Genomic DNA, 57,671 nt, shown 5'->3' with positions numbered 1-57,671 from the left:
GCACGCAATGCATCGTGCCAGAACTTCACTAAAATTTTATTGCTGTGATAAGCCTCTTTTCCACCTTTAAGTAGAATTTTATTATTCGCTTTAAAAGCTAAAACAGCAGCTTCAATTGTTACGTCAGGTCTCGATTCGTAGATAATCATAATCGTGCCAAAGGGGGCCGTTTTATTGATTATTTTAAGTCCGTTATCTAACTCTCGCCTGCTAATTTCTTTGCTAACAGGGTCTGTTTGATTTTTAACTTCTGAAATGGCATTAATCATTTCATCAATTTTGGCGTCATTTACAACCAGCCTATCGTATAATGCCTGATCGTCTTTTTGAAAGGCATCCAAATCTTTTTTGTTTGCGCTTAATAATGTTTCTCGGTTTTTATCTATAATAGTCATCATAGACGCTAACACATTATTTTTTAATTTTTCATTTATCAACTTCATATTCTTTTCTGTTTAACTTATTTATTAATAAAATTTTGTTCCTAAATCTTTTCCACTTAAAAGATCTACAATTACGTTTTTACGTTTTCCATTTGCGATATAAGTAGGAATTTTTTTCTTAGCAGTTTGCTTGGCTATTTTCAACTTAGATTTCATACCACCCCGGCCTTCACCTTCGCCTTTATTAGACTGCTGAACAAAATGCTCAACCGCTTCTTCGTGATGCACTTCACTTAACTTTTCTGAATCGTCGTCATCTGGATGACCGGTATAAAGCCCATCGGTATCGGTTAAAATTACCAAGGCATCGGCATCGATCAGTTCGGCAACGAGGCTTGCTAACTCGTCGTTATCGCTAAACATAGACATGGTTAATGAAACTGCATCGTCTTCATTTGCGATGGGTACAATCCCTTCAGCAATAAGACCTTCATAACAGTTAATCATATTTTCGCGGTGTTTCCCCGGCGTAAAATCGCGTTTTGTTGCTAGAATTTGTGCACAACGCATTCCGTGATCGTGGAAGAGGCTATAATAATGCCTCATCATTCTAGGTTGCCCCACCGAAGAATATATTTGCCTTCGGGTGGCATCGTCTTTTGCAAGACACTCGCCAAGTACCTCCATTCCTGCAATTGCAGATCCCGAAGATACCAACACCGGGGCGTAACCATCTTCGTATAATGCTGCGATTTGCCGTACCAACTCATCGAGAATGGGTCCTACAATACGGTTGTCTTTATTTGTCATAACGTTGGTTCCTACTTTTATAACCACTCGCTTATTATTCATATTTTCTATCTTTTCTATTTCGGTTTTTATTGTCCTAATTCTGTTGCTCTGTTAAATGCTGCATACGCAGCTTCTTTAATTAATTCTTTTACATTATTGTCTTCCATGGAATCTAGTGCTGCTCGTGTTGTTCCGCCTTTAGAGGCTACCATATCCATCCAGCTATTTGGTGACAGGTCAGATTCGGTAAAAAGTTTTACTGCGCCTTCAAAAGTTTGGGTTACCAACACTTTTGAATCATTTTGGGAGAAGCCCATTTTTAGAGCCGCTTCCATCATAGATTGCATAAAATAGAATACATACGCCGGACCGCTGCCCGAAATACCTGTGGAAGCATTTATAAAGTTTTCGTTTGCCACGTGAATAGCCTCGCCAGTCGTGTCTAAAAGATTGCGAACCATCAAAAGTTCTACGCGACTAATTTCTTTTGCTTCGGTAAATGAAGTTACACCCAAACCTACTTTTGCTGGTAGGTTAGGCATTGCGCGCACTACTTTTTTTACTTCTAAACTTTTCTGAATGGTTTCAATAGTTACTCCCGCCATAAGCGAAATAAATACCTGATCGGGTTTAACCATTGGTTTCATTTTCTGAAATAAATCATCGCTGTGGTATGGCTTTACCGCTATAAAAATGATGTCGGCTTTGGGAAGACATTCTTCCAAACTCTCAAAAACATCAAAGTGAGAAATTTTCCCTAAACTTGAAATCTTTTCTTCAGAAACATCGTAAATCATTAAATTTCTGCGATTTAACAGTGGCGACTTTGCCATGCCTTCCGCATACGTTAACCCCATGTTTCCTGCGCCAATTACTAGTACTTTCATAATTTGTTTTATTGTTATGCCTAATAGGGTGCAAGTACTATGCGAGATGGCCGTAAATTATATTTAATTCAGAAATGATAAGTAAAACCCACTGTTAACGCACTATATGAAGTGCTTGAGCGCTATTTTTTATAATTTTTCGCTTAAAACCACGAAGGTGACAGTTTTGCGCATCTTGCCATATTTCGGTAATTATGGCATAAAGCGAGGGCTAGCTATCAATTTTGAAAAAAGTTAATTATAAATTTTTACCGCTTGCACTATTTTATTTCTTTAAAATCTTTTATTGAGTCTAATTCATCGGGAGTCGATTTAATGTTTGTAATCGAGGTAGGGGGATTTAATTAGTGCTGTATTAACAATCATTGTTTATTTGCTTTCTGTTTTTAGAGTTATCGGGAAATAAGTGCCGAATCTATAAAAGCAAAAAACGCCCTCATTTCTGAAGGCGTTTTCTAAATATTTAAAAAGATAGTTAATCTCTTTTTCGGTCTCTGTCGCGATTATCACGGTTGCGGTTATCTCGCCCACGATTATCACGGTTTCCACTTCGATTATTGTCGCGTGGTGCGCGCTCTTTGTAACCTTCCGGTTTATCTAATAACGCTTTTCTCGAAACTTTCTCTTTCTTCGTTCTTGGATCGAACCCTAAGAATTTTACTTCAAAAACGTCGCCCATGTTTACTACATCTGTTACGTTTTCTGTGCGTTCCCAAGCGAGTTCACTTACGTGTAGTAAGTTCTCGTTTCCGGGCGCATCTAAATATTCTACAACCGCGCCAAAGTCGAGCATTTTAATAACTTTCACTTTGTACGAATTACCAACTTCTGGTTTAAAAGTAAGCGAATCAATACGCGCCAAGACTGCATCAATACCTTCTTGGTTTGTTCCAAGAATTTCTACAATACCTTCTTCGGTAACTGGATCTTCATTGATAACAATTGTTGTTTTAGTAGCTTTTTGAAGCTCCTGAATAACTTTTCCACCTGGCCCAATTAATGCGCCAATATATTCATTAGGAATAGTAACGGTAACCATTTTTGGTGCGTGAGGTTTCACATCTGAATTTGGTTCAGCTATGGTTTCAACTAATTTGTCTAAGATGTGAAGTCTTCCATCAGCAGCTTGTTTTAAAGCATTTACCAAAATTTCGTACGACAGACCTTTTACTTTTATATCCATCTGGCAAGCCGTAATTCCGTCTGCAGTACCAGTTACTTTAAAGTCCATATCGCCTAAGTGATCTTCATCACCTAAAATATCTGAAAGCACTGCGTATTTTCCAGATTCAGCATCAGAAATTAATCCCATTGCAATTCCAGAAACTGGTTTTTTTAATTGAACCCCAGCATCCATAAGCGCCATTGTTCCCGAACAAACTGTTGCCATAGAAGAAGAACCATTAGATTCTAAAACCTCTGAAACTACACGTACTGTATAAGGGCAATCTGCAGGAATCATTCCCTTTAATGCTCTTTGTGCCAAGTTTCCGTGACCCACTTCTCTACGCGATGTTCCGCGAATTGGGCGGGCTTCTCCAGTTGAGAAAGGAGGGAAGTTGTAATGAAGGTAGAACGTTTCTTCGCCTTCATAAGATGGCATGTCTATTTGGTTTGCTTCGCGCGAAGTTCCCAATGTAACGGTTGCCAAAGCTTGTGTTTCTCCACGTGTAAAAATTGCCGATCCGTGAACAGAAGGTAAATAATCAACCTCGCACCATATTGGGCGAATCTCGTCTGTTTTTCTTCCATCCAAACGCAATCCTTCATTTAAGGTAAGATCGCGAACGGCTTCTTTTTCTGCTTTGTAATAGTATCTTGAAATTAAATCGCCAAAATCTTCTAATTCTTCTTCAGAAAATGTAGCTTTTATTTCTTCTTTAATTGCTGAAAAAGCGTCGGTACGTTCGTGCTTCGCTGAAGCAGATTGTGCTACGGCATATACTTTATCGTATGCCATATCGTGCACTTTTTTCTTTAAGTCTTCATCTTCGCGTTCAGGCTCGTATTCGCGTACTGTTTTTCTTCCAACGGCCTCGGCCAATCTTATTTGGGCCTCGCATTGTTTTTTAATGTGTTCGTGGGCAAATTTAATGGCCTCAACCATTTCTTCTTCGCTAATCTCCTTCATCTCACCTTCAACCATCATTACAGAATCAATGGAAGCACCAATCACCATATCGATGTCAGACTCTTCTAATTGAGCTCTAGATGGGTTGATTACAAATTCGCCGTTTACTCGTCCTACGCGTGCTTCAGAAATTGCACATTCAAAAGGAAAATCTGAAAGTTGGATTGCTGCAGAAGCCGCCAAACCTGCCATAGCATCTGGCATTACATCGTCATCATGACTCATTAATTGAATCATAACTTGTGTTTCGGAGTGATAATCTTTTGGAAAAAGTGGGCGCAAAACGCGGTCCACCAATCGCATTGTTAATACTTCGCCGTCGCTGGGTCTTGCTTCTCTTTTAAAGAAACCACCTGGGTAACGACCCGAAGCTGCAAATTTTTCGCGATAATCTACCGTTAATGGTAAAAAATCTAAATCTTTTTGTTCGTAATTTGAAACTACGGTACAAAGTAGCATACATTTTCCGGATTGTACTACTACAGAACCGTGGGCTTGCTTTGCTAATTTCCCGGTTTCGAGGGTGATTTCTCTACCATCGCCAAGGTCTATGACCTCTTTAAATACTTTAGGTATCATGTGTTTTTCATTTTGTACGCTATAGCGTACGGTTAATAATGGTCAACAGCTGAACGTCAGCCGTAGTGTTGTTGTGTTGTTGTGATTGACCAATGAAAAACTTAAGGGTAGCTTTTCTGTATAGCTGCCAAAATTTACTTGAAGCAGTTTCCCGAAGTAACTCGGGCTTGACACAAAAGTGCCACTTTTAAATTATAATAAAAAATCTTTCAAATTAAAAATAATAAAAAGATTTATAAGAATTAAAAAGGGCTCAAAAAAGAGCCCTTTAAAAATATTACTTACGTAATCCTAATTCTTTCACGATAGCACGGTAACGAAGAATGTCTTTTTTGATTAAATAATCTAAAAGAGCTCTTCTTTTACCTACTAACATTACCAAAGAACGCTCTGTGTTGTAGTCCTTGTGATTTGCTTTTAGGTGTTTTGTTAAATGCTCAATGCGGTAGGTGAATAACGCAATCTGTCCTTCTGCTGAACCTGTGTCAGTCTTAGATTTTCCGTGTTTGGCGAAAATTTTTTCTTTTTCTTCTGTGGATAAATACATGCCAATATTGTTAAAATGATTTTTATGTACTGACTACCATTTTGATAATCAAGGCCGCAAAAGTACAAAATTGAATTTGAATTAGATGTGTTTCAAATAAAAAATTACATCAATATATATTTATTGCAACTTTTTGGCGTTATATGTGTCTAAACTTCTAAATATCAAATTTATGAAAAACATCCCTTCTAAATTAATTGTAGCCTTTTTTACAATGGGTTTCTTCCTGTTTACAAGTTGCGATAAAGAGGAGAATAATCCTTCAGAAGAAGTTAATTTTTCCTCAGACAATTCCATGAGAGCTGCAAAAACCGATAATGTAGCCGAAGGTACATTTAACATTATACAACAAGCATTTGTTGAAAATGAAACCGGAGGTCGAGGTATTACTCAAAATTCACTCTTTCCAACTTGTGTTGAAATTACAGTTGGAAACCAAGGCAATATATTTACCATTTTATTAGACTTTGGCGATTCTTGCACTTTAAATAATGGGAATGTGGTTTCTGGCAAGATATTTTTAGAATACGGCCCTCTTATTTCAGGAAGTTATACCGTTGAATACAGCCTCCAAGATTTTATATTTAATGGAAATGGTGTAGGTGGCGGTGGCAGTATTTTATATGAAATAGCAAATCAAAATGATAATCCACAAGCCACGCTTACCGAAAATATTACCGTGAGTTTCCCAAACACTACAGTTACGGCTACACGAAATGGAACACGAATTTCTGAATGGGTAGCAGGTGTAGGCACCGGCACTTGGATAGATAATGTTTACCACGTAACAGGAAATTGGCAAACCGAGTTTACAAACGGATTTACACGTAATGGAGAAGTTACCGAAACTTTAATTTCTAAAACCTCGTGTCCTTTTGTGGTCGATGGACGTCTTCAAATAACCCAAGATGGGCTAACAGCCATAATTGATTTTGGCGATGGGGAATGCGATAATATGGCTGTATTTATTTATAACGGCCAAGAATATCCGTTTACAATGAATTGATTGGCGTGTAATTAAATAAAAAAGGTGTCTAAATTTTATTTTCTTTAGACACCTTTTTTTATGCGATTTTCTCCCGAAGCGGCCTGTTTAAAACCAAATCTAAATACAGGTTTATTTTTCGTTTTAAATCGCGTCGGTGGGTTATAAAATCTAAAAACCCGTGTTCTAATAGAAATTCGGCAGTTTGAAAACCTTCCGGCAATTCTTTTCCAGTAGTATCTCTAACTACGCGGGGTCCGGCAAAGCCAATTAATGCTCCCGGTTCTCCAATATTTATGTCGCCAAGCATTGCAAATGAAGCGGTAGTACCACCCGTAGTTGGATCTGTACACAACGAAATATATGGAATGCTGGCATCGCTTAGTTGTGCCAATTTTACACTCGTTTTTGCAAGCTGCATTAATGAAAGTGCGGCTTCCATCATACGTGCGCCACCACTTTTTGAAATGATTAGTAACGGAATGTTCTTTTTAAGCGAATAGTCTGCTGCACGAACAATTTTTTCGCCTACAACACTTCCCATTGAACCACCAATAAAGCTAAAGTCCATACAAGCTACAACCAATTCTGAACCCATAGATTTACCCACGGCACAACGAATTGCATCTTTAAGCCCAGTTTTGTCCTGTGCTTCTTTTAATCTGTCCGGATATTTCTTTTTGTCTTCAAACTTTAATGTATCTTGCGATGAAAGTCCCTTGTCAAGTTCCTTAAACTTATTGTCGTCAAAGAGAATTTCAAAATATTCCTTACTGCCTATACGTACGTGGTAGCCATCTTCGGGACTTACGTAAAAGTTTTTTTCTAGTTCCTCGCTATCCACCACTTTTCCTGTGGGCGATTTATACCACAGTCCTTTTGGCACGTCTTTCTTTTCTTCGGTGGGGGTTTGAATTCCCTTTTTTGTTCTTTTAAACCAAGGCATATTCTAATAGTTTGTTGTTTGTTGTTAGCTTTTTGAAATAGTCTTGAACGCTCAATTAAAATAAATGATGCTCCAAAACTCTTCTTCCTATTTGGGGCAAGGGGCCTATTTACAACGTATTTACGTTATTTAAATCTTTAAAGGCTTGTTCAAGTCTTTTCTTAAAAGTGATTTCACCTTCGCGAAGCCATTTTCGTGGGTCGTAATATTTTTTATTCGGTAAATCACTACCATCGGGGTTTCCAATTTGGGTTTTTAGATACTCCAAATTTTTCACTATATAATCGCGCACGCCTTCTGTGAAAGCAAATTGCATATCGGTGTCAATATTCATCTTGATTACACCGTAACTAATAGCTTCTCTAATTTCTTCAAGGGAAGAACCGCTTCCGCCGTGAAAAACAAAATCTATAGGGTTTGAACCTGTATTGAATTTTTTCTGAACATATTCCTGCGAATTTTTCAGAATAATTGGTGTTAATTTTACATTTCCAGGTTTGTAAACCCCGTGTACATTTCCGAAGGCTGCAGCAATCGTAAATTGATCGCTTATTTTTGAAAGTTCTTCATATGCATAAGCAACCTCGTCGGGCTGGGTGTAAAGTTTAGACGAATCTACATCGGTATTATCAACGCCGTCTTCTTCGCCGCCAGTGATTCCCAATTCAATTTCAAGCGTCATTCCAATCTTGCTCATTCGCTCTAAATAACGTTTGCAAATTTCAATGTTTTCTTCAATAGGCTCTTCAGATAAATCTATCATATGCGAGCTGTAAAGCGGCTTGCCAGTTTCTTTATAAAACTTTTCGCCAGCATCCAGCAATCCATCAATCCAAGGAAGTAATTTTTTAGCACAGTGATCTGTGTGAAGTATAACCGTTGCACCATAAACTTGTGCAAGTTCGTGAACGTGTTTTGCACCCGCAACACCACCGGCTATTGCAGCTTTTTCGTTTTCGTTTGAAAGTCCTTTACCAGCATTAAAATGTGCGCCTCCATTAGAAAATTGAATAATTACTGGCGAATTTAATGAAGCAGCAGTTTCCATAACAGCGTTTACGCTATCTGATCCTACCACATTAACGGCGGGCATTGCAAAACCTTTTTCCTTTGCGAATTGATGTATTCTCTGAACTTCCTTTCCGGTTGCTACACCGGGTTTAATTCCGTGGCTCATAGTTATGTTGAGGTGTTAAGTGTTATAAAATTACGGGACCTGCGTTTGCATAATGCAAACTAAAGCCCTTCAGCAAAAGTAACAAATTTATATGGTTTAGAATGGATAGTTGATGCCGATATTGTAAACGGCCTTTCTGAAATTGTAATCTGTAAACCACCGCTCGCCCACGGGTTTTGCAGGGTTATGGGTTTTGAAGCCAACATCAAAACGGAATACGAAAAAACCAAAATCGTAGCGCAGCCCCACACCCGTAGCAACAGCTAATTCTTTCATATCTGCAATTCCGTTAAATACCGAGGCTTCATCTTGAATATTGTCTAATACATTCCAAATATTTCCAGTATCGATAAAGAGACCGCCCTTAAAGGCTCCCAAAATAGTAAATCGATATTCTGCATTAAGGGCTATTTTAAAATTGGCTTCATTAAATTCGTCTGTACTGCCGCTGCTTCCAGGGCCAAGATCGTAGGCGCGCCACCCTCGGTTGTCGTTGGCACCGCCCGCAAAATAACTTCGCGTAAACGGAATGTTGTTACTGTTACCGTATGGAATAGCTATTCCGCCAAATACGCGAAACGCCAAAACGTTATTTCCGTTTAATTCCCAGTGTTTTATATATTCTGCTTCCCCTTTTACGTATTGCGAAAAAACAACGCCCAAAGCAGTATAGTTGCCATCGCTATTTTTATTTTCGCCTACAAGACTCGAAATTCCAGAGAGAAGATTTCCGGCTAATTCAAGTTTATAACGCGTTCTCGAGAAGTTGTTGTCTTGAATATTTTCGCGCGTATCGCGTGTACGGCTTATATTTGTGGCAAAAATTAAATTGTCTTCAGTAAGTCGCTTTTTGCGTTCGTCAATATTATTTACGGCAATGGAACCGTCGTCTTCTATAAAAATTGGGTTAATAACGCCATTTTTTACATCTCGAATAAATCCATTGGCTCCTTCGGGCACAATAAGTACAAGATTGTTGTTATCATCATACATGTAATATTCCGGATTTATTGTTCCCGGATTATCGCGTTCCGTTTCCTGGGCAATGTTGTTTAATTGCTCAAAAGAATTTCTATACACATTAAAATAATTGCCAGTATTTAGGTTTTTTACATATTGTAGATTTAAAAAATCTAATTGATAATTCAGAATTTTTGATGGTTTCCATCGGTAATTATACACGCCGTTTACCGTTTGTCTGTCTAAACCAATGTTGTTTTGCACGCTGGCGCCAAGACTAATTCCAGTTGATGGCGACATATATTTTGGAATTAACTTTTCGGTATTTATAGGAAAAATAATGCTCGGGAATGTGAGTTTTACATCGCCACCAAATTCCGAAATATTAAAAAACTTGCTGTCACTGTCTGCTGCATCTTTTGAAGAACCAAGGCTTCCGCGTCCCGATACTTCAAGTATTTCGGCACCCCTAAAAATATTTCGAAAAATTATATTTCCACTAAAACTAATTCCGAATTGTTGAATGGTAGAGGTGTAAGCATCAAAATCTACCCCTAGCGTAAAACGGTCGCGCGGACTGAGCAAAACAGTGGCGTTAAGTAAACTTTTGGTTGAATCTGAAGCAACTTCTGAATAATTTATATTCGGATATTTAAAAATACGCAAATCGCTAATCTGGTTGTATGTAAGCGTCCGGTCAATATCTTTATAAATTTTGCCGGGTGTAATTGATATTGCATCGGCAATAGCTTTTGGGCGAAAACGCATTTTGCCATAACTAAATAATTTATAGCCCTTATAACTTGTAGAATCTTGCAACGTTTTATTCCGGTTTTCGTACGAATAATCGGTTATAATCCTAACTTCATTTATACTGTGTACCTTAAATGGTTCGGTAAATGTGCTGTCTCCCTGCGTAATTTTTCGGTCGGGAATAATGTAAGTTATATTGGCTTTATGGTCTGTTTTAACGGTATCGGCTTCAAAACCCACGTATTCCTGATCAAAATGATACAGGCCAGAATTTCTTAATTGAATGGTAAGTCTATCGCGCTCGTTTACAAAATCGTTTGCGGCATATTGCTTCCCCGGAACTATAAACGACCTGCTTTTTGTGGCCTGAAATAATGAATCTACCACAGGCGAACTTATCTTCTCAACAATAGAATCGCCCACAAAATAGGGTTGATGTCTGGTTACCGAATACGTAATTTTTGCACGCTTCTTTTTATTTTCAATTGGTTCAATTTTATAAGATACTTCGTCATTAAAATACCCGTAGCTGGCATACCAACGCTTTAATCGAACTATAGATTTTTCAATCTTTTGCTCGTTGATTATGGCAGGAGCTTCGCCAGACTTTTGAAGCCATTGGTTAAAATTCACATAACTGCTGTCAATTTTATCCACCTGTTTTTTTGAAAGCAAACGAATTAACCGATCTTCACGTTTTGGATATTTGTGAAGCCATTTGTAATAGGTAGAGTCTGGCTGTGGGTCGGCAAGATTGTAAATGTGTAATTCTAACGGAACGCCAATTAATGGGATGGTCGTGTTTGGTTTTTGCGCCAATTGGCTGTAAACTCCGGGATCCGTGATTTTTACGCTGTCAACCAAAATTGTATTTTCGGTGAGTAAATATTCGCCATCGGGCACTTTTTTTACAGTATTACACGAAAAAAATAGACCGATAAATACTATAATTAGTGATATTTTTGTCAGGTGGCGCTTCAAGTGTACATTTTTATTCAAATTCAAAAATACTATATTTTGGTCAGCAAAAGTCAAACAAAATTAATAACGAGTTTACAACAAAAAAAGTACCGCATCCAAAACGGTCTTTTTGTGGCCGAAGGACCAAAAGTAATTACTGAATTACTAAATGAAGGCTTAAAACTTCAGGCATTTTTTTCAACCAATAGTGCTGAAATTTCTGCCGAAAACCATTTTCAAATTACCGAAACAGAGCTTAAAAAAATAAGTTTTTTAAAAACAGCAAACACGTCGTTGGCGGTATTTGAAATTCCAAAAGTAAAACCCTTGCAAGATACAGGTTTAATTGTGGCGCTCGATGCCATTCGCGACCCTGGAAATCTAGGCACAATCATTCGGCTGTGCGATTGGTTTGGCGTGCGACAATTACTGTGTTCGGAAGATACGGTAGATTGTTTTAATCCAAAAGTAGTGCAGGCTACAATGGGTTCTTTAGGGCGTGTAAATATTCATTATCGCTCGCTTTCGGATTGTTTAAAAAACACCACTTTGCCAATCTACGGCGGGTTTATGGAGGGAAACAATATTTATTCTGAAAAACTTCCGAAGGACGGCATTGTGGTAATGGGAAATGAAGCCAATGGTATTTCAGACGAAATAATTCAGAAAATAACCCATAAAATAAGCATTCCGCGTTTCGGGAATATTCAAAAAACCGAAAGCCTAAATGTAGCCACGGCAACCGCTATTCTTTTAAGTGAGTTTAGGCGTACTATTGAAATGTAAAGTTTACAAAAATTCCGCGGGTAGCAAGTTTGTCAATATTACCTGTCCACGGGCTGTTGGGGTCGTCATCTGCGATTAATTCATTATTCAATGCAAATACGCCGCGGATTGATGGGGTAAATTTAAAGTAGTAGAGGTAAAAATCTATTCCAAAACCAAGCTCGTAATAATTTGTGCTATTGGTCATTCTAAACCTCCCTTGTTCGTTGTCTTCCGGGTTTTTTTGATTGCTGGAAAGGTTAAGCGAAGTAGAAACCCCACCAATAATAAAGGGTTTAATATTATTTAAACGCTTGGTTGAAACTTTCAACAATAATGGCACGTGAATATAGGTAGATTTTACTTCGCGCAGATAGTCAGCTTCCGATGTAAACCCCGGAAATGTTAGGTCGCGTTGGGTAAAATAAAGACCCGGCTCCAATCTTAAATTAAGATATTCGTTTATGCGCATATCGCCAATCAACCCCACGTTAAAACCGGCCGAGCGTTCTACTAAAATTTCGGTGTTGTCGTCGGCGTATTGATCTCTGTAATCAAATTTAAAATCGTAGCTGTTAAAGCCTAAAAAGTATCCCCAGGAAAACTTCTTTTTATCGAAATTTTCTAAGTTGGCAATGCGCTCCTTGTTAAAAAACCATTGGGCATTTGCGCTGTTTGCAATACATAAAAAGGAGAGTACAATAAATAGCTTCTTCATAAATTACTTAGTAGCTTTATAAATAGTTGCCACGCCAAAGGTTTGTGGCTTATTTTTCACTTCATTAAACCCAATTTTACGCAAAATATTGTTGAGCTTTTCGCCATACGGAAATACCGAAGCGCTTTCGCTTAAATATTTGTAAGCTACTTTGTCTTTAGAGAAAACTTTGCCAACCAAAGGCAAAATATTTTTTGAATAGATGTAGTACCCCTGTTTAAAAGGAAATTTTGTGGGTACCGAAGTTTCTAAAATAACAAAGATGCCCCCTTTTTTTAGCACGCGAAATATTTCAGAAAGTCCTTTTTCAAGATTTTCAAAATTTCTGATGCCGAAAGAGACGGTTATGGCATCAAAGGTATTATCCTCAAAAGGCAGCGCTTCGGAGTCTGCTTGCACAAATTCAATTTTTGCTGCAGTTTCCTTTCCCAATACTTTTTTGCGGGCCACGGAAAGCATGCCTTCGGAAATATCTAAACCAATAATTTTTTCAGCCGAAGTTTTTTCGGCAAACTGAATGGCCAAATCGCCCGTGCCAGTTGCTATGTCTAATATATTTTTCGGTTTACTGGCGGCTACCATTGCAATAACTTTTTTTCGCCATTTAATATCGGAGCCCAGCGAAATTACGCGGTTTAGGCCGTCATAATTTTCAGAAATAGTATCGAACATTTGTTCAACCTGCTTCTTTTTTCCTTCCGAAGAATCTTTATAAGGTGTTATTTTCTTTTCCATAAAATTGCGCTTGCAAAACTACATATTTTTTAAGAGCTGCTGCTTCTTTTGTTTGAAGTTTCACCCTATCTTGTATAATTATTCTTAAAATGCTAATTGCACATAGCGGTTTTTTATTCCATATCTTTGCCGCTGTAATTTCACCTAATAGTTTTATTTGGAGTATCTTCCTTATAAAGTTAATGTGAAAAATAAATTCAATCTCAATGAAGATTATCATTGCCGGAGCTGGCGAAGTTGGCTTTCACCTTGCAAAATTGCTTTCTTTTGAATCGCAAAATATTACGCTTATCGACCCCAATCGCGATTCGTTGGCCCATGCCGATGCAAATTTAGACATTCGCGTTGTGCGTGGCGATGCTACGTCTATCGCGGTGCTGGAAGATTCACTGGTGAGTGAAACCGATTTATTAATTGCAGTAACTTCAAGTGAAACTACAAATATTACCGTGTGTGTTCTTGCAAAACAACTGGGTGCAAAACGTACCATTGCAAGAATTTCTAACACTGAATTTATAGATAGAAAGGAAGAAGTAGGTTTTGCCAAATTTGGGATAGACGAACTTATTTCGCCCGAAGCCCTAGCAACCGAAGAGATTGTTCTGCTGCTCAACCAAAGCGCCTTTAACGAAAGTTACGAGTTTGAAGACGGCGCACTAACAATGATAGGTTTAAACCTTTCGCGTACCTCAGAATTTGTGGGAAAATCGGTGAAGGAAGTAGCAAAAATGTATCCAGATTTAAAATTTGTACCTATCGCTATTCAGCGTTATGGCACGCAATACACTATAATTCCGCGTGGCGGCACCCAGTTTAAAAAGGGCGATCAAGTTTATTTTACCACCGTTAAAAAGGGTGATGAACAAATTATAAAACTCTCGGGAAAAAGCAAGCAGGAAATAAAGAATGTAATGATACTTGGCGGAAGTAAAATTGGGTATAAAACAGCAAAAGTGTTGTGTAAAAACCGTTTTAATGTGAAGCTAATTGAAAGCAGCAAAGACAAAGCCTTTGAAATTGCCGACGATATACCCAGTTGTTTGGTGATTAATGGCGATGGCAGAAATGTGGAATTGCTTTTAGAAGAATCCTTAGATGAAATGGACGCTTTTATTGCGGTAACCGGAAACAGTGAAACAAATATAATGTCTTGTTTGGTTGCCAAATCTAAAGGAGTTAAAAAAGCGATTGCCTTGGTTGAAAATATGGATTACTTTCAACTGTCGCATTCTATTGGTATTGACACGTTGATTAATAAAAAATTGTTGGCTGCCAATAATATTTTTAGATATGTGCGAAGAGGAGAAGTTGTAGCAATGACGAAGCTTAACAATATGAATGCGGAACTTTTGGAGTTTAAAGTTTCGGCAAATTCAAAAGTGTGCAACAAAAAAATTAAAGACTTAAATTTCCCAGTTTCGGCTATAATTGGTGGGGTAGTTAGAAACGGCAAGGGCATTATTGCCTTGGGCGATTTTGAAATAAAAGCTGGCGACAGTGTAGTGGCATGCTGCCTTCCGCAGGCAATTGGAAAAGTGGAAAAACTTTTTATCTAATGAATTCAATCTCCAAACTGAATTATAAAATTATTTCGCATTTAATGGGCCTTTTGCTGATGGTAAACGGTGGTTTTATGCTACTGTCTTCCATTGTAAGCTGGTATTACAAAGATGGCGTACTTACAGAAATACTACTGGCAGGAACCGTAGCCGTGAGTATAGGAGGAATTGTTATGTTTTTAACGCGAAATCACCGAAAGGAAGTTCAAAAACGGGAAGGATATATTATTGTTTCATTCGGTTGGATTTTTATGGCCTTAATAGGCACCCTGCCTTATATTTTTAGCGGCGCAATCCCCAGTTTTACAAATGCATTTTTCGAAACTATGAGTGGTTATACCACGACAGGAGCTTCCATTTTAACCGATATTGAAAGTATTCCGCGAGGTATTCTATTTTGGCGCAGTATTACCCACTGGATTGGTGGGATGGGAATTATTGTTTTAGCAATTGCTATTTTACCATTACTGGGAATTGGAGGAATGCAACTTTTTGCCGCCGAAGCTCCCGGTCCGGCCGGCGATAAACTACACCCGCGTATTACAGATACCGCAAAACGTCTGTGGCTAATTTATGTGGGTTATACCTTGGCCGAAACAATTTTACTGAAACTTGCTGGAATGAGTTTTTTTGATGCTATTAATCACTCATTGGCAACTTTAAGCACGGGCGGATTCTCAACAAAAAACGCCAGTGTTGCCTTTTGGAATGATAATCCCATGGTGCAATACATCATCATTGTTTTTATGTTTTTGGCAGGGAGTAATTTTGTTTTGAGCTACTTCGCTTTTAAAAGGAAATTTCAAAAAATATTTCAAGACGAAGAGTTTAAATCGTATGCTGCACTTATAATTGGTTTAACCATTGTAGCGGCTTTATTAATTTATTTTGAAGCTGATATTTCGGTTTCAACTATTGCTCATCCAATGGTTTGGGGGCCTTTTGAAAGTGCAATTCGCCATGGGCTTTTTCAAGTGTTAACCATTATTACAACGACCGGTTTTGTAAGTGCAGATTACACAATTTGGACTCCGTTTTTAACTATTTTCTTTTTTGGGATGATGTTTCTTGGGGGTTGCGCGGGTTCAACTGCAGGAGGAATTAAGATTATGCGCCATCTTATCATGATTAAAAACGGTGTGCTTGAATTTAAAAGAACCCTTCATCCACACGCTATATTACCAGTGCGTTACAACAGAAAGGCAGTGCCACAGCCTATTGTTTTTAACATATTGGGCTTTTTTATTCTTTATATGCTTTCCTTTATAATTGGAACTTTGGTTTTTTCTTGGATGGGTCTAGATTTTAAAACGGCACTTGGCGGGGCGGCCTCAACGCTGGGGAACGTTGGTCCAGCACTCGGCGATCTTGGTCCGGTTAATAATTATGCAAATCTGCCAGCTGCCGCAAAATGGTGGTCTAGCTTTTTAATGCTAATAGGAAGGTTAGAGTTGTTTACCTTTTTAATTTTACTCACTCCTTTTTTCTGGAGAAATAGATAATTCAATAGTTAATAATTATCCTGCAAGGTCTCTTTTGTGCCTCGTAGGTATTCCTAGTACCGCCAACTTTACTTTTGAATAACTTTTACTTTCGAAGCCAATTGTTTCGCTCTAAAGATTACATCTTCAATGGCGCCATCCAGCTTATCGTGGGTTAAAATAACTCCCATTCTTCTATAAAGTCGGGAAGTGGTTTTTCCAAAAATCCGAAAATCTGTTTTTGGAGCAGCTGCCACAATTTCGAGTCCGTCAAAAACTGGATTTTCAAAGTTTCCAGATCCTAAAATTACTGCGCTACAGCCAATTCGCTCCAGTGTAATTTCGGGAATTGGAAGGCCAATTACAGCGCGAAGGTGTAATTCAAATTCATTAAAATTTTGGGTTTTTGCCAGGGTTACCATTCCTGTATCGTGTGGACGCGGGGAAAGCTCTGAAAAGTAAACGCCGTCATCTGCTACAAAAAACTCCACACCCCAAATGCCGTAACCAGTTAATGCAGTGGTTACTTTTTCGGCCATTTGCTGGGCTTCTTTTAAAACGTCATTTTTCATTGGTGCTGGTTGCCAACTTTCAATATAATCGCCGCGTTCTTGACGATGTCCAATGGGCGGACAAAAAAGCGTTTTACCGCTTCGTTGGGTAACGGTAAGTAGCGTTATTTCATAATTAAAATCTACAAATGCTTCTACAATTACTTCGGCTACATCGCCGCGAGAACCCTCTTGTGAATATTGCCAAGCTTTTTCAATATCGGCTTCGGTTTTTATGGTGCTTTGGCCTTTTCCGCTGGAAGACATTAAGGGTTTTACAATGCACGGCATTCCTATTTCTGATACTGCTTTCTTTAAAATTTCTGCTGAGGTTGCATAGCGATAATCGGCCGTTTTTAAGCCTAATTCTTTCGCCGCTAAATCGCGAATGGCTTTGCGATTCATTGTAAAGTTTGCTGCTTTGGCCGAAGGAATTACGGTGTATCCCTGTTTTTCGTATTCATAAAATCGTTCTGTGCGAATGGCTTCAATTTCGGGAATAATATAATCTGGTTTGTGTTTTTCAACTAAAGCATCTAAAGCATTGCCGTCGAGCATATTTATTACTTCGGAATAATCTGCCATTTGTGCCGCGGGAGCATTGGGGTAGCTGTCCACAGCAATTACTGTTTGTCCGATTCTTTTAGCAGCAATGGTGAATTCTTTGCCTAATTCCCCACTTCCGAATAATAAAATTTTAGCCATTTTTTAAATTTTGGTAAAAATACAGTATTAGGTTACACGAAAAAACCCAAAGTACAATTTGAACTTTGGGTTTTAATGAATAAAATTTATTCGAAATTATTTAACGATAATTCGTTGTACTCTTCCGTTGTCTTTGTTGCCAATGCGAACCAAGTAAACGCCCGCGGCTGCGTAACTCATGTCTAATTTATAATTGTAACCGTTGCCGTTGTTTTCCAGTTTCCTGAATAACATACGTTGGCCAAGTGTATTATAAACCGATAAATTCATAGCATTTGAATAATTAACTGTCTTTAAAGTAACATCAAACTTGTTATTGTCTAAGGAAATGATCGTTAATCCGCTTTCGTCAAAAATAGTTTCGGTAACGCCCACGGTTCCTATCTGCACAGAGTAATCTTCAGTTTCGCCAAAGGTAGTTTCTTCGCAAGCATCATTTGGTACAGGACCATTCCAATTGGTTTTTGCACGCATTAAATGTTGCCCGAATGCGGCTCCCGCTGGAACGACTAAATCTGTAGTAATTGTATAAGTTCCACCGCCCTGGCCGGGTGCAATAACAACATTATCTACTACAATTTCATCGTTACTAAATACAAAATCGTCGTTGAAATCAATCCAAACGCGTACATTTTGGTCTCCGTATTCGGTTGTAAGTGTAAGATCGTAAGTTGTATCTGCTTCCATTCCAGCAATAAGGTGGGTGAAATCTGCATAACCTTCGCAACCAGATGTATTGTTAATATCAGTTACACTAAAGAGCCTAAATCCATCCCCAAAAGAACAATCTCCCGATGGCTGACAGTTTTGATGTGCAATTACTACCGATGTTGCATCGTTAGTGGTATCACTGTCATTAGGCAATGAAGTTGTTGCACTTAAGTTGTAAGTTCCAAGTGCTGAAAAATCTCCCGTTTGAGCAAAAGTAAAGGACGCCGACGTGTTCCCGGCCAACGTTCCGGTGTATACCTCAGTTACAACCGTACCATCTAAATTATAGGTTACATCAAAATTTGATTGTGACTCCCCTCCAAAGTTGGTAACGGTAACAACAATGTTTTCGGCAGCGGTTAATTCTGTACCGGAAACGGGTGAATTTATTGAACTTACGCCAATATCATTAGGCTCTAAGTATGTAACCGATTTTGTGCGGCCATCGTTACTTGTATCCTCATCCCCCGGCAAATTAGTTTCAGCGGTAATTGTGTATGTTTGGCCAACCGTACCTAAGTTTGCCGTAGCCGTAAAGGTATATTGGGCCGTAGCTGCAGAAGCAATAGTTCCTGAAAACACTTCTGAAACAACCGCGCCGCCATCAACTTGAAAAGTTACCGGTATATTTGAAGCGCTATTTTGACCATAGTTAAAAATTGTAACTGTAACGCTTTCACTATTTGATAGTGTGCCCGTAATTGGCGCGTCTATACTCACTACACCTACATCGTTATTGTAATTTGGTGCTATTTGAAAAACGCCAACTACATCTTTTCTTCCGCTGTTCATATATTCATTAATAAACCAGAATTGCTTGTCGTTAGCTGGGTCAATGTCTATCTTACTATAATCGCCATAACGCAGGCCGGGAATGTTTTGGTTTCCTGCAGCAATTAATTCTTCTGCAACGGTCATTGTGTTTAAAGGATCGTTTGCGTAACGCCCGGTGTAATACGAACTAACTCTTTTTGTTGTAGGATCTGGCGTAGTAGGTCCTGCCATAGCTGTGTAACCCATCCCAATATTTCCTTGAATATCCATCATCATGCTGGCGTGCCAAGCGTGTTTTCCATCGGGTGAAGTGTAAGTGCCTTCTTGATGAATAGACCACGGTTGCCCATCGCCAGGTTGACGAAGCTCAAACCACCGTACTCCAGCAAGTTCGCCGCCAGTTGCGTCTGTATCTACTACAAAATTGAAGACAGCTGAATTATGACTTCCAAATTTTCTAAACTGCGCTTGGTTCATCACGGTTGCTTGAAGTGCATCAATATCTGCACCGCCGCCGGGTTGCGATAAGTTTGAAAAACTTCCACCGTCGAAAACTGAAATAAACGGAGTTGTAGTTAATTCAAGCGGAGCCGAAATAGTTGAACTGCCGGGACTGGCCCAGTTTACATCTACCGTCCAAATCTTTAAATGATCCTGCGTAACACCAGACCAAGCATCGTCTTGAAGATAAATTATAGGCAAGCCTCCGGGGGCGGGAAGGTTGTTATTGGTAACATTTAAAGCTTGCGGGCTGTAAAAACCACTGGTTACAATTCCTGGTAGCGGAAAGCCTATAATCTGAGCAGTTGGATCGCCAGCGAGCATTTTGGTTCTTTCCATTGCGTAAATTCTGTTAGACGCACTGGTGTTGTCTGTCATATAATAACCATCACTCCACACAGAAAGTTTTTGATAGTCATTAATTTGCGGAATGGTATAAACGTACCAACCGTCATTTACAGGATCGGGTCCATCAGAAATTGCTATTTGTGCTCCGTTGCCAAGAAAAGTCATCACAAAACGATCTGCAGCATTGTCGTATGAAATAGTAAGGTCGCAGCAACCTCCATTTGGGAAAATGGTTGGGTTTGGCGAAATTTGTCCGGTAGGCGGGTTTCCACTTTTGTCAAAAATTCTGAAACCAGTGTTAAATACTACCACCGCGTGATTTGGCCCAACGCCAATAGCAGGGTCTGTGGGTTGTGAGCTTGAAGCGGCTGCGTCAAAAACCAAGGTTGGAGCTCTTCCGCTAAGTAGCTGCTCCATTTTGTTTGGATTTCTTTTAAAGTAATCGTCTTCAATTTGTGGGTCTTTGCCAGGAATTATCAAGTTTTTTGAAGCTCTTCCATCTTGCATAATTTGTTTTTTCACTCTTGCTGGAGGAAGATTTGTCTGTGAAGCTATTGAAGGTACGTGAACCACCGAGCCCACCGTGCCAACATAGGTAGCGTTTGTTTTTTCCTGTGCTTGTGTTCCGAAAAATAGCATGGAGAAAACCATGAGTAGCGTAATTTTAATTCTCATTAATTAGGGTGTTTTTTAGAGTTATAAATATAGGAGCGTCTAAAATACAGATAATTTGTAAAAAAAAACGGGATTGATTATTTTAAATCAATCCCGTTTTTTTAAAGAAAGCTAGTGTTATTCCAACGATTCTTTAATTCGGCGCATGGCTTCTTTAATCTCAGTTTCCGAAGTAGCATACGAAAGGCGAATACAGTTAGGGTCGCCAAATGCTTCACCAGTTACAGTAGCTACTTTGGCTTCTTCTAAAAGATAAAGTGAAAAATCTGAAGCAGTATTTATGTTTTTTCCTCGAAATGTTTTTCCGAAGAAATACGAAATATCCGGAAAAACGTAAAATGCACCTTCGGGTTGATTGGTTTTAAAGCCTTCAATTTCAGAAAGTAAGTTGAGAATTAGCGCTCTTCTTTCTTTAAACGCATCTACCATAAATTTAATTTTGCTCGGCGAATTTTCCAAAGCGGTAATTGTAGCTCTTTGTGCAATAGCGTTTGCGCCACTGGTTACTTGCCCCTGCATTTTGTTGCAAGCTCTGGCAATCCACTCGGGTCCGCCAATGTAACCAATACGCCAACCCGTCATAGAGAAGGCTTTTGAAACGCCGTTCACCACTACTGTGCGATCGTACATATCTTCAAACTCAGCCATAGAAGCGTGGCCGCCACTAAAGTTTATGTGTTCGTAAATTTCATCGCTAATAACAATAACGTCTGGGTATTTTACCAAAACATCTGCTAACTTACGAAGCTCTTTTTTGCTATAAACAGAGCCACTTGGGTTACAAGGAGAACTGTAAATAATCATTTTTGTTTTTGGTGTTATGGCTGCTTCCAACGCTTCGGGAGTAACTTTAAAGTCGGTTTCAATAGAAGTTGAAATTTCTTTCGGAACACCGCCAGCAACTTTGCATTGATCTGCGTAACTAACCCAATAGGGCGCCGGCAGCAATACTTCATCGCCTTCGTCTAATAGCACTAATGTTAAATTAGATAAAGATTGCTTAGCACCTGTAGAAACTACAATCTGCGATGGTTTGTATGTTAAATTGTTGTCGCGTTTAAATTTTGTTATAATAGCACTTTTTAAATCGCCATAACCGTCAACGGGGGTATAGGAATGATAGTCATCTTCTATTGCCTGAATTGCCGCTTGTTTAATATATTCGGGTACCGGAAAATCTGGTTCGCCAAGACTCAAACCAATAATGTCTATGCCCTGTTCTTTTAATTCTCTAGCTTTGGCGGCCATTGCCAGTGTGGCCGATGTGGCCATTTCGTTTACACGTTTTGAAAGTCTGTTGTCCATAATTATTAAGTGGATACGGCAGGTTTAAGCCCCATTTGTTTTAAATGTCGAAAATGTGCAATAATTGCCGTGCGTGTGGTTTTATATTCTTTGTAAGGTAAGTTGAATTCTTTTGAAGTGCGTTTCACTATTTTTGAAATATTTTTGTAGTGAACGTGGCTAATATTAGGGAAAATATGGTGTTCTACTTGATGGTTTAAACCCCCGGTGTACCAATTAACAAGTTTGTTTTTTGTGCCAAAATTTGTAGTTGTAAATAATTGGTGAATTGCCCAAGTATTCTTCATAGTGCCACTTTCGTCCGGTAGTACAATATCTGTATCCTCAACCACGTGCGCAAGTTGGAAAACTACACTCAAGATTAATCCTGCAACGTAGTGCATAATAAAGAAACCGAGTAAAATTTTCCACCAAACTATGTTGAAAAACAAGATTGGAATAACAATCCAAAGTGAAATATAAATTAGTTTAGTAATTACTAAAATACTCCACTGCGTAATTGGTTTTGGCAATTTACCGTAAGAAAGCTTGCGCGCTAAATAGCGTTTAGTTTGAAAAAAATCTGTGGTGAGTACCCAGTTAAAAGTTAATAATCCATAAAAGAAAAGACTGTACCAATGTTGGAATTTGTGCATTTTGTTCCATTTGGAATGTTTTGAAAACCGAAGGATTCTTCCCGCTTCCAAATCTTCATCATGCCCGTGAATATTGGTGTAGGTGTGGTGTAGTACATTGTGCTGTACTTGCCAATTGTACACATTGCCAGCCAGAATATACATGCTGCTGCCCATTATTTTGTTCACCCATTTTTTTGAGGAATACGATCCGTGATTAGCGTCGTGCATTACATTCATGCCAACTCCAGCCATACCAATACCCATAATAACGGTAAATAGCAATTGAACCCAGCCGGGTACATTTAAAGTTAAAAGTAAAAAATAGGGGGTAAGGTAAATTGAAAACATAATTACCGTTTTCAAATGCAATTTCCAATTACCGGTTCGGGCAATGTTATTTTCCTTGAAATAATCGTTAACGCGCCTATTAAGAGTTCTAAAAAATTTAGCGCTGTCAACTCTGGAGAAATTTAAGTTCGTATATGTCAAAATGTGTTTGTTAACTGAAATTTATTACTGTGAAAGGCACAAAAATAATTATCTTTTGTGGAAATCTGAAGTTACAAAATCATAATTTTACCAAAGATAACATACTTTTGTCTCTTAAATATAATTATGGAACTCATATTGAAATATTTTCCAAACCTAACTGATCTTCAAATAAAGCAATTAGCACAGTTACAAGCGCTTTATGAAGATTGGAATTTAAAAATAAACGTGGTATCCCGAAAGGATATAGACGAGCTCTACCTTCGGCACGTTCTACATTCGCTTGGGATTGCAAAAATACAGTCGTTTCTTCCAGGATCTAAAATTTTAGATGTCGGTACGGGTGGTGGTTTTCCTGGAATTCCACTCGCTATTTTGTTTCCCGAAGTACAATTTCACTTGGTGGATAGTATCGGAAAAAAAATAAAAGTTGTTGAAGAAGTTGTTGCCGGTTTGCAGTTAGAAAATGTAAAAGCAACCAACGCCCGTGTGGAAACAGTTACAGATAAATATGATTTTATTGTGAGTCGTGCCGTAGCCCAAATGGAAACCTTTGTGCATTGGGTTAATGGTAAAATTGCTAAACAAAATTTACACGAACGCCGAAATGGAATCCTATATTTAAAAGGTGGCGACCTTACCGACGAATTGAAGGTTTATAAAAATGCAGTGATTTATCCGTTAAACGACTTTTTTGAAGAAGATTTTTATGAAACCAAAAGCGTGGTGTATTTACCGTTAAAGTTTAAAGGGTGAAACAAGCAGCGCTCTACTTTAAGCAGCTAAATTTTGAAGTAAAAACCATTGCAGCGCAAGAATTGTTTTGGCATCTTTCACTTTTGAAATGGTATCAACAATTTCGGAAATAGGTGTTTTCACCAATTGAATATCTTCGTTTTCTTCTGAATTTCCGCCGCCTTTTTCACTTTTGTCATTCTGGGAAACTTCGGCGTAGTATAAAAAAATACGTTCGGTTGATGCGCCCGGCGAGGTGTAGAAGGTGTTTATTAGTATTGGATTTGCCACTTTGTATCCCAGCTCTTCCATTACTTCACGTTTTATGCAATCCTCGGGTTGTTCATTTTCTTCCAAAGAACCCGCAGGTATTTCCAGCAACCATCCATCGTGGTTTTTGCAGCTTGGATAACGGAATTGATTGGTTAATAAAATACTTTGAGTTTCTTTTTCAAAAAGAATAATTGCCACAGAATTACCTCTTTCAAAAGCTAATCTTTTGGTATTAATTTGGTTGCCGTTAAAAGTGTCGTAAGTAACCGTAGCTTTTACCATTTTGTAATGGTCGTCAAAAACTATTTTTTCATCCTTAATTATGTATTTCATCGCGCGCTATTTTGAGTTTAAAATAATAAAAAACCCCGAACGAATCGGGGTTTTAAAAAATGTTTAAGATATAATGAGTTATCTTGAAATTAAGAATCGTTTTGTTGTTACTGAATTGTCTTTAGAAATTTTTATAAAGTACGTTCCAGTTTCAAACTTGGCAACGTTTAGCTGTTGATTCATTTCAATATTGTTCATTGAAAATATCATTTTTCCCAAGACGTCGTAAATCTTAATTTCAGCATTTTCGGCGTTAGAAATATTAATTTCGTCCTTAGCAGGATTGGGATAAATTGTTACATTTTCGAGAGTTGTTTGGTTTAAACCCAACACGCCGTCACTATAAAATTTTGTTACTGCAATTGTGCCGTAGGTACCATCCGTTACAAATATTTCGGTGCCTTCGTTGTCTATTAAACTCACTGTGTTTCCGCCATCTCCACCAGTATCTATTAAGGAAAATGTATAGCAATCTTCAGCAATATTTATGCGCTCAAAATATATTTCATTGTTACCATAAGGTCCGCCATTTGCAACCGTTGTGCCTTGACTATCTTTGAGGTTCCATCTGCACTGATCTCCTCTATTGTCTGTTTCTATTATCAAGTCGAGCGTACCAGTAGTTAAAGGCACTTCAAACGGAATGGTTAATACGTTATTGGCGTTATAGTCGTCATTCGGAATTGAAACTTCAAAAGTATTTGTCTCCAATAAAACTGTGGAAACCTCAGGAAGCGTAATGGTTTCACTTTTTAGGCTTTCAATGTTACCGGTCCAAGCAAAAGTATCGGACACACCATTAAGTGTATATTCAATACTTAAAGAAGTGATTGGATTGGTGCCAACGTTTTGAATATTTACTTTAGGTGTAAATTCAAAATCTTCGCCAGCGCAATCGGGACTGAATTTCTCCACATAGCGCACGTTTGCGTCATTGGTATATGTTACGTTGGTAGTAGGGGTAGTTCTATTACCGCTAATAATTTCTTGGCGTGTTTCAGTCATAAAAACAACAATTTCAAGATCACCAATTTCAACCGGAATATTGTTGTTTTCATTTAAAATTGGGTAAGCAAAATCTCTTTCTACAAACGTTCCAGACGTTGTTTGGTTAATTTCTTCGCCCCATTGTCCTGTAACCATATCTACGAGACGGTGCATATGGTTGTAATTGTTTCCTTGCCCTCCTCCAGTTTGAGGTCCTTTGGTGTTATCTTGCAGTAATACAACATTCAAAAAATTGGTGCTTTCTGGGCTATCTCCTGTGTAATATGCTTCCACATGAATATTCATAATATTAGTTTGAACGTCAATAGCTGCGGTAGCAGCAAGATTGACGTATGAGGCTACAGCCATAATTTCGTTCGCACGAGCTGGCCATTGATTTCTACCCAATATCGTATTGCTGCCACTAAAAACGTGGCGGTTAACGGTGCCAGATGGATAACCAGTTAACCCGGTTTGTGCTGCTAGGGCATTTCCGAAGGGAGTTCTAAAATCTGGATCATCTCCTGAAGGACTGGCAAAACCACCTTGGTGAATATTAATTAATGAAACCCTGTCTGGATTAGCATTTTGAATGCCTTGCGCAATACTGTGACCATCCGGGCAAAATACACAGTAAATACCGGTGAATTCTTCAAGAACAACATTTTTGTTTTCCGGTGAAGTTGATACAATTGTTTGCCCATAAGTAGTAATGGCAAACAATACAAAAACTGAAGTGATAAGTAATTTTTTAACCATGATTTCTAAAATTTAGGTTTAAATAAATAAGTGTATCGTAAAAGTAAACATAAGTGCTGTAGATATAAAATTTACAATTGGATTATTGCGGAATATTTTGGGGCAAGGCATTGATATTTTGTCTTTTAGCTACGCTGAACTGAAAAAAAGCCTAATAACGAAGCCGAAGGCAATGATGCGAATTTAAAAACCAATTGGAAATAAAAAACCCCGAACGAGTCGGGGTTTTTAAATAGTTTAGCATTTCTGATTTATTTTGAAATCAAGAATCTTTTGGTTGCTACCGCATTGTCTTTACTAATTTTTATAAAGTACGTTCCGTTGGCAAGATTTGCCACATTTATTTGCGCATCCATAGCAATGTTATCTTGTGAAAGAATTAATTTTCCAAGAACGTCAAATACTTGAATATTCGCGTTTTCAGCATTTTTAAGATTTAATACTGTACTTGCCGGGTTTGGATATAAACTAAGGTTGTCTAGTTGCGACTGATTTACACCTAAAACCCCATTGCTTAAAAACTGTCCTGGTTTTTCTGCACCCCAGTTTCCAACGGCATTATACAAGATAGTTCCTTCGTGATCTTTTAAAGTAGCTCTTGTACCACCATCGCCTGCAGTGTCTATAAGCGTGAAAGTATAGCAGTCTGCTGCAACATTTATTCTAAATTCTGTAGTTGTGTTGTTAGGATAAGGTCCGCCACTTTCTATAATATCTCCATTAGAATCTTTAAGATTCCATCGGCACTCATAACCATAAGCATCAGTAATAATTCGAACATCTATTGATCCGGTACCTTCGGGTGCTTTGTCAAAAGACGAAGACAATGTGTTGTTTGAGTTGTCGTCATCACTTGGAATTGTTATATCTACTGTGTTAGTTGCTTGCATAGTGAATGGTACTTCTGGTAAAGTAATAGTTTCATCCCATAAAGCTGGTAAATTACCAGTCCAATTATATGTGTGTGAGTCGCCGTTTACTTCATAGGTTATTGCTAGCGATGTAACTGTGTTTTGTCCTAGGTTTTTAATAGTAACCACTGGAGCGACATTGCTTTCGCAAGTAGGATCGATATCCTTGATTGCGTGAACGCTAACGTCGTTTGCAATAGTTATTCCTGTAAATGTTGCACGCGCCCCATGACCGCTAACAATTTCACTTTGTGTTTCAGTGATAAAGGCAGCAACTTCCATGTCGTCTACAACTGCTGGTACGTTATTGTACATTGCAGGAATGGTATAAGTATAAGTTCTGTCTACAAATGTAGTAGCAGTGGTAGTATTTATGGGGTCGCCCCAAGTAGGAGTAATAATATCTACCAATCTATGCATGTGGTTATAGTTGTTTCCAGCGCCCCCACCCGTTTGTGGGCCTTTGGTGTTATTTTGCAATAGTGCTACTGTAAGAAAGTTTGTACTTTCTGGACTGTTTCCAGTGTAATACCCTTCAACGTGCACGATAAGCTCTCTGGTTTGAACATCAATTGAAGCTTCTACTGCAACATTTAAATATGAACTTTCACCCAATATTATGTTAGCACGACTGGGCCAAGCAGATCTGCCTATAACAGGACTGTTGCCGCTAAAAGTGTGTCGGTTAATCATTCCAGAAGGGTAACTGTTAACCCCAAAGTGAGCTCTAATAGCCTCGCCGTCTGGAGTGCGAAAATCTGGCTGGCCGCTACTTGGAACAGCAAAACCACCGGCGTGTATATTAATTAAAAAGACATCGTCTGGATGATCAGATTTTAAACCTTGCGCAATACGGTGACCGTCGGGACAGAAAACACATTTTATACCCGTAAATTCTTCGAGAATTACATTTTTGTTTTCAGGGGAAGTTGATACAATTGTTTGCCCATATGTAGTAATGGCAAACAAAGCAAAAACTAGAAAAAGAGATAGTTTTTTAAACATGATAGTTAAATTTAAGATAATAGTGAGAATTAAGTGTTCGTGACAAATGTACTTTTTTATAATTAATTATCTTAAACTTATAAATCAAATATTTGCGTTTTTTATGTTAAAATATTATAATTGAGTTTTAATGTTTCATTAAAAATACACTATCTCATCTATATTGCTATATTTTTTATAAAACAAACGCCAAATCCGTAAAAAACGACACTTTCTCCCAAAATTTAACGTTCTTTTTTGATCTGAAGAATTGTTAAATGTTAAATGTCTGTAAGAGAAATAGTAAAGAAACTTTAATCTTTAATAATTATAATTACTTTTGCAATACTTAGTAATCAAACCTCTCAATTAAAACCTAAAAATTAAAACCATGAAATTTAAATTACTTCTTTTAAGTATCCTTGGCTCAGTAACAATGGCGAGTGCTCAATTTACAGTTAAGGACAGAGCGGGCAATGTGCTCAATGATGGCGATGTTATAGAATTTGGTGTTTTGGACTATCCAGATGCATCTTATGAATTTTTTGTAACCAATGACAACCCTAGCGACGAAATCTATACACGTATAGAATATGTGTCTGAAACAAACTCCTCAAACGGAGAGTTTGAACAATTATGCTATGGCTTGTGTTATAACAATATAGTACAGGGCGGTACAGTACCTCCAGCGGGTGAAGATGGACTAGCTATTGCAGTTGGTGAAACTACTCCCATGGGAAACCATTTTTGGAACGACGATCCAGGAAACGGTTCAGATAACGTAGATTTTGTTTTTGCCTTCCGTCAATATTCTGACCAAGCAGGAACAATAGAAACGGGTACGCCATTGCTATTTACATATCGTTATAATCCAACAATGGGTGTTGCAGACAATAACACTGTAAACCTAACTATTCAATCTACTTTAGTTTCAAATGAATTAGTGTTGAATATAAATGAGCCAGTTAATATGGTTGTTTATAATATTCAAGGTAAAGTTGTAAAGCAAGGTCAATTTGACGCTGGTCGTCAAGTTGTAAACGTATCAGATTTAAGCCCACAAACGTATATCGTTCAGTTTAAAAATAATACTGGTGGTGTGCAAACAAGCAAAATCTTGGTTCAATAAGCTTTCAAAATAAGCTGAATATAAAAAGGCCCCGGAGTTTTCTTCGGGGCCTTTCTTTTTTTAAATTTCTAGCTATTAGAAAGTAACTACAAGATTTGCCGTTACCCCGGTGCTTGGTGGCACTTCTCTACACACCCCCCCAACACATATTAAACCGCCACGTTGTCTGCCGTAATTCATTGCAAAACGAGCTCTTCCTTTAGTGTAGCTTCCGCCTAAACTGTAATAGTGAAGTTCTTTTTCACCCCCGTAATTGTATGCATCAGCTGCATATAATGTGAAAGATGAATTGAAATTATATTCTAAAACTCCAGCAGCCCAGTTTTTATCGTCATCTTCAGTCCAAAGGTGTTGAAGTTCTAATCTTACAGCTTTTCCTTTGTCAAAACGTCGCGTTCCTTCTATAACTGCTATTTGAGCATTTATATCGCCCTCAGATCCAAGAATGCCTCCTTTTGAAACAGCTTTGTCTATAATTACATCTTGGAAAGAAACTACAGTGCTCCATTTTGAAGACCAACGGTTTTTAATTTCAATGTTTAAATCGCGGAAATACCGATCTCCTTCACCAATAAATTTGGCATCATAGGTTAAATCATCTGCATTAAAAGTAGCGTCTAAGCCAGCCCAGTACGCAAAGTTACCAGCTAATTTGGTTCCGTATTTACCCAATGTAGATTCTTTATCGAATGAAAAATACACATCTACTTGCGCCCCTACTTCTCCAGCTCTTTTTTCGTTTTCAGTAAAAAGAAGACGCGGTTGTGCGTTGTACACATATATATTAGAAAGCAGATAATCGTGCTGTTTCGTAATGGCGGGAATGTAATTTACAACTTGCTCGTTAAATTGATTGCCTTCAGCATACCTATCTGCATAAAATGTGAAATTTTCCAATCTTCTAAAAGTTGAATTAATTCCCAAACCTTTTTGGGCGTAACCCAAGTTAAACTGAAGCGCAGTACCGTCAAATAACTGTGGTGTGGTTACTACTTCTTCGTTAATTAAAACATCCGGATCTTTGGTGATTGCTTCTATGCTTCCGTAGAAATCCGAAATTACAAAATCTAATCTACCGCCATAGGCATTTATGTTTGCAGGTATTGAATCACTAGAGCCATTGTCTTGGTAACGACCTACATAACTTGCACCTAATTTTAAATCTACAGACTCTAAATTCATTAAATCGCTTAAATCTAAATTGGCATCAAGCCCTTGAATTACACCTTCCGAAACATCGAATCCATTTCGTGTTTGTCCGTAAACACCCGTAAGATCGAATGAAGCGGTAGGATTGAATTTAACACGTACTCCTTTTAGAGCATTGTTAATTCCTAATTGTCTGTTTTCCCACGTGCGCAAAATCAGTCCACTTCCAAATTGCTCGTAAAAATACCCACCAGTAATATCTAAGGTTTCATTTCTGAAATTTAAATAATAGGTTCCTATGCCGTTTTGGCCATCCCAAGTTGGGGAATATCCCAAAAGCGAAGAAGGCAAGTAGGATTCATATTGAACCCCTGCCGTAAATTTTCCGAGCGCGTAGTTAAGTTGTAAATAATTGTTTGCTCTAAATTGATCCTCCGGAGCAGTAAAGTCAAAATCTTCATCGTCAAGAAGCCATTGCGAATTAGATTCCAAGCCACCAAAAAAGTAGCCGTTGTCTTGTGAAAAGCCTATGGCACCTATAAAAAGAAAGGCACCGAATATAATTTTTTTCATTGTAAGGTTTTGGTTGATTGGTTGTTCAATTAGTTAGAATACTCCTTTATTTTTTCGTAAAGTTCATATTCTGCACCTGGGCTATAACCAGAGTGACGGTATACAATTTCGTTGTTTTTCACCAAAAGCGTTAATGGAACGGTGGCCGCTCCTAAAGCGCGCTGAAAGTCGTTATTGGTGTCTAAAAGTATGGTGTAATCCCAGCCCTTTCCGTTTATTAAAGGCTTTACTCTTTTTACAGTACGACTGTCATCTACAGATACTGCAAATAATTCAACGCCAGTTTCATCCTGCCAATCTTGGTAAATTTCACTTATTGCATCTAGTTCTTTCAAACAAGGCACACACCAAGTGGCCCAAAGGGAAACAACTATTACTTTATTATTGTCTTTAGAAAGATCTTTAGAACTGATGGCAGTTCCGTCAATCGTAGTTAAGTCTATTTTTGGTAATTCGCTTTGCGAAAACCCTAAAAAAGTGACTAATAATAGAAGGAGGGGAAAGATTTTTTTCATAATAAAAAGATTTGCGATTATTTTAGTGAAGCAATATTAAGTTTTTTTTAATGAATTTTGAATCGGATTATTTGAAAATTGTTCATTTAACATATTTAGACCAAGCATTTTTAAGATTTAAACTATATTAGCGCACATTTTTATTTCTAAAAGTATTCTTAATATGAAAACCAATCCCTATTTAAAAGCCTTGCTGTTTTTTGCAATTATAACTATTGTTTCTTGTAGTAAAAAAGAAGACCCATATGTGGAGCCTAGCCCGTTATTGACTTTGGAACTTAAAAGTGATGCCGGAACTGGCGAGTTGGTAGTTTTAAGAGCTAATGATAGCGTAAACTTTACCGTTATTGGTAGTGATGGCGTTGACTATACGAGCGCTTCGCAAATATTTGTGAATAACGTCGAAATCGCTGGTGATTATTATATATTCGAAGAATTGGGTGAATTTACGGTAGATGCTATTTATAATGACGTATCAAGTAATAGCTTGAACTTTGAAGTGCTAGCACCTACAGAACGAGCCTTGACAATTGATTTTCCTAAAGCATTGCGCAATCAGACTATTACATTTGGTTTATTAGATAGCCAAGGAAACAATACAGCGTCAGATGCTACATTTTATGTAGATGACACTGCTATCTCCGGATTTACCTATTCCTCTGCCACTGAAGGTAGTTTTGTGGTATATGCAGAATACGAAGTAGATAATGAATTACACACTACTGCCAGTAAAACTTTTGAAGTGTTTATTCCAAAAAGAAAAGTAGTAATAGAAGATTACACAGGTACTTGGTGTGGCTTTTGCCCAGCAGTAGCACTTGCTATTGATACTGCTAAAGTAGCTACAAATCATATTTCAGTTGTTGCTATTCACGAAACTGGAGCCTCACTTCCAGACCCAATGCATTTTGAAAGAGTACAAGATTTAAAAGATGCCTTCGGAATTGGAGGGTTGCCACAAGCAAGACTTAATCGCAAACAAAAATGGTTGGATCCTTATAATGTGAACGATGTTTTGGCAATGGCAGGTGCTGAAACCGATCTTGCTATCGCTATAGACTCAAAGGTTACTGGGGCTAACCTAACCGTAGATGTTAAAGTTGTTTATGCAAGCGGTTCTGTAACAGGCGACAAAATAGTTGTCTACCTTGTTGAAAGTGGAATAATCTACGCACAAGCAAATTATTTCAACGCCACCTCCGGTCACCCATTAGAAGGCCACGGAAACCCAATTCCAGATTTTGTGCACAACGACGCGCTTAGAAATTCACTCACAGATATTTTTGGTGATGCCATAACAGAAACACCAGCATATACCGAATATAAGAAACAGTATAACTTAGAAATTCCTTCGGAATACAACGTTGATAATTTAAGTGTAGTTGTTATGGTTGTAGATTCTGACAATAATGCGAAAAACTCACAACACGCAGAAGTTGGCGAAAACAAAACTTTTGAATAAAAACTTAGTTTTCTAAAACTAAAAAACCCATCCTGAAATTCCAGGATGGGTTTTTTTATGAATTCAATTTAGGTTTTATCCCAAAAAAGGATATCTGTAATCTGTAGGAGATACAAATGTTTCCTTCACCAATCTTGGAGAAATCCAACGGTATAGGTTTTGTTTGCTTCCTGCTTTGTCGTTAGTTCCACTTGCACGAGCACCACCAAAAGGTTGTTGCCCCACAACAGCGCCCGTAGGCTTGTCGTTTATGTAGAAGTTACCCGCTGCATTTTCAAGGGCTTTTACAGCCTGCTCAAGCGCATATCTGTCTTCACTAAAAACAGCGCCTGTTAACGCATATTCACTGGTTTCATCAACTAGTTGTAAGGTTTCTTCCCACTTTTTATCGTCATAAACATAAACGGTAAGAACAGGGCCAAATAACTCCGTACACATAGTTGTGTATTTTGGATCTTTTACAACAATTACGGTAGGTTCAATAAAGTACCCTTTGCTCTTGTCGTAATTTCCGCCCGCAATAATTTCAACGCTTTTGTCTTTTTTGGCTGCATCAATATAACTTGCAAGTTTGTCAAAAGATTTTTCGTTAATTACGGCGTTAATAAAGTTGCCCATATCTTCTGGGGTTCCCATTTTAAAGGAACGGATATCGTCAACCAAATATTTTTTAACGTCATCCCAAATACTATTCGAAATATAGCAACGGCTTGCCGCACTACATTTTTGACCTTGGAATTCAAAAGCCCCACGAGCCATTGCTGTAGCAACTTGTTTGGCATCTGAAGTTTTGTGAGCCACAATAAAATCTTTTCCACCAGTTTCTCCAACAATGCGTGGGTAGGTTTTATAGTTTGTTATGTTGTCGCCAATCTTTTTCCAAATTCCTTGAAAAACACCCGTTGAACCCGTAAAGTGAACCCCACTGAAATCTGGACTTGCCATAAGCGTATCTGAAATCATAACAGCATCGCCCATTACCATATTGATTACTCCGGCAGGCACACCCGCTTCACGAAATACATCCATAATAACTTTAGCGGAATACACTTGCGTGTTACTCGGTTTCCAAACAACAACGTTCCCCATTAAGGCAGCACTTGCAGGAAGGTTTCCGGCAATAGCGGTAAAGTTGAAAGGTGTAATTGCATAAATAAAACCTTCCAAAGGTCTGTATTCAATGCGGTTCCAAGCTGCAGAAGTAGATTCTGGTTGCTCAGCATAGATTTCAGTCATATACTGAACGTTGAATCGTAAAAAGTCAATAAGCTCACAAGCTGAATCTATTTCGGCTTGATAAATGTTTTTAGACTGCCCCAGCATAGTTGCTGCGTTTATTTTAGCGCGGTACGGACCTGCAATCAATTCAGCGGCACGTAGAAAAATTCCAGCGCGTTGTTCCCAAGGCATAACAGCCCATTTTTTTCTCGCTTCCAAGGCAGTAGAAATTGCCTCTTCCACATTTTTCTTAGTAGCTTTATAATACGTTCCCAGCACGTGTTTGTGGTCGTGCGGAGGAGACATCGTTTCAGTTTCCTTGGTTTTAACCTCTTTTCCGTTAATAAATAAAGGCACTTCTACAGTAGCCTTGTACATTTCTCTATAAGTTTCAAGCACTTCTTCGCGTTCTGCAGAACCTGGCGCATAGCTTCTTACAGGTTCGTTTACAGCGATTGGCACTTCAAAAAATCCATTTCCCATAACTTTTTAATTTTTGTGTTTATGAAGATTGCAAAGGTACAAATTATTTAGTGTTCAGCGACCCGTAGCGGTAGGCAGTTTTTCCTATTTTAAATGAAGAAATATTCTCGTTTTTTCCGAACAAGATTTATGTAATTTATTAGTTTTACTGACCACTGATTACTTTTTAAAATATGTGTACCGTAACTTTTATTCCGAAACCGAACAAGGGTTTTATACTAACTTCCAATAGAGATGAAGCTCCGGGACGCGAAACATTTCCACCAGAAATTTATAAGGAAGAAGGAGTAAAGTTGCTTTACCCGAAAGATGCCGTTGCCGGCGGAACTTGGATTGGTATAAGTGAAAAGAAAAGGGTTGTAACCCTTATGAATGGTGGTTTTGTAGCACACAAACGAAAACCATTTTACCGAAAAAGTAGAGGTTTGGTCGTGAAAGATTTGCTAAAATGCGAAAACTTAATAGCAGAAATTGAAAATTACGATTTCAACGAAATAGAGCCGTTTACAGCAATTATAGTTGAATGGAAAACGAACGTTCAACTGTTTCAGTTGGTTTGGGATGGCAAAGATTACCATTTTTCCGAAAAGCCGCTGTCGCCACATATTTGGTCTTCTTCGCCATTGTATCCCGAAAACTTAAAAAATAAACGCGAACAATGGTTTTCAGCATTTTTAATGAACGCGCTAAAGCCTTCCGAAGCAGAAATTCTTCAATTTCATAAAACTGGGGGCGAAGGTGATTTCAACAGCAATCTAATTATGGATCGGGGATTTATAAAAACCAAAAGCATTACGCAGATTGTTCAAAATAAAGATTCGGCAATCATGCGTTACGAAGATTTACAAACAAAAAAAATAAGCACCACTCAATTCATTTTTCCGTAGGCTCGCTTTGTACTGTTAGCGTTTCAAAAAAGTATTTTCCTTGCGTTTCGGTTCAACGTTGTATTAATTCATAGAGAACGGAGCGCTTAATTTAAAGAGTGGGATAGAAACTCTAAACCTGCGGGTGGTAGCATAGTTTACCATATTATAGTATCCTTTCATAGCGCCGAATGGAGATAAAAGTAAACAGCCGCTTGTGTACATATGTTTTTCGCCCGGATGAAGAATTGGTTTTTGCCCTATAACACCTTCACCTTCTACAATTTCGGTAACGTTAAGAGCGTCCTTTATTTTCCAGTGCCGCGAGGTAAGTTGTACGGTATCTTTGCTTTGGTTTTCAATCGTTACATTATAGGCAAAGGCATACTGTATTTTACGGTTTTTGTAAAACGTGCCGTCAAATTCGGTTTTCACCGAAATTTTAATCCCTTGTGTTACTTGTTGTACCATGGCTTAATAAAATGCTGCGCTTGCGATAACAAAAATTACTGCGGTAATAGATAAACCTATACCAAACACAGTGTTTAAAATTACAAATTTTATTAATGTTACAATCCTGCTTTGTTGGTAAAAATTTCGCAAAGCTTTATAAAAATAAATTGGCCCTAAGAATAGAAATAAACAACTCACAAAAAAATTCGCTCCCAGGAATAAGTCGGGAACTAAAAATAGGAGCATGGCTAAAAATATAAAACTGAAAATATGGAATATAAAAACCATATGCTCCATATAAGTGTACTTCTTACAGGAATAAATTAACCAGAAAAACAAGGCAAATAGCGGAGCGTAAAAAAATAGAAAAAAAGGCACCTTCGAGATTACATAACTAATAAATGCTGAAGGGTTCTCCCTAATTTTTTCTACTGTTGCATTTTTTGAATAAACCCATTTGTTGAGAGCTGTATTTTTATGATGTAGGCTGTCTAATGCTACTTCGGCATTTTTAATTTTATACTTTTCGTAAAAGCTATTATATAATGTTAGCCGCTTTGAATAACTTTCAAAAAAAGGCAAAGAGTCTAACTGCCTGTCTGAAAAATATTTTAAGGGAGTGTCTGGTTTTTGGTTTTTAATGCTATCTACTATTTTAATGGCTTCTGGCGTTGTTGTCACGTTTAATCCTAACGAATCTAAGATTGCGCGATCCTTGGCGTTGGCAATAAAATTTTGGTTGGCTTCACTCTTAGTAGTGTCTGTATTTACAACATTTAGCAAGCCATTTATTAAAAAGTAAATAATTGATACGCTAAGAAAAAACCGAAAAGGATTGGCATATTTTAATCGTTGCCCTTTTACGTAGTTGCGTGTAATTACACCCGGGCGAAATAATAAATCTTTGAGTGTGCTTCGCAGGCGCGAATCATAAACAAAAATGCTGCTAAAAAATTGGTCGACGAAATCTGTAAATGAAAGTTGTTTGGTGCTGTTAACTTGTGAACAATACGAACAGTAAACATCGCTCCTGTCTATGGGCTGTTCGCAATTGAGGCACTTGGTGCCACGATATTGTAACGATTTTCTTTCGGTAACGTATTTGTTATTTTTGCGTTTCATAGCAAAATAAAATAGTTAGAGTTTCAAGTCAAATTTTCATAATTCAATTGTTGCTAATATTGGTAGAGTTGGCGTAACCCACGCCAATTATGCGGTCATATCGAGCACCTAAATCACGAAAATATACAATTACGGTATAGTTGTTTTCGGTTTGCCAAAAATCGCCACTTACAGCCCCCGGGTCTATGGTTCCGTCTCTATTTACTACAACATATTTATAGTTGTAAAACCCTTGTTTAAACAAGCGAGTAGTGCGGTAGGTGTCGCTTTTTGGGTCGTATTTCATATACGTACTCCCGTCAATAGTCCAGTTGTTAAAATTGCCGTAAAGGTGTATTTCCTTATCGCCAAGATCTTCAAAATACTGAAGATTAAAATGCATGCGAACGTATTCGGCTTCAATATTTTGGTTTTGGGCGTCGATGTTTCGCACTACAAAATTTCCGTTTATATCTGGGTTATAGGTGTACGGCCGGTTGTATCTTGAAATATTTGTATATAAGTAATTTTCGTAAACATCTGTAACTTGTATAGAGCGCACACCGTTTGATGCTGAGCGTTCATCCTTATTATCGAATGCCAGAAATTCATTCCCGCCACCAAAAGATGCTTCTTTATCGTATCTGTAAATAAGTTCGTTGCCCATGGTGTATTGCGGTACAAGATCTGTAATGGCTGTTTTGAGGTTGCTGTTTTGTAACACCAAGGTTTTTACCGTTTGTTTTGGGTTTATCAATAATAAATTTGGTGAATTTACGGTGAACTGAACAACTTGTTTCTCTTCAATTACTCGCAAATCGCGCGCGCGTTTAATTTCAACCCCAACCGATGCAATGTTTTCAATAACCAGAAATCTTCGCGTAAATATAAGGTCGCCGTCGCTGTTGTAAATGCTAAGTAAGTAATTCCCACTTTTTTTAATAGCACGCGTATCGCGATTGGGAATAGATAGTTCGTAATGCGAGTATATTTGAAGCGTATTTAACGAGTTTTGGTAATCTTGAATTCGCACATCGTCAAAACCATCTAAATATTCACTTTTGGACAGATCGCTTGGTGTCCAATCAAAATTGTAATGTGTAATTGTATAGTAAAAATCTTCTTCTTCACCATTTAAGGCGTCAAAAGATAGTTGCAAATTGTTGCCTAAATTAATTATTGGCAATTGGCTGAGGTCTGTTGCTCCACGAAATTGAATGGTGCTAATGTAAGTGGGCTCTACTTTTTCAATAATTTGCGAAAATGCAGGAAAGACAGATAATATAAAGAGAAATGCGGCTGAAAGCGTTTTTAACATAACAGTGGTTTAAAAAGCTAAGATAACAAAATTTGTGCCTCTTACGCGCGCAGGTTGTGGAAAGCCATTCATGTTTTATTCTTCGGTGAAAATTCTTCCTTTATTTGAACGATTGTTAAATAAAGCTTTATAAAACGGATTAGCTGTATTCTATTTTTGTGGAATATTCAACAAACTGTTTCGAGCTAAAGACAACGCTTGGTCATATTGCTATCAATCTGAATTGAAATTTATTAGCAAACAATTTTTAAAATCTTTTTCATTTAATAGTGTATTCTATAATTTAAAATCATTTTATATAGAATACCCTGCCTTTTAACACAGAAAATTATACCCTTTTGTTGTGCAATGAGGGTTTTAATTTATAAATTTGCACGCCCGTAGTCCCCGATGGTATAATTTGAGGGATTAGCGGGTGTTAAAAAGGCATTATTAATATCCATATTTATGTCCAAAGACATTAAAATTAAAAAAGGTCTTACCATTAAATTACAGGGCGACGCAGATAAAACCTTGTCAAACGCTCCGCGATCGAGAACTTTCGCAATAAGACCTTCCGATTTTCATCTCATCACCCCTAAAATGGTGGTTAAAGAAGGTGGAAAAGTTCAGGCTGGTGAAACCATTTTCTACTCAAAGAACAATGAAATTGTAAAGTTTGTTTCGCCCGTTAGCGGAACACTTACTAAAATTTCACGCGGCGCAAAACGTGTTATTACTGAAATCTCTATTGAAGCAGATGCGCAGGATTCTTTTAAAGAATTTGGAGTGTTAAATCCAACTGCTTCCGGTGCTGAAATTAAAGCCCGCTTGTTAGAGGCTGGCTGTTGGCCGTTTATTATGCAACGTCCGTACGCGATAATTGCAGACACAGAGCAGGAGCCTAGAGATATTTTTATTTCTGGTTTTAGCACAGCCCCGTTGGCAAACGATTTAGATTTTTCGTTACACGGAAAAGAAAATGAGCTACAGGCTGCGTTAACTGCCCTTAGCAAACTTACCAAAGGGCAAGTGCACGTAAGCATTCCTAAAAGTGGAGATTCTCCATTTAAGGCAATGAAAGACATCGCACTTCATCGCGTTTCTGGTCCGCATCCTGCAGGAAATGTAGGTACACAAATAAACAAGATAGGCCCAGTTAATAAAGGTGAGGTTATATGGACAGTGGCGCCACAGGATCTAGTAATAATTGGTGAATTGCTACTTACAGGTAAATTTAACGCCGAACGTATTGTTGCACTTGCCGGATCTGAGGTAAATACTCCTAAATATTACAGAACCCGAATTGGTGCTGAGGTCTCAACCTTTATATACGATTCTGGACTAAAAGACGAAAACGTTCGTGTTATTAGTGGCGACGTGCTTACGGGACAAAAAATTTCGCCTAAAGGCTATTTGGGTTACTATAGTAATACCGTATCGGTAATTCCTGAAGGAGACGATTATGAACTTTTTGGTTGGAACAAACCCGTATTCGATAAAATATCGACTTCAAGAGCACTTACATTTTCTTGGCTAATGCCTAATAAGGTTTACGATCTCGATACTAATACCAATGGGGAGCACCGTAATTTTGTTGTAACAGGTAATTACGAAGAAGTTTTTCCACTAGATATGTATCCATTACAAATGCTGAAATCTTGTATGATTCAAGATTTAGATGAAATGGAAGCTTTGGGAATGTACGAAGTGGCTCCCGAAGATTTTGCACTTACCGAATTTATTTGCGTAAGTAAGCAACCACATCAACAAATTATTAGGAACGGTCTTGATTTAATGTATAAAGAAATTGGATAATTATTCATTTTGAAAAAATGAAAAATACGTAGTATATGGGATTGAAACAGAATTTACATAAGCTAAAGGAAAAATACAAGGGCACTAAAATGGCCCCTGCATTTAATGCACTGCATACCTTTTTATATACGCCGAATGAAACTACACATTCTGGCTCGCATGTTCGCGCAGCAGACGATTTAAAGCGAACCATGAATACGGTTATTATGGCGCTAGTTCCGTGTTTAATCTTCGGAATTTTTAACGCAGGTTACCAACACTACGCAGCTATCGATGCTACCTTGCGATTAGATCCGTTAGGCAATTTTTTTACTTGGGATAATTTTATCTTGGGTGCTTGGACGGTCTTACCGTTGGTAATTGTTTCGTATTTGGTAGGGCTTGGCGTAGAATTTATTTTTGCTGTAATTAAAGGCCATGAAGTGGAAGAAGGTTATTTGGTTACCGGAATGCTAGTGCCGCTTATCGTTCCTATTGATATTCCACTTTGGATGCTCACCGTTGCGGTAATCTTCGGTGTAGTTATCGGAAAGGAAGTTTTTGGAGGAACGGGAATGAATATACTCAACCCCGCTTTAACCATCCGTGCTTTCCTCTTCTTCGCATATCCTACTTGGATGAGTGGCGATAAAGTTTGGGTACACGGCGCAAAAGAAATGGCCGGGCAACCAGATGCTATTTCTGGCGAAACCATTCTTGGGAGTTTAGCACAAAATCACGAACCTATTTATAGTATTTGGGATAGTTTTTGGGGCTTTATCCCAGGCTCGGTAGGCGAAACTTCTACCTTCCTTATTTTAATTGGTGCTGCATTTTTAATTTTCACTAAAGTTGGCAGCTGGCGTATTATGCTCTCCGCAGTAATTGGAGCCATTGTAATGGGGCTAATTTTTAACGGTGTAGTAGATCAAGGTTGGATTCAACAAGGCAGTAGTTTCTACGGCTTAATGAGCGAAACTTTCTGGCATCATCTAGTAATAGGCGGATTGGCTTTTGGTATTGTTTACATGGCCACAGACCCCGTAACGGCTTCGCAAACCAACAAGGGAAAATGGATTTATGGTTTCTTTATCGGTTTTATATCGGTTTTAATTCGGGTATTTAACCCAGCATACCCTGAAGGCGTGATGCTTGCAATTCTGTTGATGAATGTATTTGCACCAACCATAGATCACTATGTGTTAAAAGGAAATATTAAGAAGAGATTGAAACGTTTAAAAGCAAAAACAGCGTAATCATGGCGAAGTACACAGATAAAAATTCATACACCATTATCTTTGCAATTATTATGGTGCTTGTAGTTGGCTCTCTTTTGGCCGGCGTTGCGCAAGGACTTAAAAGTAAGATAACACTTAATGAGCGTTTTGAGAAAATGCAAAACATTCTATACGCAATGGGTGTAAACGAAAATGAAGGCGATGGCGATGTAAACTTTATCGCTACCAGTAAAGTTGAAGAAGCTTTTGCAGCTAATATTAAAAAACAGTTGGTTATTCAAGGCGACGACGTAACTGAAGATCCGGAAGCTTATTTAATAGATATTAAAAAAGAAGAAACAAAAGCAAAGGATCCAAATTACCAACGTAGACTACCACTGTTTATAGGTGAAAAGGACGGCCAGACTTTATATATAATTCCTATGAGAGGAAAAGGTTTATGGGATGCTATTTGGGGTTTTGTAGCTGTAGATAAATCATTAGTAGTACAAGGGGTGTTTTTCGACCACGCAGGTGAAACGCCTGGTTTGGGAGCTGAGATTAAACAACGCTACTTTATGGACGACTTTACTGGCGAAAATATAATGGATGGTGATGCCTTTAAAGGCATAACTGTCGCAAAGGGAAATAACGACCCAATAAACGAAAATAAAACAGACAATAAGGTTGATGCCATTGCAGGAGCCACCATTACTGGTGATGGGGTAACAGCAATGATAAAAAAGGACGTACGAATGTACTTGCCTTACCTAAAATCTTTAATTCAATAAATTATGGCATTGCTATCAAAAAAAGACAGTCGGTTAATCCTAGATCCATTGGCAGACAATAACCCAATTACCATTCAGGTTTTGGGCATCTGTTCTGCATTAGCTATTACAGCACAATTAAAAGCATCTATCGTAATGGCCATTTCGGTTATTGCTGTACTTGGTATTGGAAACGTCGTTATCTCACTAATGCGAAATGTTATACCGTCAAAAATTAGAATTATAGTGCAATTGGTGGTTGTAGCAGCACTTGTAATAATTGTAGATCAAGTTTTGAAAGCCTTTGCCTATTCCTTAAGTAAAGAGCTTTCCGTTTTTATTGGTCTTATTATTACCAACTGTATTATTATGGGGCGTTTTGAAGCTTTTGCCTTGGGGAACGGACCTTGGCGCTCTTTCTTAGATGGAATTGGAAACGCAGCTGGTTATGGTGTAATACTTATAATCGTTGGCTTTTTCCGCGAACTTTTAGGCTCTGGAACTTTATTGGGTATCCAAGTATTGGGCGATCCCATTTCAAAAACCGGGCTTTACGCCATAGGTTACGAGAATAACGGCTTTATGTTATTGTCGCCAATGGCATTAATTATCGTTGGATTAATTATCTGGGTGCAACGCGCACAAAATAAAGACTTAATAGAGGAATAACAAAATTGGCACGAACACAGTAGGTGTCCTACTGCTAAAAGTTTCTGCAAACTGAATACTCAAAAAAATGGAACACGTAGAGTTATTTTTTAAATCAATCTTTATAGATAACATGGTATTTGCAACCTTCCTCGGAATGTGTTCATACCTAGCTGTATCTAAAAAAGTGGCAACAGCTGTAGGTCTTGGCGCTGCGGTAATTTTTGTACTTGCCGTAACCGTGCCAATTAACTGGCTGCTAGATCAGTATATTTTAAGAGACGGAGCTTTATCTTGGTTAGGCGAAGAATACGCCTCGTATGATTTAGGTTTCCTTTCCTTCATTCTTTTTATTGCTACTATCGCTACGATGGTGCAATTAGTAGAAATAGTTGTTGAAAAGTTTTCACCTTCACTTTATAACTCTTTAGGTATTTTCCTTCCGTTAATTGCTGTAAACTGTGCCATTTTAGGAGGTTCGTTATTTATGCAATCTAGAGAAATTCCTACTTTAGGCTTGGCTTTAAATTATGGTATTAGTTCGGGTATCGGGTGGTTTTTAGCAATTTTAGCGATTGCTGCCATTCGCGAAAAAATACGTTATTCTAATGTTCCCGCTCCTTTGCGAGGCCTAGGAATTACATTTATTATCACAGGCTTGATGGCCATCGGCTTTATGAGTTTTGGTGGTATGCTAACAGGTGGCGACGAATCAACTCCTTCATTAGACGGAAATCCTGAAAATGTGGGAATGCAGACAGAACAGATTCAACAAGACAATATAGAAACCGAAGAAACCGTAAAAGTTTCAACTATAACGAAGCAATAGTATGTTTTTAGCAGTAAGTACATTAGGAGTTATAATAGTAACGGTTATTGCCTTTTTGGTGCTAACCCTACTATTGGTGTCATTATTACTTTTTACCAAACAGAAGCTTTCACCCTCTGGCCCAGTAAAAATTACCATTAATGACGAAAAAGTAATTGAAGTAGAAAGTGGTGGTTCACTATTATCTACTTTGGGTGGTGAAAAAATATTCCTGCCATCAGCTTGTGGTGGTGGTGGAACTTGTATTCAATGTGAATGCCATGTACTTGAAGGTGGTGGTGAAGCATTGCCTACCGAAACACCTCACTTTACCCGTAAAGAATTACAAGAAGGAATGCGACTTTCCTGTCAAGTGAAAGTAAAGCAGGATATGAATATCACAATTCCTGAAGAAGTTTTCGGAATTAAAAAGTGGGATGCCACCGTTGTGAGAAATTACAACGTTGCTTCATTTATTAAAGAATTTGTAGTTGAAATCCCTGAAGATATGAATTACAAAGCAGGAGGTTATATTCAAATTGAAATTCCACCTTGCGAAATTAAGTTCGAGAATATGGACATTACTGCCCATCCCGAAGAACACGAAAGACCCGATAAATTTCAAGAAGAGTGGGATAAGTTTAAACTTTGGCCCCTTGTAATGAAAAATACCGAAACTGTTGAAAGAGCCTACTCTATGGCTTCGTACCCAGCAGAAGGTCGCGAAATTATGCTTAACGTTCGTATTGCAACTCCACCATTTGACCGTGCTAAAGGCGGATGGATGGATGTAAATCCGGGGATAGCTTCTTCATATATCTTCAACTGTAAAGAAGGAGATAAGGTTGTAATTTCAGGTCCTTATGGCGAATTCTTCATAAATCCTTCCGAAGCAGAAATGCTTTACGTAGGTGGTGGAGCCGGAATGGCACCTATGCGTTCGCACTTATACCACCTTTTCAAAACCCTTAAAACCGGTAGAAAAGTTACATATTGGTACGGAGGCCGTTCTAAAAGAGAACTTTTCTATTTAGAACACTTTAAAGAATTGGAGGCCGAATTTCCAAACTTTAAATTCTATTTGGCTTTAAGTGAACCAGCCGAAGAGGACAACTGGAAAGTGAAAAAGGATATGCAAGACGAAGAAGGCGACGGTTTTGTAGGCTTTATCCACCAAGTGGTTATTGATAATTACTTAAACCACCACGAAGCTCCCGAAGATATTGAGCTCTATTTCTGTGGCCCACCATTGATGAACCAAGCAGTTCAAAAGATGGGTGAAGATTTTGGAATCCCAGACGAAAACATTCGTTTTGATGATTTCGGAGGTTAATAATTGCTTCCTATAAAAACTTAACAACCGTTTCATTTTTATGGAACGGTTTTTTTATACCGAAGAAGTTTAAAAATTACATTCAAATATTCGTAATTTTGAAGTCACTTATGAGCGAGAAACTTAACAAACAGGAATTGCACAACCTCGCGATGAATATCGTGGGGAAACAGCTGGAAACAGATGGCTATGAATTTTTAGGCGTAAATTCAAAATTGAAACGAGATCCACAATTTGTGGCTTTAAAAGATAAAACCCTTCATTTTATTATTGTACGTGCCATATCGTATCCGCAGGATGCACACGCGTTCGACCCACTTTTTATGCAAACCATAAAGGAGCACGCAGCTAAGTTTGAAGCCAAAACATTTTACGCAGGAGTTGGCCTCGGTCACGGTACAGATTATGGCAAACCAGTAATCAAAAATGAAGATTATACCGTTGTTTATAAAGGCTTACAAGAGATTCATTAATTTTATGACTGCTACTATTTTATTAAAATTAAACCAAATGCTTCACACATTAAAATACCTATCTTTTTCAGTTCTTTTTTTATTTCTTTCCTGCGGAAACGATAAGCCACAACCTAAATTTTTACAAGGCGAAGCATTTGGCACTACTTATAATATTCAGTTTTATTCCAATAAAAATATAGACTTTCAAAAAGGGTTGGATTCAATAATTTCCGTGGTGAATCACTCCGTAAGCACCTATATTCCCGAAAGCGATATTTCAAAAGTAAACCGCGGAGATTCCACTGTGGTTGTAGATTCAATATTTAAGGAAGTTTTTGAAATCTCAAAAGACGTCAATAAAAAAACCAATGGTTATTTTGATCCTACCGTTGGGGTGTTGCGAAATGCCTATGGGTTTGGCGACGTAAAACCTCTGAAAAATATTGATAGCACCACCTTAGATTCTTTGATGAAATACGTAGGTTTTCACAAAGTGAAAATCAATGCTGATGGCACTGTTTCCAAAGAACACCCAGAAATATATTTCGACTTTAATGCGGTGGCAAAGGGCTTCGGAATTGATCTGCTTGGGCGTTATTTAGAATCTAAAGGTGTAACCGATTATTTAATTGAATTGGGAGGTGAAATTCTCACAAAAGGTGAAAACCTTGCCAAAAATCAAAAATGGAAAGCGGGAATAGAAAATGTAGATTCTGAACTGGAAGACCGAAGTATTGAAGCTATCGTTGCCTTAAAAAATATAGGAATGGCTTCCTCGGGCAATTATCGAAAATTCCGAATTGATTCGGCAACTGGTAAAAGATATGTGCATACTTTAAATCCTTTAACGGGTTCGGCTGAAAAGAGCGACGTTACAAGCGCTACTGTACTTGCACCTACTTGCGGACTTGCAGATGCGTATGCCACTTCGTTTATGGCGTTGGGATTAGAAAAATCGAAAGAAGTCTTAAAAAATCTACCTAAAATTGAAGCTTATTTAACCTTTAATGATTCATTAAACAACCATCAAGTTTTTATGACGGATGGTTTCAAAAAACAATTAGCGAACTAATTTTTTACATACGGGAATGAATTCGCCCAACGGAAGTCTATATTTTTCAACTTCGTCGGCAGCAATGGTTTTTGTGTAATCCACGGCTTCCACTTTAAAGCCAATACTTTTTAGTTTTGTAAAATAATCCATTCCATAAACTCGCACATGGTCGTATTGTCCAAATATTTTGGCGCGTTCTTTTGGGTCGGTAATACTGTTATCTTCAAAAGTTTCTTCCAAATCTGCTTTATACGGAACTTGAAGAATAGCCGTACCACCCGGTGCCAAAACGCGATAAATTTCTTGCATGGCTTTTGTATCGTTGGGAATGTGTTCCAAAACGTGGTTGCAGATTATAAAGTCGAATTCATTATCTGCAAAAGGTAAGTCGCAGATATCTGCTTTTACATCGGCAATGGGTGAATTTAGATCGGTTGTAACGTAATCCAGATTTTTCATTTTTCTGAATTTCTTATAAAACGCTTGTTCGGGCGCAAAGTGAAGCACTTTTATATTTTCGGTAAAAAACCCTGTTTCATTTTTAAGATACAGCCAAAACAACCGGTGTCTTTCCAAAGAAAGAGTGCCGGGAGAAAGTACATTTTCACGAACAACTTCATAGCCATACGGAAGAAACTTACGGTACGATTTACCATCAATCGGGTCTGTATATTTATTCCCTTTTAGAAAAAAAGCAAGTATGGGTCTTCCTATAATACTCAATCTAATGAGTAATGGTCGCGGGATGGTATTTAGTATTTTTTTGAACAAATGTTTCGGGTTGTTACGCAGAGTTGCACAAAGGTTTCGCGGAGTTTCACTGAGAATTTATAAATCTTTTTAAACCGTTTTTTAAGAGTAATGTGTGAAAATTGAATAATGATCCAAGAGGATAATTTCCTAATTTTAAATACGTCAATACTTGAGCCGAATGAACATCTGTAAAGCTTTCAACGGTTTTAATCTCTATCACTACTTCACTTTCTACTAATAAATCAATTCTGTAACCGTGGTCTAGTTTTATGTCTTTATAAATTATAGGTAAAGGTTTTTCTTTTTCAACGATTAAGCCTTTTGATCGTAATTCGAATAAAAGGCATTCTTGATAAGCAGATTCCAAAAGGCCAGGTCCAAGATTTCGATGAACTTCAATTGCCGAACCAATAATGATTTCAGTTAATTTATTATCCATTTCTAATTAAATTACTCTGTGAAACTCTGTGTTCCTCCGCGAAACTCTGTGTAATAGCTTCTTCAGCTATTTCTAAATTCCTTCTCCTCATCACTTACAATCCCCAACGCTTCATAAACGTAATCAAACGTAGAAAGCAATTCGGGTTTTCCGTCAACGAGAGCAATATTGTGCTCAAAATGTGCGCTTGGTTGCCCGTCTTGCGTAACAATGGTCCAGCCGTCGCTTAATTGTTTCACTTTGTGTGTACCCATATTTATCATCGGCTCTAACGCAATGGTCATTCCTTCAATAAATTTCTTGCCGCGACCGCGACGTCCGTAATTCGGCATTTCGGGGTCTTCGTGCATTTTTCTTCCCAAACCATGTCCCACTAATTCACGAACAACGCCGTAACCGTGTGCTTCGCAATATTTTTGAATTGCAAATCCTACATCGCCCACGCGGTTGCCAGCTTTAAATTCGCGGATACCAACATAAAGTGATTCTTTAGTTATTTTCAGTAGTTTTTTAATTTCTGGATCTATTTCGCCTATTTCAAAAGTGTAGGCGTGGTCGCCATAAAAGCCATTTTTAATTGCGCCACAGTCAATAGCCACGATATCGCCATCTTTCAACGGAATATCGGTTGGCAAACCGTGAACCACCGCTTCGTTTACACTAGTTAATAGCGTAGAAGGGCAATCGTACAAGCCCAGAAAACCTGGAATGGCATCTTGGCTTCTAATGTAATCTTCAGCCATTTTATTAAGCTGATTGGTGGTAACGCCCGGTTTTACTTCCTTTGCGAGCATTCCCAACGTACGGGATACTACCAAAGCACTTTCGCGCATTAATTCTATTTCTTCTCTTGTTTTTGGTATTATCATAGTGCTATTTTAAAAAGGAGAAAAATCCTTTTTTCTGTGTTTTAGATTTTGCGGGAGCAGCTTCCCCAGTAAGTTGCTGGTATATTTCGCCCCAACCTTTTAGCCCACCAATATTGCGGTCGTCTATAAAAACATCTGCGTGAATTTTTCGGCTGTGGGTGATGTCAAATTCCTCTTCCGGAAAACTGTTGTTTACCGCATAAAAAACAATTCCATTTTCTTTGCAGAAAGCTACAGCTTCGTCTAAAGTTCGGCCTTTTCGATAGGTCCATAAAATAAGCCGATGCCCTTGGCTTTGCAATTTTTTCAGTGTGTCAAAAGCAAAAATTATAGGACGGCCAATGTCTGGATACGCATCCTCAACAATGGTACCGTCAAAATCTACGGCTATGGTAATGGTTTCTCTAATCATCGTCTTTTTTCAAGGCGCAAATTTACAAAGAATTATACCATTGCTAAAGTTTATTCGGCGTAAGCATGTGTGTATTCTTTTCCGCTTAAAATGGCGAGCATATCTTTTTCAAGACTTTCAATTGGGTATTCCACAATTCGGCCCAATTCATTGCCGTCTTTGTAAAGTATAATTGTGGGTACGTGTGTAATGTTTTTTCCGCTCTCAAAACCTTGTGGCGTCGTTTTTTCTTCGGAAACAGTAATCAATGTAAGTTTAGATTCGTCAAAACCTGTATCGTCCAAAATTTTGTAAAAATGTGGCGTTTCGCGTTGGCTATCTTCGCACCAAGTGCCCATAAAAAGGGTGATTGTTACATCTTTTAAAAGTGGCTGTAACTGTTGCATTACTTCAGAATCTGCGCTGTAACTTTCGTAGCCAGAATTAAACCAACTTTTAAATGCGTCCATTTGGAAACCTTTGCGATTGGCTTTACCCAAAAGCATTACAGATTCTTCGTAGGGAACGGTGTCGTTTATTTTTTCGTGTATATTTTCTGAAATCATCTCTTTTGAAGTGTTTTCGTCTATTTTATTTTTTTCTTTTGAAGAATTGCAAGCAACTACTGTAATTGCCGAAATGATTAGAAATATTTTTTTCATTTTTATTATTTTGAAATTGATTTGTTTAACACTGTTTTTAACTAGATTTTTTATGAATGAAAGTGTCCAATTCTAAATATTTCTCCTTCATTAAACTAAGTGCAAATGCAGCCCCAGCAGCACTAAAAACCGAATAATCGAAAACACCTTTTATCCCCGTCGAAAAAGTCATGGATAAAGCGAAAAGCAACAAAAGAAACCCGCTTAATTTTGCAAATAGTTCCGTTTTAAAACCAATTAAAAGAAAGAGTGCGAAAATTATTTCGGCTGCAGTGGCAACAATAGCTACCGTGGGAATTAACGATATAGGAATCCAAGGATTTATTATTTCGGTGTATTCTAAAAAACTATTCCAATTTCCCCAAGCTGAAACGTCTTGCGGCCACCACCCAAATCGGTCTGCAGAGGCAGATAAAAACCCGGCTGCAATGGCGAGTCTAAGAAATAGTTTGATGATCCTTTTTGTCATAATTCAACTTATAAGTCGTCCATAATTATAAATGCTTACCCACACATTAAATCAGTGAATGCTGCGTCATTATTTCGGGCTTTTCAATACCCATTATATCGAGAATTGTAGGGGCGATATCTCCTAAAATTCCGTTATTAACAGTTTTAATTTCAGAGTCCACAACAATAATTGGCACCGGATTTATAGTATGCGCCGTATTTGGTGAACCATCGGCATTACGCATGGTTTCGCTGTTGCCGTGGTCTGCAATTATTATTGTTGTGTAATGGCTTTTCAAGGCCTGCTCCACGATTGCTCGCGCACAATTATCTACAGTTTCGCAAGCCTTTATTGCTGCTTCAAAAACACCGGTATGCCCAACCATATCTGGGTTTGCAAAGTTTAGGCATATAAAATCGGCTGTTTCTTTTTCAATTTCAGGCAATATCATATCCCGAAGCTCGTATGCGCTCATTTCGGGTTTCAAATCGTAGGTTGCCACAGTGGGCGAGGGGCAAAGAATTCGTTTTTCACCTTCAAAAGGAATTTCTCTTCCGCCTGAAAAAAAGAAGGTAACGTGTGGATATTTCTCAGTTTCGGCAATTCTTATTTGCTTCTTTCCGTTTCTTTCCAATACTTCGCCTAAAGTATCGTTTAAGTTTTCTTTGTTGTAAACCACATGAATATTTCCGAAGGAATCGTCATAATTTGTAAGGGTTACAAAATACAACGGAAGCGTTTTCATTCCGTATGGCTCGTAATCCTTTTGCGTTAAAACCTCGGTGAGTTGTCTGCCGCGATCGGTTCTAAAGTTGAAGAAAATCACCACATCATCTTTGTCAATTGTTGCAACTGGTTTCCCTTCAGGATTGGTCATTGTAATTGGTTCGATAAACTCGTCTGTAATTCCTTCAGCGTAACTTGCTTCAATACTTTTTACGGCATTTTTTGAAGGTTTCCCTTTTCCGAAGCGCAACAAATCGTATGCTTTTTTTACGCGCTCCCACCTTTTGTCTCGGTCCATTGCGTAGTAACGCCCAATGATTGAAGCTAATTTTCCGCCGGTATTTTTTAAATGGTTTTCCAAATCTTCAATAAACCCTTTTCCCGAATGCGGGTCCACATCGCGGCCGTCTGTAAAAGCATGCACATACACATTTTTTAAACCTTTTTTTTGAGCAGCGCTTAACAAACCTTTTAAATGGTCAATGTGCGAATGCACGCCACCGTTGGAAACAAGGCCTAAAAAATGGACGTTTTTATTATTGACTTTTGCGTAATCGAAAGCTTTTTGCAATTCGGGTTCGCTGCTGATTGTTCCCTTTTCAACCGCCATATTTATTTTGGCAAGGTCTTGATAAACTATTCTTCCGGCGCCAAGATTCATATGTCCCACTTCGCTATTGCCCATTTGACCGTTGGGCAAGCCAACGTTCATGCCGTGGGTTAACAACTGTGCGTGCGGATATTTTTTATAAAGCGAATCTATAAACGGTGTGTCGGCTTGGGCAACCGCAGAAACAGAAGGATCCTGCGTAATTCCCCAACCATCGAGGATCATTAAAAAGACTTTTTTATTCATAGTGTAAAGATACGAAGGGTAGTTTGGAAATAGGTTTTGAAATCTTAGTTTTAAAACTTGTGAGTATAAAAATTCGAGTTTTTAAATATTGAGTACATAAATTATTTTAAGGAAGTAGTTTCGGGTTGATATCCAAAATATTTTCTTTTACATACCTAGAAATAAAATCGTCTGAAAAATTCTCGTTGCCCATCAATTTTTCTTCCGAAAGCATTTTCTTCACATCAATTTTTTCTTTGTATTCCTTCAACATCGCGATGGAAACCGGGGCGTAACTAAAATGCCACGGTTCATATTTAAAACCTTTGCGGTTGCCGTTATCTGTGTAAACTTCGTAAAAGTCGAATTTTTCGGAGTTGTCATCTAGCCACATTTTTAATTTGCAAAAAGGCCCGGTGCCGTGAAAATTTTCAGGCATCAATACATTTGAAGGGCGAGGCGCATTGGCGTCAATAATATCGATGTCGGTTCCCCAATGGTGGCGCGATGTGCCTGGAATGGTGGAATATTCAATGATTTTTTCAAGAGCTTTTTCGGGGGAAAGTCCCTGATTTGTAAAACGTTTATACTTGCCTTCAAAAATTTCTTTTTGCCGCTGAAAACTTCGGTATGCCGAAACTACTTCAATGTTTATATTTTCCTTTGCAGCGGCCGCTTTCATTTTAATGAATGCTTCCTTTGCAGTTTTGTGCATTTTAGAAGTATAGCTGTCGCCAACAATATCTGGATTTCCTTTGCCAATTAATTGGTTTCTTGAAAATTCCTCTGAAAAACTTTTAAAAGAAAACTGTGGAAAAATGGCCAAACTTAGCCCCGCAATACCTGAAATTTTAATAAATTCGTTTCGCTTCATTTTATGTTTTAGTGAAGTTTTAAAATTACCATTATTTTGAAAGATAACGCCATTTCAATCCGCATTATTGACCCCAAAGAAATTTTTAGCATTATTCCGTTGATGCAAAAGCTTGGGAATTTTACCGTTTCCGAAGCATTGCTACAAGAACGCTTGCAAGAAATGACCCAACAAAATTACGAATGCCTCGGCATTTTTGATGCCGAAAAATTAATTGGCGCTTGTGGCCTGTGGTTTCAAACCCGTCACTATGCCGGGAGAAGCCTGGAGATGGATCACGTTATAATTGACGATGCCTACCGAGGTCGCGGCATCGGCAAAATGCTTATCGATTTCGTCACAGACTGCGCAAAGAAAAAATCGTGTAATTGGGTTGAGTTAAACAGTTATGTGCACAATTTTCCTTCGCATAAATTTTTCTACAATCAAGGCTTTGTGGCCAAAGGGTATCACTTTGTAAAAGAGCTTTAATTTGATACTGCTCTAGTTCACCCAAACCTCCATAAATGGTTATTTATAGTAGCTGCTTAGTCTTCCTATTGAGCAATGCTAACATCGAGATTATACTAGAATCTCTTGTGTTCAATTGGCCCAAAGACTCCCTATCCTTTCGCAAATTTAATTCCGATCTGTGTTCTGGTTAATCATCCTGCTTAATAGCTGCTTAGGCCGTAAACTTAATTTGTGACATAACATTATTATAATAGTATGGAGGTTAAACTATATAACATACTTATAGTAATATTAAAGTAACTATATAGTATAGCTATAGTATGTTTATAGTATGTATATAGTATGTTTATACTATATCATTATTACTAAAGATCCTACTTATCCTTTAATAATATTATAGGCTATAAAAAGCAATTTTTTTGTAATTCCGTTAAGGGGTATAGAAAATTTCTTGAGAACAGAAGTCGCTTAAACCAGACTAACTGGCGTTCGCGTCATAATTATCTTCTTGCAGTAATTTGGCTGATTAAAATCTTAAAGTAGCACCACTTTCAACTTCATGCGGCTCTTTCCCCTGTTCAAAAACGCGGGCCTTTAGTTTGCCTTTTAGCGTAATTTCATCGCCTTTTACTCGTAACCAACTTTCTTCGCGGAGACCAACAACTGGGACGGTGTTCTGGGTATGAAACTCTGCAATGCGGGTTTCACGGGTTTCGCCCATGTGCTTACTTTCTGGGTTTGGATCTAAATAATGCGGATTAAGGTTGAACGGAATTACGCCCAAAGTTTTAAATGAAGGCGGATAAACAATAGGCATATCGTTAGTAGTTTGCATAGAAACGCCACAAATATTGCTGCCAGCACTGGTGCCCATATACGGCAAACCTTTAAAAATAGCTTGGCGTAGTGGTTGCATCAACTCCAAACGGTAGAGGGCATTAACCAAAACAAAGGTGTTGCCGCCGCCCGTAAATGCGCCTTTAGCGTTTTTTAATGCTTCTACAGGATTGTCAAAAGTGTGCAATCCAACCAGTTTTTTACCTATTTCAGTAAAAGCTTTTGCAGCTTTTGCCGTGTATTGGTCGTGGCTAATTCCGCCGGGACGCGCGTAGGGGATAAAGATTACTTCTTCGGTGTCTTTAAAAAGCTCGGCCATTTCTTCCGTTAGGTAATCGAGATAGTCGCCGCCATATACGGTGCTCGTGCTTGCAATTATCAATTCCCGCATCGCTACTCCGCTCGATATAGAATTCGACGAGAATCTCTTTGAGTCTGTGTTCATCATTATAAATAAGTTTTCAAAAATGTAAATTTAACTATTGGGAATGTAAACTTTAAGTTTTCACTAACAAAACAAATACGTACTTTTAATGAATGACAAAAAAACTACTCCTACTTTTATTTATTGCAGTTTCCTTCACGATGTTTGCGCAGGATATTGACCGCACAAAAGTTGCTGGAAAAATACACGTTCCCCAAGGCGAGGATGCCGAAGGTATTTCAGTTTACAATATTTCGGCACAGAAAGGAACCATCACCAACCCCGATGGCAGCTTCGAAATTGAATTGGCCGAAAACGATCGTGTGCAAATTTTAGCCCTTCAGTACCAATCGTTTACCGTAATAATCGATAAAGGAATTATAGAAAGAAAAACAATGAATATTTTCTTGAATCCTGCGGTGAACCAATTGGAAGAAGTTGTGGTGCGACCCTACGACCTTTCCGGAAATATAAATGTGGACGTAAAAAAAATACCTACCTATAACGTTACCAAAGACTGGGATTTGAGCTACAAAAATTTAGAATACGGTTATACTTTCGTGCCAGACGATAAAACAGCCATCTCTGGCAATGCTGCCGAAGAAGCGCTGCACGGCAATGCTTTAACGAATGGCGCAAATGTTTTGGCGCTTTTGGGTGGCGTGGCAAATTTGCTTTTTCCGAAAGGGAACAAAATTTCGCCAGTTGAAAAGCAAGATGATATAAATACCGTAAGTAACAATATTCAACAGCGTTTTAGTAGGGATTTTATTGAAGCTAATTTTGGGATTCCGGATGAAAAAGCAGTCGATTTTTTGTTTTTTGCCCAAGAAAATGGTTTGGATAAAACCTTGCTAAAACCCGAAAATGAAATGCAATTGATGGAATTTCTTTTCAAAAAAAGTGAAGAGTACAAAAAACGAGGTGAGTAAACGAAACCGGCTTTATTAGAAGAAGAACCGTTCTCCGCTAATCTATTTTAATCAAGATGATAAAATAGTAACTGATATTTGTAACATCTATTTCTAACGACCGTCTAATATTTTATCAATTTTTCTATTTTAAATGAAGTACTTCAATATTTTCCTTTTATTGATGGTTTTCCCTTTGATTTCGGGTGCATCGGCGCATAAATTTTATGTTAGTATTACCAAAATTGAATACGTAAAGGAAAAAAATTCGCTTCAAATAATTACTAAAATTTTCACTGATGATATTGAAGATGTGCTTCAACAGCGGTACGATACTTCAATTTCACTCGATACTAAAAAAGAAACCGAAGCCGCCGATAAAGATTTGAAGCAATACCTTCTTCAAAAGATAAATATAAAAGTGAACGGCAAAGCTGTTAAACTTAATTATTTAGGGAAAGAATACGATACCGATATGATGGTTGCCTACATAGAAGTTGAAGACGTGAAAGCTATAAAATCGATAGAAATAGAAAATAAAGTATTGATGGAAATGTTTGACGAACAGCAAAACATAATTCATTTAAAAACCCCAACCACGCGCCGTAGTTTGATACTTGACAAAGACGAGCCGCGGGGAATATTAAAATTTAATTAATACATTGCAATCAATTTCTCAAAATCCTCATTTATTATGAAGTTACTTAGCTCCCTCTTATTTGCTGGGCTTTTCCTTTTTGCGGGCGTAGTTATGGCGCAAGATGAAACAGAGTCTCAAAAGCGCGACCCCGGACATTACAATACAAACCGTTTTAAACAACTTTACGAAGAGTTTTCTACTCCCAATATGTTTCGTACGGCAAGTGGCGCGCCCGGACCCAATTACTACCAACAGCAAGCAGATTATGTAATGGACATTGCCTTGGATGATAAAAACAAAAAAATTACAGGTTTTGAAACCATTACCTATACCAATAATTCTCCAGATCAGTTAGAATATCTCTGGGTTCAACTGGATCAAAACGTTAGGGCTAAAGATTCTAAATCGCCATTGATTGAGTCTTCAAGTGCGGTGCCGGCTGATATGGCGGGCAGCTTTGTAGAAAATTATATGGGCAATGCGTTTGATGGCGGCTTTAATATTTTGGAAGTAAAAGACGCAAAAGGCAATCCACTAAAACACACCATAAACCAAACGATGATGCGTGTTGATATGCCAGCCACTTTAAAACCGGGTGAAAAATTTGTGTTCTCCATTAAGTGGTGGTACAACATTAACGACCACGTGGTAAATCGCGCCCGTAGTGGGTACGAAACATTTGAAGACGGCAATCGCGGGTATGTAATTGCGCAGTTCTATCCACGCATGGCAGTGTATAACGATGTTGAAGGTTGGCAAAACAGCCAGTTTTGGGGAAGGGATGAATTTGCACTTCCCTTCGGAAATTTTGAAGTGAATATTACCGTTCCTGCAGATCATATTTTGGACGCAACGGGCGAACTTCAAAATAGAAAAGAAATATTCACTAAAGAAATGATGAGTCGTTATGAAGCGGCTCAAAAATCGTTTGACAAACCAGTGATAATTGTAACACAAGCGGAAGCCGAAGCTGCGTCAAAAAACTTTTCCACTGCAAAGAGAACTTGGAAGTTTAAAGCAGAAAATGTACGCGATTACGCCTTCGCAACCTCTCGAAAATACATTTGGGATATGATGGCTGTAAAAATGGGCAAAGGCTCTGTAATGGCTGTTTCGTTGTACCCGCCGGAATCAAATCCGCTTTGGGAAGATTGGTCCACGCGCGCTGTTGCCAGTACTTTAAAAACCTATTCGCGAATGACTTTTGATTATCCTTATCCGAAAGCAATTTCAGTAAGTGCAAAAAATCAGGGGATGGAATACCCAATGATTTGCTGGAATCACGGTCGCCCAAATAAAGACGGAAGCATTAGCGACCGCACAAAATACGGAATGATTAGCGTAATTATTCACGAGGTAGGCCACAACTATTTCCCGATGATTGTAAACAGCGACGAACGCCAATGGACCTGGATGGACGAAGGTTTAAACACCTTTACCCAATATGTCGCTGAACAGGATTTTGGTGAAGAATACCCCGAAGCTATTGCGCCCAACAAAAAATATCCGTCGCGTCGTGGCCCCGCAAAAAACATAGTGGATTATATGGCTGGCGATCAAAGCCAGTTGGCACCCATCATGTCTAAAGGCCTTAACACCTATAATTTTGGCGCAAATGCGTATGCTAAACCTGCTACTGCGCTCAATATACTTCGCGAAACTATTATGGGGCGCGAGCTTTTCGACTTCGCGTTTAAAACCTATGCAAACCGTTGGATGTTTAAGCACCCAACGCCCGAAGATTTTTTCAGAACAATGGAAGATGCTTCGGCTGTTGATTTAGATTGGTATTGGAGAGAATGGTTCTACACCACAGATTATGTAGATATTGGTGTGAAGCAAGTGAAAAAATTCTACGTTACTTCAAAAATGAATAAGGAAGTGAAAGCCATGATTGCCGCCCGTGGCATTGCCGAAAGCGACTTGCCGCCATTGGTTTACTTAATTGATGAGGAAAGTGAAGATTTTGAAGAAAGTATGCGCAATTCAAAATTAGAAGATGTTACTACCCTCAATGATTATATTATGGAAAATGTGCCAGCCGAAGACCGCGCGAAACTAA

53 protein-coding genes (2 of these 53 running past the window's edge) are annotated in these 57,671 nt (G+C 38.2%); 20 read left to right on the top strand and 33 right to left on the bottom strand.

The window, feature by feature from the left end; all coding sequences use genetic code 11:
* From K8089_RS04215 to rpsO, 5 genes are all read right to left on the bottom strand, one after another.
* Positions 1-443: the 5' portion of a glutamate-5-semialdehyde dehydrogenase gene (locus K8089_RS04215; RefSeq protein ID WP_237602032.1), read on the bottom strand. 757 nt of this gene lie to the left of the window's left edge; the window shows 443 of its 1,200 coding nt (coding positions 1-443); its start codon is at positions 441-443; its stop codon lies off the left edge, out of view.
* A gap of 24 nt (positions 444-467) precedes the next feature.
* A complete protein-coding gene (gene proB, locus K8089_RS04210) occupies positions 468-1,235 on the bottom strand; it encodes a glutamate 5-kinase (protein WP_237602031.1) in 768 nt (255 codons plus the stop codon).
* 26 nt (positions 1,236-1,261) lie between these two features.
* Positions 1,262-2,062 carry a pyrroline-5-carboxylate reductase gene (proC, locus tag K8089_RS04205; RefSeq protein WP_237602030.1) on the bottom strand — a complete coding sequence of 267 codons (801 nt, stop codon included), beginning with the start codon at positions 2,060-2,062 and terminating at the stop codon, positions 1,262-1,264.
* A 475-nt stretch (positions 2,063-2,537) separates the two neighbouring features.
* Positions 2,538-4,772 (bottom strand): polyribonucleotide nucleotidyltransferase, encoded by a 2,235-nt coding sequence (locus K8089_RS04200; protein WP_237602029.1) that lies wholly within the window; start codon positions 4,770-4,772, stop codon positions 2,538-2,540.
* Positions 4,773-5,049: 277 nt separating this feature from the next.
* A complete protein-coding gene (gene rpsO / locus K8089_RS04195) occupies positions 5,050-5,319 on the bottom strand; it encodes a 30S ribosomal protein S15 (RefSeq protein WP_237602028.1) in 270 nt (89 codons plus the stop codon).
* 172 nt (positions 5,320-5,491) lie between these two features.
* On the opposite strand from rpsO, the gene K8089_RS04190 reads away from it, so the two are divergent.
* On the top strand, positions 5,492-6,325 hold the full coding sequence (locus tag K8089_RS04190; RefSeq protein ID WP_237602027.1) for a hypothetical protein: 834 nt from the start codon (positions 5,492-5,494) through the stop codon (positions 6,323-6,325).
* Between the two features lie 58 nt (positions 6,326-6,383).
* Here the strand turns inward: K8089_RS04190 and accD are convergent, their stop codons facing one another.
* The 3 genes from accD to tamL all read right to left on the bottom strand — a co-directional run bounded on the left by accD (position 6,384) and on the right by tamL (position 11,145).
* The gene (gene accD / locus K8089_RS04185) at positions 6,384-7,250 is read right to left on the bottom strand and encodes an acetyl-CoA carboxylase, carboxyltransferase subunit beta (RefSeq protein ID WP_237602026.1); all 867 of its coding nucleotides are present in this window, start codon (positions 7,248-7,250) and stop codon (positions 6,384-6,386) included.
* Positions 7,251-7,359: 109 nt separating this feature from the next.
* Positions 7,360-8,427: a class II fructose-bisphosphate aldolase gene (fbaA, locus tag K8089_RS04180; RefSeq protein WP_237602025.1), complete on the bottom strand. Its 1,068-nt coding sequence runs from the start codon at positions 8,425-8,427 to the stop codon at positions 7,360-7,362.
* 96 nt (positions 8,428-8,523) lie between these two features.
* Positions 8,524-11,145, bottom strand: a complete 2,622-nt coding sequence (gene tamL, locus K8089_RS04175) for a translocation and assembly module lipoprotein TamL (protein WP_237602024.1) — start codon at positions 11,143-11,145, stop codon at positions 8,524-8,526.
* Between the two features lie 12 nt (positions 11,146-11,157).
* On the opposite strand from tamL, the gene K8089_RS04170 reads away from it, so the two are divergent.
* Positions 11,158-11,886 (top strand): RNA methyltransferase, encoded by a 729-nt coding sequence (locus tag K8089_RS04170; RefSeq protein ID WP_237602023.1) that lies wholly within the window; start codon positions 11,158-11,160, stop codon positions 11,884-11,886.
* On the opposite strand, the gene porT is transcribed toward K8089_RS04170, so the two are convergent.
* The 3 genes from porT to K8089_RS04155 are packed head-to-tail and all read right to left on the bottom strand — an operon-like array spanning position 11,873 to position 13,538.
* Positions 11,873-12,583, bottom strand: coding sequence for a type IX secretion/gliding motility protein PorT/SprT (gene porT / locus K8089_RS04165; RefSeq protein WP_237602022.1), 711 nt, complete (start codon positions 12,581-12,583; stop codon positions 11,873-11,875). The genes K8089_RS04170 and porT overlap by 14 nt on opposite strands.
* A gap of 3 nt (positions 12,584-12,586) precedes the next feature.
* A complete protein-coding gene (gene ubiE, locus K8089_RS04160) occupies positions 12,587-13,318 on the bottom strand; it encodes a bifunctional demethylmenaquinone methyltransferase/2-methoxy-6-polyprenyl-1,4-benzoquinol methylase UbiE (RefSeq protein ID WP_237602021.1) in 732 nt (243 codons plus the stop codon).
* Entirely contained in the window at positions 13,293-13,538 is a 246-nt protein-coding gene (locus K8089_RS04155; protein ID WP_237602020.1) for a hypothetical protein, read from the bottom strand. Before K8089_RS04155 ends, ubiE begins: the two co-directional genes overlap by 26 nt.
* Here K8089_RS04155 and trkA point away from each other — a divergent pair.
* Both trkA and K8089_RS04145 read left to right on the top strand, forming a co-directional pair.
* The gene (trkA, locus tag K8089_RS04150) at positions 13,525-14,874 is read left to right on the top strand and encodes a Trk system potassium transporter TrkA (RefSeq protein WP_237602019.1); all 1,350 of its coding nucleotides are present in this window, start codon (positions 13,525-13,527) and stop codon (positions 14,872-14,874) included. The two genes, K8089_RS04155 and trkA, sit on opposite strands and share 14 nt — an antisense overlap.
* On the top strand, positions 14,874-16,379 hold the full coding sequence (locus K8089_RS04145) for a TrkH family potassium uptake protein (RefSeq protein ID WP_237602018.1): 1,506 nt from the start codon (positions 14,874-14,876) through the stop codon (positions 16,377-16,379). The genes trkA and K8089_RS04145 overlap by 1 nt, the downstream gene beginning before the upstream one ends.
* Before the next feature lie 68 nt (positions 16,380-16,447).
* Here the strand turns inward: K8089_RS04145 and purT are convergent, their stop codons facing one another.
* From purT to K8089_RS04125, 4 genes are all read right to left on the bottom strand, one after another.
* Positions 16,448-17,614 (bottom strand): formate-dependent phosphoribosylglycinamide formyltransferase, encoded by a 1,167-nt coding sequence (gene purT, locus K8089_RS04140; RefSeq protein ID WP_237602017.1) that lies wholly within the window; start codon positions 17,612-17,614, stop codon positions 16,448-16,450.
* Between the two features lie 96 nt (positions 17,615-17,710).
* On the bottom strand, positions 17,711-20,623 hold the full coding sequence (locus tag K8089_RS04135) for a GEVED domain-containing protein (protein WP_237602016.1): 2,913 nt from the start codon (positions 20,621-20,623) through the stop codon (positions 17,711-17,713).
* Between the two features lie 117 nt (positions 20,624-20,740).
* The gene (locus K8089_RS04130) at positions 20,741-21,928 is read right to left on the bottom strand and encodes a pyridoxal phosphate-dependent aminotransferase (protein WP_237602015.1); all 1,188 of its coding nucleotides are present in this window, start codon (positions 21,926-21,928) and stop codon (positions 20,741-20,743) included.
* 5 nt (positions 21,929-21,933) lie between these two features.
* Positions 21,934-22,893, bottom strand: a complete 960-nt coding sequence (locus tag K8089_RS04125; RefSeq protein WP_407932373.1) for a fatty acid desaturase family protein — start codon at positions 22,891-22,893, stop codon at positions 21,934-21,936.
* A gap of 267 nt (positions 22,894-23,160) precedes the next feature.
* Here K8089_RS04125 and rsmG point away from each other — a divergent pair, with 267 nt between their 5' ends.
* Positions 23,161-23,790 (top strand): 16S rRNA (guanine(527)-N(7))-methyltransferase RsmG, encoded by a 630-nt coding sequence (gene rsmG, locus K8089_RS04120; protein ID WP_237602013.1) that lies wholly within the window; start codon positions 23,161-23,163, stop codon positions 23,788-23,790.
* An 18-nt stretch (positions 23,791-23,808) separates the two neighbouring features.
* On the opposite strand, the gene K8089_RS04115 is transcribed toward rsmG, so the two are convergent.
* The 3 genes from K8089_RS04115 to K8089_RS04105 all read right to left on the bottom strand — a co-directional run bounded on the left by K8089_RS04115 (position 23,809) and on the right by K8089_RS04105 (position 28,037).
* Positions 23,809-24,375: an NUDIX domain-containing protein gene (locus K8089_RS04115; protein WP_237602012.1), complete on the bottom strand. Its 567-nt coding sequence runs from the start codon at positions 24,373-24,375 to the stop codon at positions 23,809-23,811.
* 78 nt (positions 24,376-24,453) lie between these two features.
* On the bottom strand, positions 24,454-26,121 hold the full coding sequence (locus tag K8089_RS04110; protein ID WP_237602011.1) for a T9SS type A sorting domain-containing protein: 1,668 nt from the start codon (positions 26,119-26,121) through the stop codon (positions 24,454-24,456).
* 251 nt (positions 26,122-26,372) lie between these two features.
* Positions 26,373-28,037, bottom strand: coding sequence for a T9SS type A sorting domain-containing protein (locus K8089_RS04105; RefSeq protein WP_237602010.1), 1,665 nt, complete (start codon positions 28,035-28,037; stop codon positions 26,373-26,375).
* 370 nt (positions 28,038-28,407) lie between these two features.
* On the opposite strand from K8089_RS04105, the gene K8089_RS04100 reads away from it, so the two are divergent.
* A complete protein-coding gene (locus K8089_RS04100; protein ID WP_237602009.1) occupies positions 28,408-29,145 on the top strand; it encodes a T9SS type A sorting domain-containing protein in 738 nt (245 codons plus the stop codon).
* A 75-nt stretch (positions 29,146-29,220) separates the two neighbouring features.
* Here K8089_RS04100 and K8089_RS04095 read toward each other — a convergent pair whose 3' ends face one another.
* Together K8089_RS04095 and K8089_RS04090 are read right to left on the bottom strand one after the other, a co-directional pair.
* On the bottom strand, positions 29,221-30,867 hold the full coding sequence (locus tag K8089_RS04095; RefSeq protein ID WP_237602008.1) for a DUF6029 family protein: 1,647 nt from the start codon (positions 30,865-30,867) through the stop codon (positions 29,221-29,223).
* 29 nt (positions 30,868-30,896) lie between these two features.
* Positions 30,897-31,382, bottom strand: a complete 486-nt coding sequence (locus tag K8089_RS04090) for a TlpA family protein disulfide reductase (RefSeq protein WP_237602007.1) — start codon at positions 31,380-31,382, stop codon at positions 30,897-30,899.
* Positions 31,383-31,545: 163 nt separating this feature from the next.
* On the opposite strand from K8089_RS04090, the gene K8089_RS04085 reads away from it, so the two are divergent.
* Entirely contained in the window at positions 31,546-32,844 is a 1,299-nt protein-coding gene (locus K8089_RS04085) for an Omp28-related outer membrane protein (RefSeq protein ID WP_237602006.1), read from the top strand.
* Positions 32,845-32,919: 75 nt separating this feature from the next.
* Here the strand turns inward: K8089_RS04085 and pruA are convergent, their stop codons facing one another.
* Positions 32,920-34,545 (bottom strand): L-glutamate gamma-semialdehyde dehydrogenase, encoded by a 1,626-nt coding sequence (gene pruA, locus K8089_RS04080; protein WP_237602005.1) that lies wholly within the window; start codon positions 34,543-34,545, stop codon positions 32,920-32,922.
* A 173-nt stretch (positions 34,546-34,718) separates the two neighbouring features.
* Here pruA and K8089_RS04075 point away from each other — a divergent pair, with 173 nt between their 5' ends.
* Positions 34,719-35,432 (top strand): NRDE family protein, encoded by a 714-nt coding sequence (locus tag K8089_RS04075; protein WP_237602004.1) that lies wholly within the window; start codon positions 34,719-34,721, stop codon positions 35,430-35,432.
* A gap of 63 nt (positions 35,433-35,495) precedes the next feature.
* On the opposite strand, the gene apaG is transcribed toward K8089_RS04075, so the two are convergent.
* From apaG to K8089_RS04060, 3 genes are read right to left on the bottom strand one after another with little or no spacing between them, the layout of a single operon-like run.
* Positions 35,496-35,882, bottom strand: a complete 387-nt coding sequence (gene apaG / locus K8089_RS04070) for a Co2+/Mg2+ efflux protein ApaG (protein ID WP_237602003.1) — start codon at positions 35,880-35,882, stop codon at positions 35,496-35,498.
* A 3-nt stretch (positions 35,883-35,885) separates the two neighbouring features.
* Positions 35,886-36,986 (bottom strand): DUF3667 domain-containing protein, encoded by a 1,101-nt coding sequence (locus tag K8089_RS04065; protein ID WP_237602002.1) that lies wholly within the window; start codon positions 36,984-36,986, stop codon positions 35,886-35,888.
* A 43-nt stretch (positions 36,987-37,029) separates the two neighbouring features.
* The gene (locus K8089_RS04060) at positions 37,030-38,283 is read right to left on the bottom strand and encodes a type IX secretion system plug protein (RefSeq protein WP_237602001.1); all 1,254 of its coding nucleotides are present in this window, start codon (positions 38,281-38,283) and stop codon (positions 37,030-37,032) included.
* A gap of 447 nt (positions 38,284-38,730) precedes the next feature.
* On the opposite strand from K8089_RS04060, the gene K8089_RS04055 reads away from it, so the two are divergent.
* From K8089_RS04055 to K8089_RS04020, 8 genes are all read left to right on the top strand, one after another.
* Complete coding sequence (locus tag K8089_RS04055; protein WP_237602000.1) at positions 38,731-40,080, top strand: Na(+)-translocating NADH-quinone reductase subunit A; 1,350 nt, start codon at positions 38,731-38,733, stop codon at positions 40,078-40,080.
* Positions 40,081-40,115: 35 nt separating this feature from the next.
* On the top strand, positions 40,116-41,315 hold the full coding sequence (locus K8089_RS04050; RefSeq protein ID WP_237601999.1) for an NADH:ubiquinone reductase (Na(+)-transporting) subunit B: 1,200 nt from the start codon (positions 40,116-40,118) through the stop codon (positions 41,313-41,315).
* A 2-nt stretch (positions 41,316-41,317) separates the two neighbouring features.
* Entirely contained in the window at positions 41,318-42,067 is a 750-nt protein-coding gene (locus K8089_RS04045; protein WP_237601998.1) for a Na(+)-translocating NADH-quinone reductase subunit C, read from the top strand.
* Positions 42,068-42,070: 3 nt separating this feature from the next.
* On the top strand, positions 42,071-42,715 hold the full coding sequence (locus K8089_RS04040; protein ID WP_237601997.1) for an NADH:ubiquinone reductase (Na(+)-transporting) subunit D: 645 nt from the start codon (positions 42,071-42,073) through the stop codon (positions 42,713-42,715).
* A 67-nt stretch (positions 42,716-42,782) separates the two neighbouring features.
* The gene (gene nqrE / locus K8089_RS04035; protein WP_237601996.1) at positions 42,783-43,523 is read left to right on the top strand and encodes an NADH:ubiquinone reductase (Na(+)-transporting) subunit E; all 741 of its coding nucleotides are present in this window, start codon (positions 42,783-42,785) and stop codon (positions 43,521-43,523) included.
* A 1-nt stretch (position 43,524) separates the two neighbouring features.
* Entirely contained in the window at positions 43,525-44,835 is a 1,311-nt protein-coding gene (gene nqrF, locus K8089_RS04030; RefSeq protein WP_237601995.1) for an NADH:ubiquinone reductase (Na(+)-transporting) subunit F, read from the top strand.
* A gap of 110 nt (positions 44,836-44,945) precedes the next feature.
* Positions 44,946-45,308, top strand: a complete 363-nt coding sequence (locus K8089_RS04025) for a Na(+)-translocating NADH-quinone reductase subunit F (RefSeq protein ID WP_237601994.1) — start codon at positions 44,946-44,948, stop codon at positions 45,306-45,308.
* A 37-nt stretch (positions 45,309-45,345) separates the two neighbouring features.
* Positions 45,346-46,362 carry an FAD:protein FMN transferase gene (locus tag K8089_RS04020; RefSeq protein WP_237601993.1) on the top strand — a complete coding sequence of 339 codons (1,017 nt, stop codon included), beginning with the start codon at positions 45,346-45,348 and terminating at the stop codon, positions 46,360-46,362.
* On the opposite strand, the gene K8089_RS04015 is transcribed toward K8089_RS04020, so the two are convergent.
* The 8 genes from K8089_RS04015 to K8089_RS03980 form a co-directional block, all read right to left on the bottom strand.
* Complete coding sequence (locus K8089_RS04015; RefSeq protein WP_237601992.1) at positions 46,351-47,115, bottom strand: class I SAM-dependent methyltransferase; 765 nt, start codon at positions 47,113-47,115, stop codon at positions 46,351-46,353. The two genes, K8089_RS04020 and K8089_RS04015, sit on opposite strands and share 12 nt — an antisense overlap.
* A 46-nt stretch (positions 47,116-47,161) precedes the next feature.
* Entirely contained in the window at positions 47,162-47,536 is a 375-nt protein-coding gene (locus K8089_RS04010; RefSeq protein ID WP_237601991.1) for a GxxExxY protein, read from the bottom strand.
* A gap of 62 nt (positions 47,537-47,598) precedes the next feature.
* Entirely contained in the window at positions 47,599-48,405 is an 807-nt protein-coding gene (gene map, locus K8089_RS04005; RefSeq protein WP_237601990.1) for a type I methionyl aminopeptidase, read from the bottom strand.
* A 4-nt stretch (positions 48,406-48,409) separates the two neighbouring features.
* A complete protein-coding gene (locus K8089_RS04000) occupies positions 48,410-48,817 on the bottom strand; it encodes a BT0820 family HAD-type phosphatase (protein WP_237601989.1) in 408 nt (135 codons plus the stop codon).
* A 50-nt stretch (positions 48,818-48,867) separates the two neighbouring features.
* Complete coding sequence (locus K8089_RS03995) at positions 48,868-49,458, bottom strand: TlpA family protein disulfide reductase (protein WP_237601988.1); 591 nt, start codon at positions 49,456-49,458, stop codon at positions 48,868-48,870.
* A gap of 37 nt (positions 49,459-49,495) precedes the next feature.
* Positions 49,496-49,927 (bottom strand): DoxX family membrane protein, encoded by a 432-nt coding sequence (locus K8089_RS03990; protein ID WP_237601987.1) that lies wholly within the window; start codon positions 49,925-49,927, stop codon positions 49,496-49,498.
* Positions 49,928-49,973: 46 nt separating this feature from the next.
* Positions 49,974-51,491, bottom strand: a complete 1,518-nt coding sequence (gpmI, locus tag K8089_RS03985) for a 2,3-bisphosphoglycerate-independent phosphoglycerate mutase (protein WP_237601986.1) — start codon at positions 51,489-51,491, stop codon at positions 49,974-49,976.
* A 106-nt stretch (positions 51,492-51,597) separates the two neighbouring features.
* Complete coding sequence (locus K8089_RS03980; RefSeq protein ID WP_237601985.1) at positions 51,598-52,344, bottom strand: M15 family metallopeptidase; 747 nt, start codon at positions 52,342-52,344, stop codon at positions 51,598-51,600.
* A gap of 36 nt (positions 52,345-52,380) precedes the next feature.
* Here K8089_RS03980 and K8089_RS03975 point away from each other — a divergent pair, with 36 nt between their 5' ends.
* Positions 52,381-52,815 carry a GNAT family N-acetyltransferase gene (locus K8089_RS03975; protein WP_262913895.1) on the top strand — a complete coding sequence of 145 codons (435 nt, stop codon included), beginning with the start codon at positions 52,381-52,383 and terminating at the stop codon, positions 52,813-52,815.
* Positions 52,816-53,323: 508 nt separating this feature from the next.
* Here the strand turns inward: K8089_RS03975 and pepE are convergent.
* The gene (gene pepE, locus K8089_RS03970) at positions 53,324-54,025 is read right to left on the bottom strand and encodes a dipeptidase PepE (RefSeq protein WP_237602075.1); all 702 of its coding nucleotides are present in this window, start codon (positions 54,023-54,025) and stop codon (positions 53,324-53,326) included.
* Between the two features lie 146 nt (positions 54,026-54,171).
* Here pepE and K8089_RS03965 point away from each other — a divergent pair, with 146 nt between their 5' ends.
* The 3 genes from K8089_RS03965 to K8089_RS03955 all read left to right on the top strand — a co-directional run.
* Positions 54,172-54,990: a carboxypeptidase-like regulatory domain-containing protein gene (locus tag K8089_RS03965; protein WP_237601984.1), complete on the top strand. Its 819-nt coding sequence runs from the start codon at positions 54,172-54,174 to the stop codon at positions 54,988-54,990.
* 133 nt (positions 54,991-55,123) lie between these two features.
* Positions 55,124-55,627 carry a DUF6702 family protein gene (locus tag K8089_RS03960; protein WP_237601983.1) on the top strand — a complete coding sequence of 168 codons (504 nt, stop codon included), beginning with the start codon at positions 55,124-55,126 and terminating at the stop codon, positions 55,625-55,627.
* Between the two features lie 36 nt (positions 55,628-55,663).
* Positions 55,664-57,671, top strand: partial view of a M1 family metallopeptidase gene (locus K8089_RS03955; protein ID WP_237601982.1) — the 5' portion only. Its footprint extends 299 nt past the window's final position; 2,008 of the gene's 2,307 nt are visible here — the first part of the coding sequence; its start codon is at positions 55,664-55,666; its stop codon lies off the right edge, out of view.

It is taken from the genome of Aequorivita vitellina (assembly GCF_022008365.1).
GTDB classification, from domain to species: domain Bacteria; phylum Bacteroidota; class Bacteroidia; order Flavobacteriales; family Flavobacteriaceae; genus Aequorivita; species Aequorivita vitellina.
The sequence above is the reverse complement of the archived record's forward strand: the minus strand, read 5'-3'. Positions and strand labels throughout refer to the sequence as shown.

Coding starts and splice junctions, on each gene's coding strand:
- K8089_RS04200 (WP_237602029.1), bottom strand. CDS start 4,772: ATGATACCTAAAGTATTTAAAGAGGTCATAGACCTTGGCGATGGTAGA.
- rsmG (WP_237602013.1), top strand. CDS start 23,161: ATGGAACTCATATTGAAATATTTTCCAAACCTAACTGATCTTCAAATA.
- ubiE (WP_237602021.1), bottom strand. CDS start 13,318: ATGGAAAAGAAAATAACACCTTATAAAGATTCTTCGGAAGGAAAAAAG.
- K8089_RS04145 (WP_237602018.1), top strand. CDS start 14,874: ATGAATTCAATCTCCAAACTGAATTATAAAATTATTTCGCATTTAATG.
- proB (WP_237602031.1), bottom strand. CDS start 1,235: ATGAATAATAAGCGAGTGGTTATAAAAGTAGGAACCAACGTTATGACA.
- K8089_RS04065 (WP_237602002.1), bottom strand. CDS start 36,986: ATGAAACGCAAAAATAACAAATACGTTACCGAAAGAAAATCGTTACAA.
- gpmI (WP_237601986.1), bottom strand. CDS start 51,491: ATGAATAAAAAAGTCTTTTTAATGATCCTCGATGGTTGGGGAATTACG.
- K8089_RS03995 (WP_237601988.1), bottom strand. CDS start 49,458: ATGAAAAAAATATTTCTAATCATTTCGGCAATTACAGTAGTTGCTTGC.
- K8089_RS04095 (WP_237602008.1), bottom strand. CDS start 30,867: ATGAAAAAAATTATATTCGGTGCCTTTCTTTTTATAGGTGCCATAGGC.
- K8089_RS04020 (WP_237601993.1), top strand. CDS start 45,346: ATGCTTCACACATTAAAATACCTATCTTTTTCAGTTCTTTTTTTATTT.
- accD (WP_237602026.1), bottom strand. CDS start 7,250: ATGCCTTGGTTTAAAAGAACAAAAAAGGGAATTCAAACCCCCACCGAA.
- K8089_RS04090 (WP_237602007.1), bottom strand. CDS start 31,382: ATGAAAAAAATCTTTCCCCTCCTTCTATTATTAGTCACTTTTTTAGGG.
- K8089_RS03960 (WP_237601983.1), top strand. CDS start 55,124: ATGAAGTACTTCAATATTTTCCTTTTATTGATGGTTTTCCCTTTGATT.
- porT (WP_237602022.1), bottom strand. CDS start 12,583: ATGAAGAAGCTATTTATTGTACTCTCCTTTTTATGTATTGCAAACAGC.
- K8089_RS04050 (WP_237601999.1), top strand. CDS start 40,116: ATGGGATTGAAACAGAATTTACATAAGCTAAAGGAAAAATACAAGGGC.
- K8089_RS03980 (WP_237601985.1), bottom strand. CDS start 52,344: ATGAAGCGAAACGAATTTATTAAAATTTCAGGTATTGCGGGGCTAAGT.
- K8089_RS04115 (WP_237602012.1), bottom strand. CDS start 24,375: ATGAAATACATAATTAAGGATGAAAAAATAGTTTTTGACGACCATTAC.
- nqrF (WP_237601995.1), top strand. CDS start 43,525: ATGTTTTTAGCAGTAAGTACATTAGGAGTTATAATAGTAACGGTTATT.
- map (WP_237601990.1), bottom strand. CDS start 48,405: ATGATAATACCAAAAACAAGAGAAGAAATAGAATTAATGCGCGAAAGT.
- pepE (WP_237602075.1), bottom strand. CDS start 54,025: ATGCGGGAATTGATAATTGCAAGCACGAGCACCGTATATGGCGGCGAC.
- K8089_RS04075 (WP_237602004.1), top strand. CDS start 34,719: ATGTGTACCGTAACTTTTATTCCGAAACCGAACAAGGGTTTTATACTA.
- K8089_RS04100 (WP_237602009.1), top strand. CDS start 28,408: ATGAAATTTAAATTACTTCTTTTAAGTATCCTTGGCTCAGTAACAATG.
- K8089_RS04045 (WP_237601998.1), top strand. CDS start 41,318: ATGGCGAAGTACACAGATAAAAATTCATACACCATTATCTTTGCAATT.
- K8089_RS04060 (WP_237602001.1), bottom strand. CDS start 38,283: ATGTTAAAAACGCTTTCAGCCGCATTTCTCTTTATATTATCTGTCTTT.
- proC (WP_237602030.1), bottom strand. CDS start 2,062: ATGAAAGTACTAGTAATTGGCGCAGGAAACATGGGGTTAACGTATGCG.
- K8089_RS04040 (WP_237601997.1), top strand. CDS start 42,071: ATGGCATTGCTATCAAAAAAAGACAGTCGGTTAATCCTAGATCCATTG.
- purT (WP_237602017.1), bottom strand. CDS start 17,614: ATGGCTAAAATTTTATTATTCGGAAGTGGGGAATTAGGCAAAGAATTC.
- rpsO (WP_237602028.1), bottom strand. CDS start 5,319: ATGTATTTATCCACAGAAGAAAAAGAAAAAATTTTCGCCAAACACGGA.
- K8089_RS03965 (WP_237601984.1), top strand. CDS start 54,172: ATGACAAAAAAACTACTCCTACTTTTATTTATTGCAGTTTCCTTCACG.
- K8089_RS04105 (WP_237602010.1), bottom strand. CDS start 28,037: ATGTTTAAAAAACTATCTCTTTTTCTAGTTTTTGCTTTGTTTGCCATT.
- K8089_RS04055 (WP_237602000.1), top strand. CDS start 38,731: ATGTCCAAAGACATTAAAATTAAAAAAGGTCTTACCATTAAATTACAG.
- apaG (WP_237602003.1), bottom strand. CDS start 35,882: ATGGTACAACAAGTAACACAAGGGATTAAAATTTCGGTGAAAACCGAA.
- K8089_RS04025 (WP_237601994.1), top strand. CDS start 44,946: ATGAGCGAGAAACTTAACAAACAGGAATTGCACAACCTCGCGATGAAT.
- K8089_RS04135 (WP_237602016.1), bottom strand. CDS start 20,623: ATGAGAATTAAAATTACGCTACTCATGGTTTTCTCCATGCTATTTTTC.
- fbaA (WP_237602025.1), bottom strand. CDS start 8,427: ATGAGCCACGGAATTAAACCCGGTGTAGCAACCGGAAAGGAAGTTCAG.
- K8089_RS04085 (WP_237602006.1), top strand. CDS start 31,546: ATGAAAACCAATCCCTATTTAAAAGCCTTGCTGTTTTTTGCAATTATA.
- K8089_RS03990 (WP_237601987.1), bottom strand. CDS start 49,927: ATGACAAAAAGGATCATCAAACTATTTCTTAGACTCGCCATTGCAGCC.
- K8089_RS04130 (WP_237602015.1), bottom strand. CDS start 21,928: ATGGACAACAGACTTTCAAAACGTGTAAACGAAATGGCCACATCGGCC.
- K8089_RS04190 (WP_237602027.1), top strand. CDS start 5,492: ATGAAAAACATCCCTTCTAAATTAATTGTAGCCTTTTTTACAATGGGT.
- K8089_RS04010 (WP_237601991.1), bottom strand. CDS start 47,536: ATGGATAATAAATTAACTGAAATCATTATTGGTTCGGCAATTGAAGTT.
- K8089_RS04110 (WP_237602011.1), bottom strand. CDS start 26,121: ATGGTTAAAAAATTACTTATCACTTCAGTTTTTGTATTGTTTGCCATT.
- K8089_RS04125 (WP_407932373.1), bottom strand. CDS start 22,893: ATGTTTTCAATTTACCTTACCCCCTATTTTTTACTTTTAACTTTAAAT.
- nqrE (WP_237601996.1), top strand. CDS start 42,783: ATGGAACACGTAGAGTTATTTTTTAAATCAATCTTTATAGATAACATG.
- pruA (WP_237602005.1), bottom strand. CDS start 34,545: ATGGGAAATGGATTTTTTGAAGTGCCAATCGCTGTAAACGAACCTGTA.
- K8089_RS04000 (WP_237601989.1), bottom strand. CDS start 48,817: ATGATTAGAGAAACCATTACCATAGCCGTAGATTTTGACGGTACCATT.
- trkA (WP_237602019.1), top strand. CDS start 13,525: ATGAAGATTATCATTGCCGGAGCTGGCGAAGTTGGCTTTCACCTTGCA.
- K8089_RS04155 (WP_237602020.1), bottom strand. CDS start 13,538: ATGATAATCTTCATTGAGATTGAATTTATTTTTCACATTAACTTTATA.